General features: G+C 72.7%; 49 protein-coding genes (2 of these 49 cut by a window edge). 26 read left to right on the top strand and 23 right to left on the bottom strand.

Annotated elements, in window-relative coordinates:
- Window positions 1-888, bottom strand: partial view of an electron transfer flavoprotein subunit alpha/FixB family protein gene (locus AB0B58_RS03040; protein WP_360216540.1) — the 5' portion only. 72 nt of this gene lie to the left of the window's left edge; only the first 888 of its 960 coding nucleotides appear in the window; its start codon is at window positions 886-888; its stop codon lies beyond the left edge, outside the window.
- A gap of 14 nt (window positions 889-902) precedes the next feature.
- Entirely contained in the window at window positions 903-1,682 is a 780-nt protein-coding gene (locus AB0B58_RS03035) for an electron transfer flavoprotein subunit beta/FixA family protein (RefSeq protein WP_360216537.1), read from the bottom strand.
- Between the two features lie 398 nt (window positions 1,683-2,080).
- On the opposite strand from AB0B58_RS03035, the gene AB0B58_RS03030 reads away from it, so the two are divergent.
- The 3 genes from AB0B58_RS03030 to AB0B58_RS03020 are packed head-to-tail and all read left to right on the top strand — an operon-like array spanning window position 2,081 to window position 3,098.
- Window positions 2,081-2,422 (top strand): YidH family protein, encoded by a 342-nt coding sequence (locus AB0B58_RS03030; RefSeq protein ID WP_184998633.1) that lies wholly within the window; start codon window positions 2,081-2,083, stop codon window positions 2,420-2,422.
- Window positions 2,419-2,721 carry a DUF202 domain-containing protein gene (locus AB0B58_RS03025; protein ID WP_360216534.1) on the top strand — a complete coding sequence of 101 codons (303 nt, stop codon included), beginning with the start codon at window positions 2,419-2,421 and terminating at the stop codon, window positions 2,719-2,721. The genes AB0B58_RS03030 and AB0B58_RS03025 overlap by 4 nt, the downstream gene beginning before the upstream one ends.
- Window positions 2,722-2,759: 38 nt before the next feature.
- Window positions 2,760-3,098 carry a PLDc N-terminal domain-containing protein gene (locus AB0B58_RS03020; protein WP_360216531.1) on the top strand — a complete coding sequence of 113 codons (339 nt, stop codon included), beginning with the start codon at window positions 2,760-2,762 and terminating at the stop codon, window positions 3,096-3,098.
- 6 nt (window positions 3,099-3,104) lie between these two features.
- Here AB0B58_RS03020 and AB0B58_RS03015 read toward each other — a convergent pair whose 3' ends face one another.
- The 4 genes from AB0B58_RS03015 to AB0B58_RS03000 all read right to left on the bottom strand — a co-directional run bounded on the left by AB0B58_RS03015 (window position 3,105) and on the right by AB0B58_RS03000 (window position 8,007).
- A complete protein-coding gene (locus AB0B58_RS03015) occupies window positions 3,105-4,727 on the bottom strand; it encodes an acetolactate synthase (protein ID WP_360216528.1) in 1,623 nt (540 codons plus the stop codon).
- A gap of 66 nt (window positions 4,728-4,793) precedes the next feature.
- Window positions 4,794-6,575, bottom strand: a complete 1,782-nt coding sequence (locus tag AB0B58_RS03010; protein ID WP_360216525.1) for an Hsp70 family protein — start codon at window positions 6,573-6,575, stop codon at window positions 4,794-4,796.
- A gap of 40 nt (window positions 6,576-6,615) precedes the next feature.
- Window positions 6,616-7,146, bottom strand: a complete 531-nt coding sequence (locus tag AB0B58_RS03005; protein ID WP_360216522.1) for a hypothetical protein — start codon at window positions 7,144-7,146, stop codon at window positions 6,616-6,618.
- 87 nt (window positions 7,147-7,233) lie between these two features.
- Complete coding sequence (locus AB0B58_RS03000; RefSeq protein ID WP_360216519.1) at window positions 7,234-8,007, bottom strand: enoyl-CoA hydratase-related protein; 774 nt, start codon at window positions 8,005-8,007, stop codon at window positions 7,234-7,236.
- 87 nt (window positions 8,008-8,094) lie between these two features.
- On the opposite strand from AB0B58_RS03000, the gene AB0B58_RS02995 reads away from it, so the two are divergent.
- From AB0B58_RS02995 to AB0B58_RS02980, 4 genes are read left to right on the top strand one after another with little or no spacing between them, the layout of a single operon-like run.
- Complete coding sequence (locus AB0B58_RS02995; RefSeq protein ID WP_360216516.1) at window positions 8,095-8,577, top strand: DUF6232 family protein; 483 nt, start codon at window positions 8,095-8,097, stop codon at window positions 8,575-8,577.
- On the top strand, window positions 8,574-8,939 hold the full coding sequence (locus tag AB0B58_RS02990) for a hypothetical protein (protein ID WP_360216513.1): 366 nt from the start codon (window positions 8,574-8,576) through the stop codon (window positions 8,937-8,939). The genes AB0B58_RS02995 and AB0B58_RS02990 overlap by 4 nt, the downstream gene beginning before the upstream one ends.
- A 55-nt stretch (window positions 8,940-8,994) precedes the next feature.
- Window positions 8,995-9,537: a PAS domain-containing protein gene (locus AB0B58_RS02985; protein ID WP_360216510.1), complete on the top strand. Its 543-nt coding sequence runs from the start codon at window positions 8,995-8,997 to the stop codon at window positions 9,535-9,537.
- Window positions 9,534-10,421, top strand: a complete 888-nt coding sequence (locus AB0B58_RS02980; protein ID WP_360216507.1) for a methyl-accepting chemotaxis protein — start codon at window positions 9,534-9,536, stop codon at window positions 10,419-10,421. The genes AB0B58_RS02985 and AB0B58_RS02980 overlap by 4 nt, the downstream gene beginning before the upstream one ends.
- 15 nt (window positions 10,422-10,436) lie before the next feature.
- Here AB0B58_RS02980 and AB0B58_RS02975 read toward each other — a convergent pair whose 3' ends face one another.
- From AB0B58_RS02975 to AB0B58_RS02965, 3 genes are all read right to left on the bottom strand, one after another.
- Window positions 10,437-11,342 (bottom strand): ribokinase, encoded by a 906-nt coding sequence (locus tag AB0B58_RS02975; protein ID WP_360216504.1) that lies wholly within the window; start codon window positions 11,340-11,342, stop codon window positions 10,437-10,439.
- Window positions 11,343-11,351: 9 nt separating this feature from the next.
- The gene (locus AB0B58_RS02970; RefSeq protein WP_360216501.1) at window positions 11,352-12,173 is read right to left on the bottom strand and encodes an ABC transporter ATP-binding protein; all 822 of its coding nucleotides are present in this window, start codon (window positions 12,171-12,173) and stop codon (window positions 11,352-11,354) included.
- A 72-nt stretch (window positions 12,174-12,245) separates the two neighbouring features.
- Entirely contained in the window at window positions 12,246-13,424 is a 1,179-nt protein-coding gene (locus AB0B58_RS02965; RefSeq protein ID WP_360216498.1) for an ROK family transcriptional regulator, read from the bottom strand.
- 173 nt (window positions 13,425-13,597) lie between these two features.
- Between AB0B58_RS02965 and AB0B58_RS02960 the strand changes: the two genes are divergently transcribed.
- The 4 genes from AB0B58_RS02960 (at window position 13,598) to AB0B58_RS02945 (ending at window position 16,859) form a co-directional block, all read left to right on the top strand.
- Window positions 13,598-15,055, top strand: coding sequence for a glycoside hydrolase family 3 N-terminal domain-containing protein (locus AB0B58_RS02960; RefSeq protein ID WP_360216495.1), 1,458 nt, complete (start codon window positions 13,598-13,600; stop codon window positions 15,053-15,055).
- A 139-nt stretch (window positions 15,056-15,194) separates the two neighbouring features.
- Window positions 15,195-15,716 carry a hypothetical protein gene (locus tag AB0B58_RS02955; RefSeq protein WP_360216492.1) on the top strand — a complete coding sequence of 174 codons (522 nt, stop codon included), beginning with the start codon at window positions 15,195-15,197 and terminating at the stop codon, window positions 15,714-15,716.
- Entirely contained in the window at window positions 15,713-16,138 is a 426-nt protein-coding gene (locus AB0B58_RS02950; RefSeq protein WP_360216489.1) for a DCC1-like thiol-disulfide oxidoreductase family protein, read from the top strand. Before AB0B58_RS02955 ends, AB0B58_RS02950 begins: the two co-directional genes overlap by 4 nt.
- Complete coding sequence (locus AB0B58_RS02945; protein WP_360216486.1) at window positions 16,119-16,859, top strand: TetR family transcriptional regulator; 741 nt, start codon at window positions 16,119-16,121, stop codon at window positions 16,857-16,859. Before AB0B58_RS02950 ends, AB0B58_RS02945 begins: the two co-directional genes overlap by 20 nt.
- A gap of 315 nt (window positions 16,860-17,174) precedes the next feature.
- Here the strand turns inward: AB0B58_RS02945 and AB0B58_RS02940 are convergent, their stop codons facing one another.
- The gene (locus AB0B58_RS02940; protein WP_360216483.1) at window positions 17,175-19,325 is read right to left on the bottom strand and encodes a heavy metal translocating P-type ATPase; all 2,151 of its coding nucleotides are present in this window, start codon (window positions 19,323-19,325) and stop codon (window positions 17,175-17,177) included.
- 86 nt (window positions 19,326-19,411) lie between these two features.
- On the bottom strand, window positions 19,412-24,376 hold the full coding sequence (locus tag AB0B58_RS02935) for an NAD-glutamate dehydrogenase (RefSeq protein ID WP_360216480.1): 4,965 nt from the start codon (window positions 24,374-24,376) through the stop codon (window positions 19,412-19,414).
- Between the two features lie 211 nt (window positions 24,377-24,587).
- Here AB0B58_RS02935 and AB0B58_RS02930 point away from each other — a divergent pair, with 211 nt between their 5' ends.
- Complete coding sequence (locus AB0B58_RS02930; RefSeq protein ID WP_360216477.1) at window positions 24,588-26,516, top strand: penicillin-binding transpeptidase domain-containing protein; 1,929 nt, start codon at window positions 24,588-24,590, stop codon at window positions 26,514-26,516.
- Window positions 26,517-26,519: 3 nt separating this feature from the next.
- Here the strand turns inward: AB0B58_RS02930 and AB0B58_RS02925 are convergent, their stop codons facing one another.
- The 3 genes from AB0B58_RS02925 to AB0B58_RS02915 all read right to left on the bottom strand — a co-directional run bounded on the left by AB0B58_RS02925 (window position 26,520) and on the right by AB0B58_RS02915 (window position 30,774).
- On the bottom strand, window positions 26,520-28,007 hold the full coding sequence (locus AB0B58_RS02925) for an arginase family protein (RefSeq protein ID WP_360216474.1): 1,488 nt from the start codon (window positions 28,005-28,007) through the stop codon (window positions 26,520-26,522).
- 18 nt (window positions 28,008-28,025) lie between these two features.
- Complete coding sequence (locus AB0B58_RS02920; protein ID WP_360216471.1) at window positions 28,026-28,940, bottom strand: tetratricopeptide repeat protein; 915 nt, start codon at window positions 28,938-28,940, stop codon at window positions 28,026-28,028.
- A 160-nt stretch (window positions 28,941-29,100) separates the two neighbouring features.
- Window positions 29,101-30,774: a methylmalonyl-CoA mutase family protein gene (locus tag AB0B58_RS02915; RefSeq protein ID WP_360216468.1), complete on the bottom strand. Its 1,674-nt coding sequence runs from the start codon at window positions 30,772-30,774 to the stop codon at window positions 29,101-29,103.
- A 156-nt stretch (window positions 30,775-30,930) separates the two neighbouring features.
- Here AB0B58_RS02915 and AB0B58_RS02910 point away from each other — a divergent pair, with 156 nt between their 5' ends.
- Window positions 30,931-32,475 (top strand): M4 family metallopeptidase, encoded by a 1,545-nt coding sequence (locus AB0B58_RS02910; protein WP_360216465.1) that lies wholly within the window; start codon window positions 30,931-30,933, stop codon window positions 32,473-32,475.
- A 173-nt stretch (window positions 32,476-32,648) separates the two neighbouring features.
- Here the strand turns inward: AB0B58_RS02910 and AB0B58_RS02905 are convergent, their stop codons facing one another.
- Both AB0B58_RS02905 and AB0B58_RS02900 read right to left on the bottom strand, forming a co-directional pair.
- Complete coding sequence (locus AB0B58_RS02905) at window positions 32,649-33,764, bottom strand: substrate-binding domain-containing protein (RefSeq protein WP_360216462.1); 1,116 nt, start codon at window positions 33,762-33,764, stop codon at window positions 32,649-32,651.
- A 156-nt stretch (window positions 33,765-33,920) separates the two neighbouring features.
- Window positions 33,921-35,111 carry an NAD(P)/FAD-dependent oxidoreductase gene (locus AB0B58_RS02900; RefSeq protein WP_360216459.1) on the bottom strand — a complete coding sequence of 397 codons (1,191 nt, stop codon included), beginning with the start codon at window positions 35,109-35,111 and terminating at the stop codon, window positions 33,921-33,923.
- Between the two features lie 64 nt (window positions 35,112-35,175).
- Between AB0B58_RS02900 and AB0B58_RS02895 the strand changes: the two genes are divergently transcribed.
- Window positions 35,176-35,772 carry a PadR family transcriptional regulator gene (locus AB0B58_RS02895; protein ID WP_360216456.1) on the top strand — a complete coding sequence of 199 codons (597 nt, stop codon included), beginning with the start codon at window positions 35,176-35,178 and terminating at the stop codon, window positions 35,770-35,772.
- A 10-nt stretch (window positions 35,773-35,782) separates the two neighbouring features.
- Here AB0B58_RS02895 and meaB read toward each other — a convergent pair whose 3' ends face one another.
- Window positions 35,783-36,748, bottom strand: a complete 966-nt coding sequence (gene meaB, locus AB0B58_RS02890) for a methylmalonyl Co-A mutase-associated GTPase MeaB (RefSeq protein ID WP_360216453.1) — start codon at window positions 36,746-36,748, stop codon at window positions 35,783-35,785.
- Between the two features lie 20 nt (window positions 36,749-36,768).
- Window positions 36,769-37,953, bottom strand: coding sequence for an acetyl-CoA C-acetyltransferase (locus AB0B58_RS02885; RefSeq protein ID WP_360216450.1), 1,185 nt, complete (start codon window positions 37,951-37,953; stop codon window positions 36,769-36,771).
- A gap of 135 nt (window positions 37,954-38,088) precedes the next feature.
- Here AB0B58_RS02885 and mce point away from each other — a divergent pair, with 135 nt between their 5' ends.
- From mce to AB0B58_RS02865, 4 genes are all read left to right on the top strand, one after another.
- A complete protein-coding gene (gene mce / locus AB0B58_RS02880) occupies window positions 38,089-38,541 on the top strand; it encodes a methylmalonyl-CoA epimerase (protein WP_360216447.1) in 453 nt (150 codons plus the stop codon).
- 280 nt (window positions 38,542-38,821) lie between these two features.
- Entirely contained in the window at window positions 38,822-40,114 is a 1,293-nt protein-coding gene (locus tag AB0B58_RS02875) for a DivIVA domain-containing protein (protein WP_360216444.1), read from the top strand.
- 222 nt (window positions 40,115-40,336) lie between these two features.
- Window positions 40,337-41,836 carry a Laminin subunit beta-1 gene (locus tag AB0B58_RS02870; RefSeq protein WP_360217438.1) on the top strand — a complete coding sequence of 500 codons (1,500 nt, stop codon included), beginning with the start codon at window positions 40,337-40,339 and terminating at the stop codon, window positions 41,834-41,836.
- Between the two features lie 130 nt (window positions 41,837-41,966).
- Window positions 41,967-43,151 carry an AI-2E family transporter gene (locus tag AB0B58_RS02865; protein ID WP_360216441.1) on the top strand — a complete coding sequence of 395 codons (1,185 nt, stop codon included), beginning with the start codon at window positions 41,967-41,969 and terminating at the stop codon, window positions 43,149-43,151.
- Window positions 43,152-43,155: 4 nt separating this feature from the next.
- Here AB0B58_RS02865 and AB0B58_RS02860 read toward each other — a convergent pair whose 3' ends face one another.
- A complete protein-coding gene (locus AB0B58_RS02860; protein WP_360216438.1) occupies window positions 43,156-43,971 on the bottom strand; it encodes an alpha/beta hydrolase in 816 nt (271 codons plus the stop codon).
- The gene (locus AB0B58_RS02855; RefSeq protein ID WP_360216435.1) at window positions 43,964-44,293 is read right to left on the bottom strand and encodes a hypothetical protein; all 330 of its coding nucleotides are present in this window, start codon (window positions 44,291-44,293) and stop codon (window positions 43,964-43,966) included. The genes AB0B58_RS02860 and AB0B58_RS02855 overlap by 8 nt, the downstream gene beginning before the upstream one ends.
- A 56-nt stretch (window positions 44,294-44,349) precedes the next feature.
- Here AB0B58_RS02855 and AB0B58_RS02850 point away from each other — a divergent pair, with 56 nt between their 5' ends.
- The 3 genes from AB0B58_RS02850 to AB0B58_RS02840 are packed head-to-tail and all read left to right on the top strand — an operon-like array spanning window position 44,350 to window position 48,009.
- Entirely contained in the window at window positions 44,350-45,843 is a 1,494-nt protein-coding gene (locus tag AB0B58_RS02850; protein ID WP_360216432.1) for an aldehyde dehydrogenase family protein, read from the top strand.
- 22 nt (window positions 45,844-45,865) lie between these two features.
- A complete protein-coding gene (locus AB0B58_RS02845) occupies window positions 45,866-46,513 on the top strand; it encodes an ATP-binding cassette domain-containing protein (RefSeq protein ID WP_360216429.1) in 648 nt (215 codons plus the stop codon).
- The gene (locus AB0B58_RS02840; RefSeq protein WP_360216426.1) at window positions 46,510-48,009 is read left to right on the top strand and encodes a DUF6297 family protein; all 1,500 of its coding nucleotides are present in this window, start codon (window positions 46,510-46,512) and stop codon (window positions 48,007-48,009) included. Before AB0B58_RS02845 ends, AB0B58_RS02840 begins: the two co-directional genes overlap by 4 nt.
- Here AB0B58_RS02840 and nucS read toward each other — a convergent pair.
- Window positions 48,006-48,665: an endonuclease NucS gene (nucS, locus tag AB0B58_RS02835; protein ID WP_360216423.1), complete on the bottom strand. Its 660-nt coding sequence runs from the start codon at window positions 48,663-48,665 to the stop codon at window positions 48,006-48,008. The genes AB0B58_RS02840 and nucS overlap by 4 nt on opposite strands.
- Before the next feature lie 57 nt (window positions 48,666-48,722).
- Between nucS and AB0B58_RS02830 the strand changes: the two genes are divergently transcribed.
- The 4 genes from AB0B58_RS02830 to AB0B58_RS02815 all read left to right on the top strand — a co-directional run bounded on the left by AB0B58_RS02830 (window position 48,723) and on the right by AB0B58_RS02815 (window position 54,155).
- Window positions 48,723-49,349: a DUF4126 domain-containing protein gene (locus AB0B58_RS02830; protein ID WP_360216420.1), complete on the top strand. Its 627-nt coding sequence runs from the start codon at window positions 48,723-48,725 to the stop codon at window positions 49,347-49,349.
- Window positions 49,346-50,713 carry a hypothetical protein gene (locus tag AB0B58_RS02825; RefSeq protein ID WP_360216417.1) on the top strand — a complete coding sequence of 456 codons (1,368 nt, stop codon included), beginning with the start codon at window positions 49,346-49,348 and terminating at the stop codon, window positions 50,711-50,713. Before AB0B58_RS02830 ends, AB0B58_RS02825 begins: the two co-directional genes overlap by 4 nt.
- Before the next feature lie 84 nt (window positions 50,714-50,797).
- Complete coding sequence (locus AB0B58_RS02820; RefSeq protein WP_360216414.1) at window positions 50,798-53,431, top strand: FtsK/SpoIIIE domain-containing protein; 2,634 nt, start codon at window positions 50,798-50,800, stop codon at window positions 53,429-53,431.
- A complete protein-coding gene (locus AB0B58_RS02815) occupies window positions 53,418-54,155 on the top strand; it encodes an OmpH family outer membrane protein (protein ID WP_360216411.1) in 738 nt (245 codons plus the stop codon). The genes AB0B58_RS02820 and AB0B58_RS02815 overlap by 14 nt, the downstream gene beginning before the upstream one ends.
- A gap of 36 nt (window positions 54,156-54,191) precedes the next feature.
- Here AB0B58_RS02815 and AB0B58_RS02810 read toward each other — a convergent pair whose 3' ends face one another.
- On the bottom strand, window positions 54,192-55,040 hold the full coding sequence (locus AB0B58_RS02810) for a 3-hydroxyacyl-CoA dehydrogenase family protein (RefSeq protein ID WP_360216408.1): 849 nt from the start codon (window positions 55,038-55,040) through the stop codon (window positions 54,192-54,194).
- Window positions 55,041-55,164: 124 nt separating this feature from the next.
- Here AB0B58_RS02810 and AB0B58_RS02805 point away from each other — a divergent pair, with 124 nt between their 5' ends.
- A complete protein-coding gene (locus tag AB0B58_RS02805) occupies window positions 55,165-55,539 on the top strand; it encodes a hypothetical protein (RefSeq protein ID WP_360216405.1) in 375 nt (124 codons plus the stop codon).
- Window positions 55,540-55,545: 6 nt separating this feature from the next.
- Here AB0B58_RS02805 and murA read toward each other — a convergent pair whose 3' ends face one another.
- Window positions 55,546-56,367 carry the 3' portion of a UDP-N-acetylglucosamine 1-carboxyvinyltransferase gene (murA, locus tag AB0B58_RS02800; protein WP_360217435.1) on the bottom strand. 465 nt of this gene lie beyond the right edge of the window, so only the last 822 of its 1,287 coding nucleotides appear in the window; its start codon lies off the right edge, out of view — the gene reads right to left on this strand; its stop codon occupies window positions 55,546-55,548.

The raw sequence follows: 56,367 nt of genomic DNA, 5'->3' as shown, positions 1-56,367 counted from the left end.
GGCGAGCTCGAAGATCGGGGCCTCGGGGTCCTTGTTGACCGCGACGATCGTCTTCGAGGTCTGCATGCCTGCCCGGTGCTGGATCGCGCCGGAGATGCCCAGGGCGACGTACAGCTGCGGGGAGACGGTCTTGCCGGTCTGACCCACCTGGAACTGGTGCGGGTAGTAGCCCGAGTCGACCGCCGCGCGGGAGGCGCCGACGGCGCCGCCGAGCAGGTCGGCCATCTCCTCGACCAGCTTGAAGTTGTCGGCGTTGCCGACGCCGCGGCCGCCGGAGACGACGATCGACGCCTCGCTGAGCTCGGGGCGGGAGCCCTTCTGCTCGGCGACCCGCTCGACGACCCGGGTCAGCTTGTCGGCGTCGGTCGCGGTGACCTCGAGCGTGGTGACGGCCGGGGTGGCCGGCGCCGGCTCGGGGGTGATCGAGTTCGGGCGGATGGTGATGATCGGCAGGCCCTTGGTGACCTTGGACTTGACGATCGTGGAGCCGGCGAAGACGACCTGGGTCGCGGTGCCGTCCGCGGCCACCTCGACCGCGTCGGTCAGCAGACCGTTGTCGAGCTTGACCGCGAGCCGGCCGGCGATCTCCTTGCCCTCCTGGGTCGAGGCGAGCAGCACCGCGGCGGGCTGGACCTGCTTGACCAGCTCGGCGACGGCGGTGGCCTTCGACGCCACGAGGTAGCCGTCGATCTCCTCGCCCTCGCCCGAGTAGATCTTCTCGGCGCCGAACTCGCCGAGCTTGGCGGCGAACTGCTCGGTGGCGCCGGCGCCGCCGAGCACGACCGCCGAAACGGAGCCCAGCGTGCGGGCGATGGTCAGCATCTCGAGCGTGACCTTCTTGACGCCGGCGGCCTGGGAGGCCTCGACGACGACCAGTACTTCAGCCATGGTGTGAGCCCCTCTCAGACGAACTTCTCGGCGGCGAGGTACGCGACGAGCTGCTCGCCGCCCGTACCCTCGTCAGTGATCTTGGTGCCGGCCGAACGCGCCGGCCGCCTCGCGAACTCGACCACCGCGGAGGTCGCGCCCGCGGTGCCCACCTCGTCGGCGGAGACGCCCAGGTCGGCGAGCGACAGGGTCTGCACCGGCTTCTTCTTCGCGGCCATGATGCCCTTGAAGGAGGGGTAGCGGGGCTCGTTGATCGTGTCCCACACGCTGACGACGGCCGGGGTGGCCGCGGTGACGACCTCGTAGCCCTCGTCGGTCTGCCGCTCGGCGGTCAGCTGGCCGCCGTCGACGGTGAGCTTGCGGGCGCCGGTCAGCGCCGCGATGCCGAGGCGCTCGGCCAGCATGTGCGGCATGACCTGCACGCGGCCGTCGGTCGACTCGGCGCCGCAGAGCACCAGGTCGGCGCTGAGGGTGCCCAGCGCGGCGGCGAGGACCTTGGAGGTCGCGACGGCGCAGGACCCGCGCAGCGCGTCGTCCTGTACGTGCACGGCCTTGTCCGGGCCCATGGAGAGGGCCTTGCGGATCGACTCGGTGGCGCGCTCGGGGCCCATCGTCAGGACGGTCACCTCGCCACCGTGCGCCTCCTTGATCTTCAGCGCCTCCTCGATGGCGTACTCGTCCATCTCGTTGATGACGTTGTTCGCCGAGGCACGCTCGACGGTGTTGTCACCCGCGCTCAGGGTGCGCTCAGCACCGGAGTCGGGTACCTGCTTGACCAGTACGACGATGTTCATCGCGCTTCGACGACCCTCCTGTTGATGGACGCACGCCTGCAGTCTGTCCCCTCCGGATGTTACCCGTCAGTAGCTTATGGGTCTCCACCACCGAGAGTGACTCACCTCACCCGGAGCCGCCGCAAGATCGCTACAGTCGGATCAAGGGGGTACCAGGACATGTCCGGCCAAATTACTGCTGTTTCGCACGCGTTACCCGCGCGCTCGCCCCATCCTCTCCCACCGCACCGGCCGACCGGGCCGGAGGGAGCCTGGTGCACCTGTGGACGTACCCGGGAGTCCTGCGTCAGCACGGAGGTGCGCAGGCTGTGGGCGGCCTCCCCGGCCCGCCTTCTTGACCTCCCTGGTCGATAATCGGCGACGTGCTCGCCCAGTGGTTCAACCCGCAGAAGACCCCGATGGCCGGCGAGAAGCCGGACTACCGCTTCTCGCTTGCCAATGAGCGCACCTTCCTGGCCTGGATCCGGACCGCCCTGGCGCTGCTGGCCGGCGGGCTCGCGTGCGCACAGTTCCTGCCGCCGCTGCCCATCCCACACCTGCGCGAGGGCATCGCGGTGGCGCTGCTGCTGCTCGGCGGCGTGGTCGCGCTGCGGGCCGTTGACCACTGGGCGCGTACGGAGCGGGCCATGCGGCTCGGCACCGACCTGCCGAAGTCCCGGTTCCCGGCGGTGCTGGCCCTGATCGTGGCGCTCGGCGCGCTGCTGCTCGTCGTCGCCGTGCTGATCAAAGCGTTCTCGTGAACCCGGACCCCGGCGCCTCCGCGGAGCGGACCCGCCTGGCCTGGCGGCGCACCGGGCTGTCGGCGACCGCGGTGGCGCTGCTGGCGACCCGGCCGGCCTTCGCGCCCGGAGCGGGCACCTGGACGTTCCTCGGCGCGGGGGCCGCGATGGCGCTCTGGGCCGCCCTGATCGGCCTCGCCTACCGGCGGGCGCGGGGCCTCAACGCACTCCCGCCGCGGCCCGGACGGCGCACAGTCACCGCGTACGCGGCGCTCACCGTGTGCCTCGCGGTGCTCGGCGCCGCGCTTGTCATGCTCTGATCGTCGCCGTTCGGGTTGCGGCGCGTCATCATTGCCTAATGGTCCGGTTGTTCGTCCTCCTGGCTGCGGTGCAGCTCGTGCTCCTGGTGCTCGCGCTCATCGGCGCGCTGTCGGCCGATCGGGTACGCAACATGCCGCGCGCGCTCTGGCTGCTCGTCATCCTGCTGATCCCCCTGCTCGGCCCCCTCGCCTACTTCGCCTGGGGACGGCCGGTCCCGCCGCCGCGCGAGGGCGGCCCGATCCGCACGCGCGGTCCCCGCCCGACCTCGCCGGACGACGATCCGGACTTCCTCCGCTCGATGGACACCGAACGGTCGCGCCGCGAACGCGAGCTGCTGGACCAGTGGGAACGCGAGCTGGAGAAGAACGACGAGTGACCGGGGTCAGGCCAGGTTGGACGACCTGGGGTACGCGTCCGCCGGGTCGGTCAGCACGTTGACCAGGTACGGGACGCCGGCGTCGAAGGCACGCTCCAGCGCCGGGCCGAGATCGGAAGACTTCTCCACCGTCTCGCCGGCACCGCCGAGCGCCTCGACCACGTGGTCGTAGCGCAGTCCGGGCTGCAGATCCGCGGCGACGTCGTAGCCGTACATGGCCTGCATCGGGTGTTTCTCGAGGCCCCAGATGCCGTTGTTGCCGACCACGATCACCACGGGCAGCTTCTGCCGGGCCAGTGACTCGGCGTCCATCAGCGAGAAGCCGGCCGCGCCGTCGCCCATGAGGACGCAGATCTGCCGGTCGGGGTAGGTGACCCTGGCACCCATGGCGTAGCCCATGCCGGTGCCGAGGCAGCCGTACGGGCCGGGGTCGAGCCAGGTGCCGGGCTGGGCGGGCTCGAGGTAGCGGCCGGCGTAGGAGACGAAGTCGCCGCCGTCGCCGATGGTGACCGCGTCCGGGGCCAGCACCTTGCGCAGCTCGCCGTAGACCCGGGCGGGCTTGATCGGATCGCTCTCCGCGGCCATCGCCTCGGCGTCGCGGGCCTTGCCGGCGTCCTCGGCGACGCGCAGGCCGTCGATCCACCCGCTGTGGTCCGCGCGCGGGCCGGTGTGGTCGGCCAGCGCCGCGAGGATCAGCCGCAGGTCGCCGGCCGGCGAGACGGCGGTCTCGACGTGGCCGGCGCGCTGGGTCGGCGCGTCGACGATGTGCACGACCCGCGCGGCGCCGAACTCGCCGAAGCCGAGCCGGAAGTCGAGCGGCGTGCCGATGACGGCGACGACGTCGGCACCGTCGAGCGCGGGGCGCCGGGCCCGGGCGAAGGCGAGCGGGTGGCCCGGCGGCAGCGCCCCGCGGCCCATGCCGTTGGCGAAGACCGGGATCTGCAGCGCCTCGGCGGCGGCCCGCAACTCGGCGATCGCGTTGCCGCCCCACACGTCGGAGCCGGCGATGATGACCGGGCGCTCGGCGGCGGCCAGCAACTCGGCGGCCCGGGCGACGTCGCCCGGATCGGGCTCGACGACGGGGATCTCGGGAGCGCCGGGCGCGGCGACGTCCTCGCTGGAGAAGAGCACCTCGAGCGGCAGGTCGAGGAAGGCCGGACCGCGGTGCGCGGTCAGGGCCGCGGTCAGCGCCCTCGCCACCTCGGCGGGGATCTGGTCGGTGCCGGCGACCGTGGCGGCGTACTTGGTGACGGGCGCGACCAGCGGGACATGGTCGATCTCCTGCAGGCTGCCGGAGCCCCAGCGGAAGGCGGGCGCCCTGCCGCCCATCACCAGCACCGGGGAGGCGTTGAAGAAGGCGCTGGTCAGGCCGGATATGCCGTTGGTCACACCGGGACCGGCGGTGAGGACGGCCAGGCCCGGGCGGCGCTGAAGCTTGGCGACGGCCTCGGCGGCGAAGACGGCCGACTGCTCGTGCCGCACGTCGTAGATCGGGAACCCGGCCTTGTGCGCGGCGTCGTAGAGCGGGAAGACGTGCCCGCCGGAGAGGGTGAACATCTCCGTCACGCCGTACGCCCGCAGCGCCGCCAGCGCCAGTTCCCCGCCGTGGCCCTCGATCATTTCCGACATGCCAGCTCCCGCCGCTCGGTCCTCGTCAGCACGCTACCGGGACCGGTGGGAAAAGATGAGCCAGACTCACCCTCTGAGGCGGTCGAACTCCTCCAGCAGGAGCTCCACCGCCGCGTCCATCGGCACCCCGGCGCTGACGCCGTACGCCGCCACCAGCGCGACCACCGGCACCGTGACCAGGAAGATCACGCTCAGGAAGACCTGGAGGAAGCGCAGCACGCCGCCGGTTCGCCGCCGGCGCGGCGCGGCCGGCCGGGCCGCGGGCGGCGAGTCCCACCGGGCGGTGGGTGCCGGGCGGGCGCCCGCCCCGGGCCGCGCCGACGGCGAGACCGGCCGCGAGGAGACCGCGGAGGGCGACACGGGCCGCGAGGCCGCGGGCGCGGACCGCGTCCGGGATGCGGCCGCGACCGGGCCGGGCCGCTTCGCCTTCTTCGTGGCCCCCCGCTCCGGGGCCGGCGCCGGCGAGCTGGGCCGGGCGGCGGCGGCCGAACCGGCGGCCGAGCCCGCCGGGGTGTTCTGGAGGGCGTGTACGTCCCACGACGGCTCGGAGGCGACCGTCTGGTCCGGGTCCGGCACCCAGTGCTGCTGCGCGTCCGGCCACGGATCGACGGCCGGCGGCGGGAGGCCCGGCGCGGGCTTCGCCGACGGCACCGTGTCCATGTCGTCGACCGAGGCCGCCACCCGGGGCGGCGGCGCGACCGGGTTGTTGCGGGAGACCAGGCGCATCTCGGCAGTCGGGCCCGGTGCGGCCGGCTCCGTCGCGAGCAGCGCGGCGTCCGCCAGGATGCTGCCCTCCGCGACCACCAGTTCGGGCTGCTCGATGGCGACCGGCGCCTCGCCCAGCTCCCGGTGCAGCAGCGTCGCCACCAGCGGGATCCGGCTCGCGCCGCCGACCAGGAAGACCCCGGCCAGGCGCCCGTCCGGCAGGTCGGCCCAGTTCAGCAGGTCCCGGGTGACCCGGACGGTCTGGTCGAGCAGCGGCCGGGCCAGCTCCTCGAGCTCATCCCGGGTCACGTGCAGTTCGAGGTCGAGCAGCGGCACCACCACGTCGGCGGACTGGATCCGCGACAGTCGCTCCTTGACGATCCGCACGTCGTCCCAGAGCTGCTGCTTGGCGCGCCGGTCCTCCAGCGTCTCCGGCTCGGACAGGCGCTGCCAGACGGCCGCGTCCCGCTCGGCGACCTGCTTGCCGATGTGCTCGACGATCGCCGCGTCCACGTCCAGGCCGCCGATGTCGTCGCGGCCGTCGACGGCCAGGACCTCGAAGCCCTCCGCGGTGCGCGCCACCACGCTCACGTCGAAGGTGCCGGCGCCGAAGTCGTGCACCACCACGACGGACCCGATCGGCACCTCACGGCCGAGCACCTCGGCGAAGTAGGTGGCCGCGGCGACCGGCTCGGCCACCAGGCGGACCCGCTCGAGCCCGGCGATGGCGGCGGCCTCGGCGAGCAGGCCGCGGCGGGTCGCTCCCCAGGTCGCCGGGCAGGTCAGGGTCGTCTCGGGGCGTACCGGGCCGACCGCGCGGTGCCACTCGTCGGCCACCCGCACCAGCACCGCCGCGATCAGGTCGACGACCGGCAGCTCCTGGTCGCCGAGCAGCACGAGGCCGTCGTCGATGCGGCGCTTCGGGTTCGGCTCGAAACGGGCCGGGTCGCGCCGGGCGCTGTGCACGGCGTCGCGGCCGACGGCGAGGCTCCCGCTGGGCTCGGCGTACACGGCCGACGGCAGCAGCGGGGAGCCGTCGACGAGGATCGGCCGCGCCCGCCCGTCGGGCCAGCGGGCCACCGCGACGGTGTTCGAGGTGCCGAAGTCGACGCCGAGAGAGTGCCGACCCGCTTCGATGGACATGCGCGCCAGTGTAGGCCCGGCCGGGAAGTAGATGATCTGGCTACTCGAGCCGCCAGCGCAGGTCACCGTCGCGGCCGCGCACGCAGCGCACGGCCCGGCCGTCGGCGGTCCGGCCGGCCGCGCCCTCGACGTCGCACCGGTCCCTGACCCGGACCGGCCCCTGGGTCTCGTCGTCCTCGGCAGACGGCGTGGGCAGCGGCGCCAACCCCGGCGGCGACGTGACGGTCGCCGGCGGGGCGGGCGGGACCGCGGCGGTCGCGGGCGGCGCGGGCGGCGGCGCGGGCGGCGTGCGCGTCCCCGCGGGCGAGGGCGGGCGCGATGCCGCCCGCGTGGTCCCCGCGGGCCGGCGGGTCGTGAGCCTCGCCGAGGGGGCGGAGGAGCTGGGCGGGTTACTCGCGGACGGCGGCCCGGCCGGCGGCACCGGGAACTGCGGCCCGGCGGCACGGGCACCGGTCACCGCGTCGCCCCGGTCGCCGAACGTGACGAAACCGATGACCCCGCACAGCAGCGCCTGGCCGGTCACCAGCGCCACGGCGACCGCGACGGTGCGACGGACCGGGGTCACGCGCATGCCGGACATCGTCACAGAGAGGAACTTTATGGCAACAGATCGATATCCGCGAGATCCCCGTGTCCGTTTCTCGGTTGAGTCGCCTGCTCAGCGCCCGGTGAACTTCGGCTTGCGCTTCTCGACGAAGGCCGTGGTGCCCTCGATCCGGTCGTCGGTGGCGAAGAGGCCGGCGAACAGCTGGCTCTCCCACGCGAGCCCGGAGGCGAGGTCCGTGTTCAGGCCGCCGTCGATCGCCAGCTTCGCGGCGCGCAGGGCCAGGGCCGGCCCGTTCAGGTACGGCTTGACCAGCTCGGCCGCGCTCGAGTACACATCGGCGGCCGGCACGACGCGGTCGGCGAGCCCGATCCGCAGGGCCTCCTCGGCGTCGACCATGCGGCCGGAGAAGATGAGGTCCTTGGCCTTGGCCGGGCCGATCAGCCGGGCGAGGCGCTGGGTGCCGCCGGCGCCCGGGATGATGCCCAGCCGGATCTCCGGCTGGCCGAGCTTGGCGTCGTCCGCGACGACCCGCCAGTCGCAGGCCAGGGCGAGCTCGCATCCGCCGCCGAGCGCATAGCCGGTGATCGCCGCGACGACCGGCTTCGGGATCCGGGCGACCTCGTCGAACGCGCTCGACAGTGCCGTGGCGCGGACGGTCATCTCCTGGAACGTCGTGCTGGTGAACTCGGTGATGTCGGCACCGGCGGCGAAGACCTTCTCCCCGCCGTACACGATCACGGCCCGGACGTCGGCGTCGGCGGTCGCGGCCCGCGCGGCCTCCCGGAGCTCCTCCTGAACCTGGGTGTTCAGGGCGTTCATCGGTGGCCGCTCGAGCCGGATCGTGCCGATGCCGCCGCTGGTCTCCAGTCGCACGAACTCACCCACGCGCTTGCCTCCCTAGCGATCGTTCAGACAGCTGACAGCGTAAGGCCCACGGCCGCGGGTAAGTACCATTGCACCGAGGGAGGGGTGATGATCACCTACTACCGGGACCCGGACGTGCTTGTGACGTCGACCGGAGTCCGGATGGGCGGGCGCGACTACCGGCTCGGCGACCTGGCGCAGGTCTGGCACCGCCGCGGCCGCCGGTCGTGGAGCGCGGTGGCCGGTCGCGGCGCCCTCGCCATCGCGATCATCACGCCGGTCGTCATCGGCGCCCTGGGCGTCCTCGTCGCCCTGGTCATCGACGCGTCGACCGCGACGACGATCGCGCTGGCCGGCGGCGGTGTCCTCATCGGCCTGGCCGCCGCACCCCTGGCCGACGTGCTCCTCGAGTTCGTCGACCGCTCCTACGACCGGGGCAGCCGCCGGCTGGAGATCTGGGCACAGGTCCGCGGCGGGAACGTCCTGCTGCTGGATACCACCGACCGGCAACGCTTCGGCCGGATCTACCGCGCCCTGCAGCGCGCCCTCGATCAAGACAACGTCCCACGCCGAACACCGGGAGCACGATGAAGAACGCACACCGCAGCGCGCTGGCGCTGGCCGGGCTGCTCGCCACCTCCGGCGTGCTGCACTTCGCACAGCCCAAGCCCTTCGACAGCATCGTGCCCCGCTCGCTGCCCGGCCGGCCGCGGACCTGGACCCAGCTCAGCGGCGCCGCCGAACTGGCCGTCGCCGCCGCGATCGTCAACCCCGGCACCCGGCGGCTCGGCGGCCTGGCCGCCGCCGCGCTCTTCGCCGGGGTGTTCCCCGCCAACGTCAAGATGGCGATCGACTGGCGGCACGCGTCACCCGCGCGCCGGGCCGTCGCATACGGCCGGCTGCCGCTGCAGGTGCCACTGGTCCTCTGGGGACTGCGCGTCGCCAGGCGGTGAAATTCCCGTAATCCGCCCCCGGGGCCGGCCGGTGACCGGCGACGATACGGGGACCATGAAGGCCACCCATGTGCCGCCGACCGGCGTGGAGCGCAAGCTCGGCGAGGACGAGCTGATCGTCACCAAGACCGACCCCCGCGGCTTGCTGACCTACACCAACGACGTCTTCCTGCGGATCTCCGCGCTGCGCGAGGACGAGGCGATCGGACAGCCGCACAACATCATCCGCCATCCCGACATGCCCCGGGCGGTCTTCAAGCTGCTCTGGGAGACGATCGGCAGTCGGCACGAGATCTTCGCGTACGTGCAGAACCTCGCCCTGGACGGCGCGCACTACTGGGTGCTGGCGCACGTCACGCCCTCTGTGGACGCGCAGGGCCGGCTGGTCGGCTACCACTCCAGCCGGCGACGCCCCGAGGAGGCCGCGGTCGCCGAGATCAGCCGGATCTACGCCGACCTGCGTGCCGAGGAGCGCCGCCACGACGCCGCGGCCGCCGGCCTCGACGCGTCCTGGGCGAAGCTGCAGCGGCTGCTCGACGACCGGGGGCAGACCTACGACGCGTTCGTCTGGTCGCTGACGAACGGGGCCATGCGATGAACGCCGAGACCCTGCGCCTGATCACAGAGGTCTGCGAGCGGGCCGCCGCGGGCGACTTCGAGGCCCGGGTGCCGCCGCTCGACGACTCCGCCGAGGCCCGGGACGCCCGGGCCGCGCTCAACCGGCTGCTCGACACCACGGACACCTTCGTCCGCGAGGCCGGAGCATCGCTGGCCGCGGCGGCCGAGGGGCGCTTCCACCGGCGCTTCCTGACCCGCGGCATGCGGGGCGCGTTCCGCGACGCGGCCGCACAGATCTCCCAGTCCACCGACGAGATGAGCCGGTCCGCGGACCGCCTCGCCGAGGCCGGGCGCTCCCGGGTGGCCCTCGCCGACGAACTCGAGAACGCCGTGCTCACCATCTCCGAGCAGGTGGCGACGGCCGCGACGGAGATGGGCGCCTCGGCGAACGGGCTGGCCGACTTCGCCCGCGACGCGGTCACCGAGGCCGAGCGGGGCGTCGAGACGGTCGGCTCGCTGCGCACCGCCTCCGACGAGATCCGCACGGCCGTCGATCTGATCAACTCGGTCGCGTCGCAGACCCGGCTGCTGGCCCTGAACGCGACGATCGAGGCGGCCCGGGCGGGCGAGGCGGGCCGCGGGTTCAGCGTGGTGGCCGACGAGGTCAAGAACCTGGCCAACGAGACCAGCAGCTCCAGCGAGGAGATCCTCGGCCAGGTCAACACCGTCCAGCAGGCGACGGCGCAGTCGGTCGGCGTGCTGGAGGCGGTGACCGCCAGCATCCGGGAGATGAGCGGCCTGGTGAACGGCATCGCGACCGCCGTCGACGGCGGCCAGGACTCCGGCACGGCCGGGCTGAGCCAGCTGGCCGAGGTCCTGCGCAACGAGGTGCACCGCTTCGTGACGATGGCCCGGCAGAGCTGACCGGGCCCAGCACACCTAGGTGTTGAGGGCGTAGAGCTCGTCGATCTCCGCGCGCGTCGGCAGCGCGTTGCTGGCGCCCACCTTGCGGACGCAGGCGGCGCCCGCCGCGTTCGCCCAGCGGACCGCGTCCACCAGGTCACGGCCCTCGCCCCAGGCCACGGCCAGCGCACCCGTGAACGCGTCACCGGCCGCGGTCGTGTCGACCACGTCGACCGTGCAGGCCGGGATCCGCTCGTCGGCGCCGTCGCGGTCGGCATACCAGGAGCCGGCGCCGCCCATGGTCAGCACCACCCGCGGCACGAGCGCCAGCAGCCCGGCGACGTCCGGCTCGGGCGAACCGGTGATCGCCCGTGCCTCGCTCTCGTTGACGACCAGCAGGTCCACCGCGGCGACGAGCTCCGGCGGCAACTCTCGGGCGGGCGCCGCGTTCAGGATCACCCGGGTGCCGCCCGCCTGCGCCGCCTGCGCGGCCGCCACCACGGTGTCCACGGGAATCTCCTGCTGGCAGACCAGCACGTCGCTCTCCGCGATGACCGCGGTCTCGGCCGCGCTCAGGCCCGCGAACGAGCTGTTCGCCCCCGGGCTCACGATGATCGAGTTCTCGCCGGCGCGGTCCACCATGATCACCGCAACGCCGGACGCGCCGTAGCTGGTACGCAGGTTCGCGGTGTCCACGCCGGACGCGTTGAGCCGGGCCTTGATCGTCACCCCGAACGCGTCGGAGCCGATCGCGCCCAGCATCGCGCACACCGCGCCGGCCCGGACCGCGGCAATGGCCTGATTGGCGCCCTTGCCGCCCGGCGTCATCACGAAGTCGTCGCCCAGCACGGTCTCGCCGGGCAGCGGCAGGCGGGCGGCGAGCCCGACCAGGTCCATGTTGGCGCTGCCGGCGACCACGACCCGGGGCGGGGAAACGGCCATCGTGGCGCCTCAGGCCGCCCGCGCCATGTACCGGTCGCCGTTGCGCTGTACCACCAGCGGCAGCCCGAACGTCTTGGACAGGTTGTCGGCGGTCAGCGTCTCGCCGAGCAGGCCCGCCGCGACGACGGTGCCCTCGCGCAGCAGCATCGCGTGGGTGAAGCCGGGCGGGATCTCCTCGACGTGGTGGGTGACCAGCACCAGGGCCGGGGCGTCCGGATCCTCGGCCAGCTCGGTGAGGCGCCCGATCAGGTCCTCGCGGCCGCCCAGGTCCAGCCCGGCGGCGGGCTCGTCCAGCAGCATCAGCTCGGGGTCGGTCATCAGCGCGCGGGCGATCTGGGTGCGCTTGCGCTCGCCCTCGGAGAGGGTGCCGAACTCGCGGTCGATCAGGCCGCCCATCCCCATCTGGTGCAGCAGCGCCCGGGCCCGGGCCTCGTCCTGCGGGTCGTAGCTCTCCCGCCAGCGGCCGACCACGGACCAGGCCGCCGTGACCACGACGTCGAGGACCCGCTCGGTCGGCGGCACCCGGTCGGCGAACTGACCGGTGCTGAGCCCGATCCGGGTACGCAGCTCGTTGATGTCCGTGCGCCCCAGCCGCTCGCCCAGCACCCAGGCGTTGCCGCGGGACGGGTGGATCCGGCCCGACGCGAGGTTCAGCAGCGTCGTCTTGCCGGCGCCGTTCGGCCCCAGGACGACCCATCGCTCGTCCAGCTCGACCTGCCAGCTGAGCCCGCGGAGCAGGAAGCTGCCGCCGCGGATCACGCTCACCCGGTCGAAGGAGATGACGGTGTCGTCGTCAGGTGGGGTGGGGGTGGGAGTCGCTGCCTCGAGCACGCGTCCATCCAACCATGCAGCTGCCGGGCGTTCCGACACCGAGCCCGGGGCGGGACCCGGCGGGACGTCCCCTCAGCCGGTGGTGGATCCGAAGACCTCGTCGCGGACGGATTCGAGGGCGGTCAGCAGGGCTCCGTTGAGTATCGGCTCGACGGCGACCTCGCTGATCACGACCTTGGGCGCGACCAGGGTGATGGCGGCGACCTCGCGCTCCACCCGCTCGGCCAGGGCGGCACCGCCGGCCTGGCTCACCTCGCCGGCCAGCACGACCAGCGGCGGGTCGAGGACGACGCAGGTGGCGGCGACGCCGAGGGCGAGCCGGCCGGCCAGTTCGTCCAGCATCGGCTCGCCCGCCGCGCCGGCGGCGACGGCCGCGCGCACCACGTCGGCGGACTCGGCGCCGCGGAAGCCGTACTTCCTGCCGATGGCCTTGGCGGCGTCCGAGGCGACCAGGGTCTGGAAGGCGCCCTTGGCGCCGCGCTTCGAGGCGTTGCGGGGGATCTCGGCGCCGGCGACCGGCAGGTAGCCGATCTCGCCCGCCGCGCCGGTGCTGCCCTGGTGCAGCCGGCCGCCGATGACGGTCGCGAGGCCGACGCCGCGGCCGACCCAGATCAGCACGAAGTCGTCGTGGCCCTTGGCGGCGCCGGTGTGCTGCTCGGCGATGGCGGCCAGGTTCACGTCGTTGCCGAAGACCACCGGCGTGCTCAGATCCTTGCGCAGCTCCGCGAGCAGGCCGCGGTGCCAGCGGGGCAGGTCGAAGGCGAACGAGACCTCGCTGGTCTGCGGGTCAACGAGGCCGGGGGTGCCGAGCACGACGCGGCGCACGGACGCCATGTCGGTGCCGCCGCGGCCGGCCGCCTCAACGACCGCGCTGTGCACCGCGCGCACCGGGTCGTCACCGTCCTGCGTCGACTGCTCGCTGCGGCCGACGACGTCGCCGGTGATGTCGGCGCAGGCCGCGATGACCCGGTCCGGCAGGACCTCGACACCGATGACGTGTGCGCTACCGGGAGCGACTGCGTACAGCTGCGCGTTCGGGCCGCGGCCGCCGGCCTGCTCGCCGACGCGGCGCACGAGCCCGCGCTCCTCGAGGCGCTCGACCAGCTGCGAGGCGGTGACCTTGCTCAGACCGGTCATCTCGCCGAGCTGCGCCCGGGTCAGCGGACCCTTCGTGAGCAGCAGTTCCAGCGCGGCGCGGTCGTTGAGCGCACGCAGCAACCGGGGTGTACCCGGAAGGCGGGTGGCAGCCATAACTACGTCCCCTAGTATTTAGGATTATTTCCTATTACATTATCGGCGCACATCAGGTAGCGGCAGCGTAACGGCCAGCACGCTCACCGGCCGTGCCCCATGTCCGATAGACGCCCGACGATCATGGCAGCTCGGCCGGCAGGATAACCAGAGCTGAACCGGGGAAGGAAACCATGCCGATCGACCCGGGCCTACGGCGGCTCGCGCTACGGACCCAGCTCGCCGCTTTTGCGGGGAAATCTGCCCCGGAGTGGGCGTTGCGCCTGCTCACCGAGGGGCTGGCCGGTCACACCCTCTTCGGCGCCAACGTCGCTGAACCGATACAGCTCGGCCGGCTCACCGACGAGCTGCGGGCCGCGCGGCCGGACGTGCTGATCGCGATCGACGAGGAGGGCGGCGACGTCACCCGCCTGGCCCACCTGACCGGCAGCCCCTATCCGGGCAACGCCGCGCTCGGCACCGTCGACGACCCGGACCTCACCCGTACGGTGTACGCGGCCGTCGGGTCCGACCTCGCCGCGGCGGGCATCAACCTCGATCTGGCCCCGACGGTCGACGTGAACACCGCGGACGACAACCCGATCATCGGCACCCGCTCGTTCGGTGCCGACCCGCTGCTGGTGGCCCGGCACGCCGCCGCCGCGGTCACCGGACTGCAGGCCACCGGCGTCGCCGCCTGCGCGAAGCACTTCCCCGGCCACGGCGCCACCACGACCGACTCGCACCTCGAACTTCCGACCGTCGACGTACCGCTGTCCGTCCTGCGCGAGCGCGACCTGCCGCCGTTCGCGGCCGCGGTGGCCGCCGGCTCGCAGGCGATCATGACCGCGCACATCCGGGTACCCGCGCTGACCGGCGCCGGCCCGGCCACCTTCAGCCGGGCGGCGCTGACCGACCTGCTCCGGGTCGACTGCGGCTTCCGCGGCGTCGTCATCACCGACGCGCTGGAGATGAAGGGCGCCGCGGTGGCGGCCGGCGGCATCGGCCGGGCGGCCGTGCTCGCGCTCGCGGCGGGCGCCGACCTGCTCTGCATCGGGGCCCGCGTCGATGCGGAGCTCGTCGAGGCCGTCACGGCGGAGATCGTCGCCGGGGTGCGCGACGGCCGGCTGGAGACGGGCCGGCTCGAGGAGGCCGCCGAGCGCAACGCGGCGATGGCGTCGTGGACGCGGCGCCCGGTGCCGCCGGTGGCGCGCGACGCGGCGCTGGGCTACGCGGCCGCCCGCCGCGCGATCCGGGTCGAGGGCACGCTCGCTGATCTCACCGGGCCGCTTGTCGTGCAGCTGGAGTCCGGCCACTCGATCGCCGAGGGCCGGGTGCCGTGGGGGCTCCGGCCGCACCTGAACGGGACCGAGCAGGTGACGGTCGTGGCGGCGGACACCTCCCCCGAGTCGCTCGCCGAGCGGGCCGGCCCGCGGCCGATCGTCCTCGTCGGCCGGCACACCCACCGGGCCGAGGCGACCCGGGCGCTGATCGAGACGCTCGCGGCGCGCCACACCGTCGCCGTGGTGGAGATGGGCTGGCCGTCCGCCTGGCGACCGGCCGGGGCGCGGGCCTTCGTCACCACCTACGGCGCGAGCCACGCCAACGGCCGCGCCGCGGCGGAGGCCCTCGGGCTGGCCGTGGACAACTAGGGCGGCGGAAACCGGGGCAGCGGCGGGCCACCACCCGCCGCTGCCTCTTTTTGTGCCCCAGGTCTCCTTGAACACGTTCAAATAAGCATCTACGCTGAGCCGGTCAACAGTTGAACGTGTTCAAGAAGGGCTGGAGACCGTGGACCACAAGGTCTGGATGTACCTGGCCTACCTGGTCGTCAGCGTCGGGCTGACGGTCTGGGTGGCGACGACGCTGTCCCGCAACGGGATGGTCTTCCTGGAGGACGTCTTCGCGGACAGCCGCCTGGCGAAGGCCGTGAACCAGTTGCTCGTGATGGGGTTCTACCTGCTGAACCTCGGCTACGTCGCGGTCGCGATGCGCTCGAGCGCCCGCATACCGGACGCGGCGCGGGCGCTGGAGACACTCTCGTACAAGATCGGTTTCGTCCTGCTGGTGCTCGGCGTGCTGCACGTCTGCAACGTCTTCCTCCTGGGCCGGTACCGGCGCGGACGGCTGCGCCAGCAGCAGGCCATGCCGCCGCTTCCGCCGGCGGGACGGCTCCCGATGCCCCCACCGCCCGGCGGCCCCGGCCACCCCGGCGCGGGAGCGCCCGGCCAGGCCGCGCCCCGTCCCGGCGCGACCGCGAACTGGCCCGGCCAGGGCATCGCGGGACCCGTGCCGCCGCCCGCGCCGGCATGACGGTGACCATCGATCCGGCCGGTCACGGGGCCGGCCGGATCGGCTACTTCACCGTCCTGTACGACGAGGGCTGCCCGATCTGCCGTACCGCGCACCGCTGGCTCGAGGGCCGGGCTCAGCTCGTACCGCTGGAATTCGTCGCGGCCGGGTCGACCGAGGCGCGACGGCGCTTTCCCGGGCTGGACCATGCGGCGACGCTGCGGGACCTGACCGTGATCACCGACGGCGGCCTGGTCTACGTCTCGGACGGCGCGTGGCTGGCCTGCCTGTGGGCCCTGGCGGACTACCGCGCGATGGCCGAGCGGCTGAGCTCGCCGGCGCTGCTTCCCGCCGCGCGCCGCTTCATCGCCGCTGCCGCCGCCGCGCGGCGGTCGACACGAACGGAAGACTACGGTGACGTGTGTGACGACAGCTGCCGCTGACCCCGCCGACGAGCCGGCCGCGCCCCCGCCCGCCGAGGGCGAGGGCGCCGGGGAGAAGCCGCGGCGGGCCCGGGGCGAGCAGACCCGGCTGCTGATCCTCGAGACCGCGCTGCGGCTGTTCCGCGAGCGCGGCTACACCGAGACCACGATGCGGGCGATCGCCAAGGAGGCGGGCGTCGCGGTCGGGAACGCCTACTACTACTTCGACTCGAAGGAACACCTGATCCAGGGGTTCTACGACCGCAACCAGCTCGCGCACCGGGTCGCCTCCGAGCCGGTGCTGGCGAACGAGAAGGACTTCGCCGCCCGGTTACGCGGAGTGCTGCACGCCGGCATCGACGTCAACGAGCCGTACCACTCGTTCGCCGCCACGTTCTTCAAGTCCGCGGCCGAGCCGTCGTCGCCGCTCAGCCCGTTCTCGCGGGAGTCGTCGCCCGCCCGCGAGGCGGCCATCGCGATCTTCCGGGACGTGGTGGAGGGCTCGTCCGCGAAGGTCGACCCCGAGCTGCGGAAAGAGCTGCCGGAACTGCTCTGGCTGAGCTGGATGGGCGTGGTGCTCTTCTGGGTCTACGACCGCTCGCCCGATCAGCGCCGGACCCGCCGGCTCATCGACGGCATCGTCCCGCTGGCCGACCGGCTCGTCGGCCTCTCCCGGTTGCGGGTGCTGCGGCCGGCGCTGCGGCAGGTCCTCGCGCTGATCGACACGATCCGCCGCGATTGATGACTCTCCGCACCGGTAATTGACATCACGTTAAGTGATCAGGGCATCAGCTTACCGAATCAGAACGTAACACTTTCCGCCTTGTTGTGCCGTGATATCCGGATCTGTCGCCCAAGAGCGGCCAACCGTTCGGCCAATTCGAGTACCGAACGCTTCCGAGGTGCGGCCGTCGCCACGTAGCGTTACGTCTGCAGGTGGATCTGGGGATGCCGCAGGGCTTCGGACCTCGGGACCGGTCCGAATCCCCCGCGGCACGGATGGTGAGCCGGGCGCCCCGATGGTTTCGGGAGCAGTCATCGGGCTGAGGCGCCCGGCTCACTCCGCCGCGGACGTGTCGAACACGGCCGGCTTGAAGCGGCGCAGCCGCAGGCTGTTGGCCACCACGAAGATCGAGCTGAGCGCCATCGCCGCGCCCGCGATCATCGGGTTGAGCAGACCCGCCGCCGCGAGCGGCAGCGCCGCCACGTTGTAGGCGAAGGCCCAGAAGAGATTCCCCCGGATGATCGACGCCGTGCGGCGCGACAGCCGCACGGCGTCGACGGCGGCCGTGAGGTCGCCCCGCAGCAGGGTCAGGTCGGACGCCTCGATCGCCACGTCGCTGCCCGCACCCATCGCCACGCCCAGGTCGGCCTGGGCCAGCGCCGCCGCGTCGTTCACCCCGTCGCCGACCATCGCCACGGAGCGGCCGCGCGCCTGCAGCCGCTTGACCACGTCCACCTTGCCCGCGGGCAGCACGCCGGCGACCACCTCGGCGACGCCGACCTGCGCGGCGACCGCCTCGGCAACCGCGGGCGCGTCGCCGGTGACCAGCACCGGCTCGAGGCCCAGGGCGCGCAGCCCCCGGACGGCGGCGGCGCTCGTCGGGCGTACGGAGTCGGCCAGCGCGATGCGGCCCCGTACCGTGCCGTCGACGCGCAGCTCGACCCACGTCTCGGCCGTGTCGCCCGCGCCGCGGGCCACCTCCACCGCGGCGCCTCCCACGGTGCCGCGCACGCCGACGCCCGCGGTCGCGTGGAAGTCGCTCACCGCGGGCAGCTCCCCCTGCGCCGCCGCGGCCCGCGCGATTGCCCGGCCGAGCGGGTGCTCGGACGCCGCCTCGACGGCGCCGGCAAGCCGTAGCACCCCGGCCGAGTCCCAGCCCGGCTCGGGCACGACGCACGACACCGTCATCGCCCCGGTCGTCACCGTTCCGGTCTTGTCGAGCACGATCGTGTCCACGCGGCGGGTCGACTCGAGCGCCTCCACGCCGCGGATGAGGATGCCGAGCTGGGCGCCGCGCCCCGTGCCGACCAGCAGCGCGGTCGGCGTCGCCAGGCCGAGGGCGCAGGGGCAGGCGATGATCAGCACGGCCACGGCGGCGGTGAACGCGGCCGTGGTCCCCGCGCCCGAACCCAGCCAGTAGCCCAGCGTCGCGGCGGCCAGGGCGATCACCACCGGCACGAAGACGCCGGAGATGCGATCGGCCAGCCGCTGCACCGCGGCCTTGCCGTCCTGCGCCTCCTCGACGAGGCGGGCCATCTGTGCGAGCTGGGTGTCGGCACCGACGCGGGTGGCGCGCACGACGAGACGGCCGCCGGCGTTGACCGTGCCGCCGGTTACCGGGTCCCCCTCGGCGACCTCGACGGGCACCGACTCGCCGGTGATCAGGCTCTGGTCGAGCGCGGAGGCGCCGTCGACAACCACGCCGTCCGCGGCGACCTTCTCGCCGGGGCGCACCTGGAAGACGTCGCCGACCCGCAGCCGCTCGGCGGGGATCTCCCGGCCGCCCACCAGGGTGACCGTCTTGGCGCCGAGGGCGAGCAGCGAGCGCAGGGCGTCGCCGGCCCGTCGCTTGGCGCGGGCCTCGGCGTAGCGCCCGGCCAGCAGGAACGCGGTCACGCCGGCCGCGGCCTCCAGGTAGATGGCGTCGCCGGTGGAGCCGGCCCGCAGCTCGAAGGGGTGCGTCATGCCGGGAACGCCGGCGTCACCGAGGAAGAGCGCCCAGAGCGACCAGACGAACGCGGCGAGCGTGCCGATCGACACCAGCGTGTCCATGGTGGCGGCGCCGTGCCGCAGGTTGACGAAGGCCGAGCGGTGGAAGGGCCAGCCGCCGTAGACCACCACCGGCGCGGCGAGCGTCAACGAGAGCCACTGCCAGTAGGTGAACTGCCAGGCCGGGACCATGGCGAGGACGATGACGGGCACGCTCAGCGCGACCGAGACGAGCAGCCGGACGCGCAGCGGGTCGGCACCGCGCTCCGCCGCGACCGGCCCGGCCTTGGGCTCGGTGGCCGTGTAGCCGGTCTTCTCCACCACGGCGATGAGCTCGGCGGCGCCGACGCCGGCCGGGACCGTGGCCCGGGCCTTCTCGGTGGCGTAGTTGACGGTGGCGGTGACGCCCTCGAGACGGTTGAGCTTCTTCTCGATGCGGTTGGCGCAGGCGGCACAGGTCATGCCGCCGATTTCCAACTCGATCTGCTGCGTCATGACGCCAGCATACCCCTCGGGGGTACCCGGGTGGCGGATGCGGCCGCGCCCGGCCCCGCAAGGGTGACCGGGCGCGGCCGTACGGATCAGCCGGCCGAGGAGGTCTTGACCAGCGTGCGGATCTGGCGGAGCAGGACCGACAGCGCCGCCAGGTCGGCCGGGGACTCCTCCACGCTGCCCATCGCGTTGCCCGCCCGGGCCATCGAGGCCGCGTTCACCTGCTCCCATTCGGACACCCGGTCCGCGGGCTCCGCCTCGGAAGAGGTCGACTGCAGCACCTCGGCCGTCAGCGCCGCCAGCGCCGCGTACAGGTCGTAGCGCAGCGCCATCCGGGCCAGGGTCTGCCAGCGGTCGTTGCGCGGCAGCCGGGAGATGTGCGAGAGCAGCATGTCGATCTGGAAGCGTTCCGAGATCACGAAGTAGACCTTCGCCACCTCGGTCGCGTCGTGGTTGGTCGACGCCGCCGTCTCCAGGATGTCGAGCAGGCCGAAGCCGTACACGACGCGGGCCACGGATCCGGCCAGTTCCTCCGGGACGCCGCGTTCCGCGAGCGTGCCCACGTGACTCTCCAGCGAGCTGCGCTCCGCGCCGACGAGGACCGCCGGAAGCTGCGGCAGCAGCTCGCTCACGCCGGGACCCAGACGGGCGATCTCGCCGGCCACGTCGATCGGCGAGCGGCGGTTGCTGACCAGCCAGCGCACCGCCCGGTCCAGCAGCCGCCGGGTCTCCAGGAAGACCAGCGTCTGCGCCGGCGTCGGCACCTCGTTGTCCAGCCGCTCGGCAGCCTCCCAGAGCGTGGGCAGGCCGAACACGTCGCGGACGACCACGTAGGCGCGGATCACGTCCGCCGCGGACGCGCCGCTCTCCTCCATCGCGCGGAAGACGAACGACGTGCCGCCTCGGTTGACCACCTCGTTGACCAGCGACGTCGAGATGATCTCGCGGCGCAGCCGGTGGCCCGCCATCCGCGCGCCGAACCGCTCCCGCAGCGGGGTCGGGAAGTACCGCGCGAGGACCGCGTTGGTCCACCCCTCGTCGACCAGCACGTCGGCCAGGACCTGGCGTTCCAGCGAGATCTTCACGTACGCCAGCAGCACCGCGAACTCCGGCGCCGTCAGCCCCTCGCCGGCCTCGTAGCGAGCGGCCAGCTCCTTGTCGGACGGCAGCGCCTCGAGCTCGCGGTTGAGCTGCCCCGACTGCTCGAGGGTGTTCAGCATCCGGCGGTGCACCGGCAGCAGCGAGTGCGCCTGCGACCGGGCGTTGCCCAGCGCCGTGGCCTGCTCGTAGTTGTCGCGCAGCACCAGCGCCGCGACCTCGTCGGTCATCGCCGCCAGCAGCTCGTCGCGGGCCGGCACCGTCAGCTCGCCGTCGGTCACCGCCCCGCCGAGCAGGATCTTGATGTTGACCTCGTGGTCGGAGCAGTCCACCCCGGCGGTGTTGTCGATGAAGTCGGTGAAGATGCGGCCGCCGTGGCCGGCGCCGGCCTCGTCCTGCGGGCCGCCGGTGCGGGCGTACTCGATCCGGCCGCGCTGGGTCAGGCCCAGGTTGCCGCCCTCGCCGACCACCTTGGCCCGGACCTGCGCCCCGTTGACCCGGATCGCGTCGTTGGCCTTGTCACCCACGTCCGCGTGGGTCTCCGCGGTCGCCTTCACATAGGTGCCGATGCCGCCGTTCCAGAGCAGATCGACCGGCGCGGCCAGGATGGCCCGCATCAGGTCCGCCGGGCTGACGGCCCTGGTATCGCCGAGGTCGAGCGCGGCACGGACCTGCGGCGACAACGGAATCGACTTCGCTGTTCGCGGGTAGACCCCACCGCCCTCGCTGATCAGCGAGGCGTCGTAGTCCGCCCACGACGAGCGCGGCAGCTCGAAGAGCCGGCGGCGCTCCGCGAAGGACGTCGCGGCGTCCGGGTCCGGGTCCAGGAAGATGTGCCGGTGGTCGAACGCGGCCACCAGCCGGATGTGCTTGCTGAGCAGCATCCCGTTGCCGAAGACGTCGCCGGACATGTCGCCGACCCCGACCACGGTGAAGTCCTGCGACTGGGTGTCGGTGCCCAGGTCCCGGAAGTGTTTCTTGACCGACTCCCACGCGCCACGGGCGGTGATGCCCATCTTCTTGTGGTCGTAGCCGGCCGAGCCGCCGGAGGCGAACGCGTCGCCCAGCCAGAAGTCCTTGCTCACCGAGATCTCGTTGGCGATGTCCGAGAACGTCGCGGTGCCCTTGTCCGCCGCGACCACCAGGTACGGGTCGTCGCCGTCGTGCCGGACCACGTCGACCGGCGGCACGATCTTGCCGCTGTGGATGTTGTCGGTGACGTCGAGCAGGGCGCCGATGAAGAGCCGGTAGCACGCGACGGCCTCGTCCCGGTCGCCCGGCTTCTGCTTGAGCACGAAGCCGCCCTTGGCGCCGACCGGCACGATCACCGCGTTCTTCACCATCTGCGCCTTGACCAGGCCGAGCACCTCGGTGCGGAAGTCCTCGCGCCGGTCGGACCAGCGCAGACCGCCCCGGGCCACGGCGCCGAAACGCAGGTGCACGCCCTCGAAACGCGGCGAGTAGACGAAGATCTCGTACTTGGGCCGGGGCGCCGGCAGGTCCGGGATGGCCTGCGGGTCCAGCTTGAACGCCACGTACGACTTCGGACGCGAGTCGGCGCCGCGCTGGAAGAAGCTGGTGCGCAGGGTGGCCTGCATCATCGTCAGGAACGACCGCAGGATCCGGTCCTGGTCCAGGCTGTCGACGCCGTCGAGCAGGGTGGTGATCTGCCCGGCCAGCTCGGCGCCGCGGCGCGCCCGCTCCTCCTCGACCATCTCCAGCCGCGGCGAGAACCGGACCTCGAAGAGCTGGACCAGCAGGCGGGCGATCTCCGGATAGGCGATGAAGGTCGACTCGACGTAGCGCTGGGAGAAGACGTTGCCGGTCTGCCGCTGATACTTCGCGTACGCCCGGAGCACGACGACCTGACGCCAGGTCAGCCCGGCGCGCAGCACCAGCTCGTTGAAGCCGTCGACCTCCTCCTCGCCCCGCCAGGCCGCGGCGAAGGCGTTCTCCACCTGCGGGCGCACCTCGGACAGCTCGTGGTGCGAGGAGGGCGGCAGCAGGCCGAAGTCGTAGAGGTAGACGGTGCCGTCGGGGCGGCGCACCTCGTACGGCCGCTCGTCGACGACCTCGACGCCGAGCGAGTGCAGCACCGGCAGAACGGCCGAGAGCAGCATCGGCTCGCCGTACCGGAAGACCTTGAACCGCACGTCGGCGTCGTCCGGCTCGGCGCAGCCCTCCCGGTTGACGTGCCGCTTGCGGTACAGGTGCATCTCGAGCTGGCCGGGCTCCTCCAGCAGCTCCAGCTTGGCGATGTCCTGCACCGCCTCGTAGGGCGTGTGGCCGTCCTTGTAGCTGTCCGGGAACGCCGCGGCGTAGCGCACGAACAGATCCTTGGCCGGCTCCTCGCCGAGCTTGCGCTCGAGCACCAGGGAGAAGTCGTCGTCCCACATCCGGGTCGCGTCGGCGAGCAGCTCGGCCAGCGAGTTCGGGTCGACGGCGCCCGGCGGATCGGCCGGGTCCGTGCGCACGATGAAGTGCACGCGGGCGAGCATCCGCTCGGTCACCCGGGTCGTGTAGTCGACGCCGATGCCGTTCAGCTCGCGGAGCAGGATCTCCTGCATGCTCTGCCGGTTGGCGGTGGTGAACCGGTCGCGGGGCAGGTAGATCAGGCACGAGATGAAGCGGCCGTACCCGTCGCGGCGCAGGAACAGCCGCAGCTGGCGGCGGCCGGCCATCCGCAGCACGCCGACGACCGCCTCGTACAGATCATCGGTCTTGATCTGGAAGAGCTCGTCGCGCGGGTAGGTCTCGAGGATCTGCAGCAGGTCCTTGCCGGAGTGCCCGCGCGGCGACAGCCCGGAGCGGTCCAGCACCTCCGCGACTTTGCGGCGCACCACCGGCAGCTCGCGGACGCTGGTGCGATAGGCCGAGCTGGAGAACAGGCCCAGGAAGCGGCGCTCGCCGATGACCTCGCCGGACTCGTGGAAGACCTTGACGCCGATGTAGTCCAGATATGCCGACCGGTGCACGGTGGCCCGCGAGTTGGCCTTGGTGATCACCAGCAGGCGCTTCTCGAGGGCACGCTGGTGCGCCTCCGGAGCCATCGAGGAGAGCTTGCGCGGGGTGCTGCCCTCGCCGCGCAGGATGCCGAGGCCGCTGCCGGGTACGGCCGTCAGCACGTCGCCGATCAGCTGGTACTCGCGGTAGCCGAGGAAGGTGAAGTGGTCGTGGGCGAGCCACTTGAGCAGCTCGATCGAGTCCGTGACGTCCTTGTCCGGCACCGGGAGCTTGCGCTCGGAGCCGCGCGCGGCGGCCAGTTCGTCGGCGATGACGACCGCCCGCTGGCGCATCCGCGGCCAGTCGTCGACCGCGTCGCGGACGTCGGTAAGCACCCGGCACAGCTCCTTGCGTAGCTGCTCACGGGCGTCGGGCTTGCGTACCGGATCGATCTCGACCCGGATCCAGCTCTCCACCAGGTCGCCGTCGATCGCGTCGTCGGGCTCGACGTCGGCCTCGATCTGGGCCAGCTCACCGTTCTCCCGGCGGCGGACCACGATCAGCGGGTGCACGAGCAGGTGCACCTGGAGCTGGTGCGCGGTGAGCAGGGCCGTGACCGAGTCGACCAGGAAGGGCATGTCGTCGGTGACGATCGACAGCACCGTGTGCGGCTGGGTCTCGTCCGGTGGGCTGATGTCGAGCCGCAGCTCGCCGGGGAGACGGGTGCCGGCGAGCTCGCGATGCGCGAGCGCGGCGGCGTACATCTCCGCGGGGGTGTCGCCGACCAGTTCCTCGTCCGGCGCGAAGCGCCAGAACCGGCCGACCAGCGACGCGGTGGTGTGGTCCTCGCCCGCCAGCGCCACCGCCTGCGCCACCAGGCGCTCGGCATTGGGTAGCGGCTCGTCGAGCTCGTTGTCGGAGGTCCCCTCCCGGCCCGTAAGGGCGAGCCCGGGGGCGGGCCCGAAGTCGAGCTCCGGATCGGATTCGATCGCTGCCTCGTCGGCGACAGCCATGGCCCAGCGCTCCCCTCACCCACGACACTGTGGGTTCGACGTCTCGGCCATCAGCCTAGAGCGTGTCTCCGACGGCGCGGGCACACCCGGGGTGCGGGATCAAGATCGACACCTGATTTGCCGCATCTCACCCACCGTGGGGCGGCGCGGCGGCCCAGGTCCGGTTACCGTTCCGTAGGTTTTTCGTATTCGTGCCGAGGAAGGTGACATAATGCCCCGCACCGGACTTTCCGGACGAGGTTCGGCCGCGCTGGCCACGCTGCTGCTGCTCGCCGGCGGCGTCACCGCCTGCTCGAGCTCGGACGGGCCCGGCCAGACGCTCGACGACTTCCTCAAGGGCTGGCGCGACGGCGACCTGAGCAGAGTGGGCTTCGTCACCGCCGACGGCGCCAAGATCTCCGCGAACGACGTCTTCACCGAGCTGCAGGGGCTCTCCGGCGACCTCAAGAAGTCGTCCCTGCTGCTCGCCGCGCAGGGCAAGCCGAAGGAGACCGGCGAGATCGCCTCCAGCCCGGTGAAGGTGGACTGGACGCTGCCCGGCGGCACCTCCTGGTCGTACCAGAGCACCGTCCGGCTCACCAAGCGCGACAGCGACGGCTGGCGCATCGTCTGGGAGCCCTCGGTCGTGCACAGCCAGCTGACCGCCGGGGACGCGCTCGAGCTCCGCCACAAGAGCGCCGACCGGGCCGACATCCTCGGCGCCGACGGCCGGCCCATCGTCACCAAGCGTGACGTCGTCACCATCGGCGTCACCCCGCTGCGGATCACGGACCAGGCCGCCCTCATGAAGGACCTGGGCGCGATCCTCAAGTCCGTCGACGTGGACGTCGACCTCAAGGCGGTGCAGGAGCGGGTCAAGAACGCCACCGACGACGGTGCCTTCATCGACGTCGTCACCCTGCGGCGCACCGACTACAACAAGATCCGGAATCGGGTACGCGCCCTGGAGGGCACCGTCTTCCAGGAGTCGAAGCGCGAGCTCGCCCCCAGCCGGCCGTTCGCGCGTGCGCTGCTCGGCACGGTCGACACCGCGACCCGCGAGGACCTCGACAACAACCCGGACGGGCTGCGCGAGGGCGACCAGGTCGGCCACGGCGGGCTGCAGCAGCGCTACGACGCCCAGCTGCGCGGCACCGCCGGCCAGTCCGTGGTGATCGCCCGCAGGACGCCCGACGACCAGATCGAGGACTCGCAGCTGTTCAGCACCGAGCCGGTCGCCGGCAACCCGGTGAAGACGACGCTCGACATCGCGACGCAGAACGCGGCCGACCGGGCGGTGGCGCTCGAGAAGCAGCCCAGCGCGCTGGTGGCGGTCCGGATCAGCGACTCCAGCGTGGTCGCGGTCGCGAACGGCCCGGACGGCGGCGGCGTCGACACGGCGATGAGCGGCCGGGTCCCGGCCGGGTCGACGTTCAAGATGGTCTCGGCGCTGGGCCTGCTCGACAAGAAGGCGGTCACCCTCGACGCCGCGGTGGACTGCCCGAAGACCAAGACCGTCGACGGCCGCCAGTTCAAGAACTCGCACGACATGGTCCTCGGCTCGGTCCCGTTCCGCGTCGACTTCGCGAAGTCCTGCAACACCGCCTTCGTCAATCTCGCGCCCAAGCTCGGTGCGGACGGCCTGCGCGACGCGGCGGCCAAGCTCGGCCTCGGCGCGAAGTGGGATCTCGGCTCGGAGGCGTTCAGCGGCGAGATCTCCCCCGCGGACAGCCCGACGGAGCTGGCGGCGGCGACGTTCGGCCAGGGCGCCACCGCGGTCAGCCCGCTGGCGATGGCCGGCGCGACCGCGGCGGTGGCCCGTGGCCAGTTCAAGCAGCCGAGGCTGGTCCTCGACCCGGCACCGCCCGCGCCGGTGGCGGACGGCCCGAAGCTCGCCGAGACGTCGATCCAGCCGCTGCACACGATGATGCGCGAGGTGGTGACCCGGGGCACCGGCGAGGGCCTGGCCGACGTGCCGGGCAAGCCGGTGTCGGGCAAGACCGGCACGGCCGAGTTCAAGGACGGCGAGGAGGCGACACACGCCTGGTTCGTGGGCTGGCAGGGCGACATCGCGTTCGCGGTGATGGTGCAGAAGGGCGGGGCGGGCGCGGAGGCGGCGGTCCCGATCGCCGAGCGCTTCCTGACCGCGCTGAACAGGTAGGCGTCAGGCCAGGTCGGCAGGCTGCCCGGGTGCGACCTCGAAGGCCGGGCGCTGGGTCGGGAGGGTGAAGTCCTCGACCGTGCGCGGGCGCAGCATGCCGGGCATGGTCGCGGGCAGCGGCTTCGAGTCCAGCAGCGGCGCGGAGCCCAGCGGCCGGGTCGCCGCGCGCACCACGGAACCGTCCCGCTCGGGGTCCGGATCCAGGCCGACCTCGTCGGTCACGCCGGGATCATCGGCCGCGACCGGCTCCGGGTCCGGCTCCTGGTCGTCCGCGGCGGGTTCGACGAACGAATCGACGTCGACAACGTCGTCGGCGACGACTTCGGCGACGACATCATCGGCGTCCTCGGTCGCCTCGAGGTCGGTGCCCGGGTCGACGCGGACACCGGCCCCACCGTCGAGATCGGCATCCCCGGCGTCCGGCTCGTCCTCCGCGGCCTCCGCCACGGCCACCGGCGGGTCAGGGGCGGCCAGGACGGCCTCGGCCGCCGCGCCGGTCCTGGTGGCCGCGGCAGCGGGCGCGAGCCGGCCGGGACCGGCGAGGTCGCGGCGCGCCTCCACCAGGTCCGGCCGGGCGTCGACGGCGTGCGCCGCCTTGAGCCCCGCCACGATCGTTGCCGTGATCTCCTCCGCGTACGCCCCGTCGGGGTCGTAGTCGGGGTCGAAGACCGTGATCTCCACGCCCAGGCAGTGCGGCGACTCGACCAGGCCGGACAGCAGCAGCTCCAGCTCCGGGAAGGCGATCCCGCCCGGCTCCGGTGCGTCGACCGCCGGCATCACCGCCGGGTCCAGCACGTCGACGTCCACGTGCACCCAGTAGCCCGCGCAGTCCACCAGCTGGTCCCGCGCCCACTGCGCGCTGCGGGCCGCGCCCTCCGCCCGCAGCGCCGGTACCGGCCGGGTCACGATGCCCGCCGCCTGCAGGTCCAGCCGGTATTCGTCCTGGGCGCGGATGCCCATCACCACCACGTCGATGTCGCGGTAGTAGGGCCGCCGTCCCTCGATCGCCGCGAGGTCCGTCTGGCCGCGGCCGGTCACCAGGGCCAGGTCCTCGCCCGCCGCGGCGCCGACGTACGAGGCGTTGCCGGGGTGCCGGAAGTCCGAGTGACCGTCCACGAAGACCAGGCCGATCCGGCCGCCCACCGCCTCGCCGAGCCGGTGCATCGCCAGCGCCGAGCCGAGCACGATCGAGCAGTCGCCGCCCAGGACCACCGGGAACTCGCCCTGGTCCAGGATCGCCCCGATGCGGTCGGCGAGCCGGCGCGAATAGGCGGAGATCTCCTGCGCGTGGCACACCCCGTCGCCGGGTCGCCAGTCGCCCGGGTCGTAGCGCGGCGGGGTCAGGCAGCCGGCGTCGCGGGCGTTCAGCCGGCGCAACAGGCCGTGGTCGCGCAGGGCTCCGGGCGCCTTGGCACAGCCCGGAACCGACGTCGCCGTCGGCGGGCGCAGGCCGAGGTTGGACGGTGCGTCGAGCACGGCGATGCGGCGCATGGAGCCCCCGTACCTTGCCTAGAAGAGCGCTCGGGCCAGCGCGCGCCGCGCGCCGGCCACGGCCGGGTCGTCGGGTCCGGCCACGTTGAAGAGTGACAGAAGATGCTTGCGCACGGCGTCCCGCTCCTCGCCGCTCGAGCGTTTCACCGCCGCGACCAGCCGCTCGTACGCCTCCGGGGCCTGTCCGCTGAGGACCTCGATGTCCGCCGCGAGCTGCTGCGCCGCCAGGTCGTCGGGGTCGGCCGCCGCCTTGGCCAGCGCCTTCTCGGCGTCCACGCCGGCGACCCGGCGGTAGAGCTCGACCTGCGCCAGGCCGGACTCAGCCGCGTGGTCCTGCGGCGACTCGGCGAGGATCTTCCGGTACGCCGCCTCGGCCGCGTCCAGGTCGCCGGTCATGAGCGCGTCGTCGGCGGCGTCGAGCCGGGGGTCCTCGGGCGCGGTCACCTCGACGCCGCCGGCCTTGAGCACCGCGTCGATGTACTGCCGGATCTGCGCCTCGGGCAGCACGCCGGTGAAGCCCTCGACGAGCTGACCGCCGACGACCGCGATCACCATCGGGATGCCCTGCACCCGCAGCGCCTGCGCCAGCCGCGGGTTGGTGTCCACATCGACCTTGCCGAGCACCCAGCTTCCGGCGCCCTCGGCCGCGAGCTTCTCGAGCAGCGGGGAGAGCTGCTTGCACGGCTCGCACCACTCGGCCCAGAAGTCCAGGATCACCGGGGTGGTCATGGACAGCTCGAGCACGGTCGTCTGGAAGTTCGCTTCGGTCACATCGATCACCGAGGGCGGCGCGCCACCCGGGGACGGGATGGGGCCGGCGCTCGCCGCCGGTCCGGCGGGGCCCGCGGGCGCGGGCTTGTTCGCGGGACGCAGTGCACCGAGGTCGACCGCGCCGCGGGTGAAGATCGACGGAGTGGTCCGTGGGTCGCTCATGGTTACCTAGTCTCGCACGCTGGCCGGGCTGTCCGCGTCGGCGCCGGGCAGGCGATATCGGACTTCACTTCGGGTACCCGGTATCGCTCGAGAACGGCCCCCGGAGCGGTGCTGCGCTCCGGGGGACCGCCGTCCTCGGATCGGGATGCAGGGCCGCGCCCTAGAAGCGGGCCGGCTCCCGATAGATCCCCCACTCGCCCTTGAGCGCCTCGCAGATCTCGCCGAGGGTCGCCTCCGCGCGGGCGGCGTCGAGCATCGCGGGGATCATGTTCTCCCGGGTACGCGAGACCTCGACGAGCCGCGTCAGCGCCTCCCGCACCCGTACGGGATCGCGGTCCTGCTTGCGGGCGGCCAGCGCGCGCTTCTGCTCGATCTCGACCTCGTGGGAGACCCGGAGGATCTCCAGGTCCTTCGCGACCGTGCCGGTGTGCACGTTGACGCCGACGATGCGCTTCTCGCCCTTCTCCAGGGCCTGCTGGTAGACGAAGGCCGCCTCGGCGATGTTGCCGGTGAACCAGCCGTCCTCGATGCCGCGCAGGATGCCCGAGGTCATGCTGCCGTCGTGGCCCAGCTCGCGGATCCGGGCGAAGATCTCCTCAGCCTCCGCCTCGATGCGGTCGGTGAGCGCCTCGAGGTACCAGGAGCCGCCGAGCGGGTCGGCCACGTTTGTCACCCCGGTCTCCTCCATCAGCACCTGCTGGGTGCGCAGCGCGATCTCGGCGGACTCGTCGGTCGGCAGCGCCAGGGTCTCGTCGAGGGCGTTGGTGTGCAGCGAGTTGGTGCCGCCGAGGATCGCGGCGAGCGCCTCGACCGCCGTGCGGACCACGTTGTTGACCGGCTGCTGCGCCGTCAGCGACACCCCGGCGGTCTGCGTGTGGAACTTGAGCCACAGCGCCTTCTCGCTGGTCGCGCCGTACTCGTCGCGCAGGTGCCGGGCCCAGATCCGGCGGGCGGCACGGAACTTGGCGATCTCCTCGAAGAAGTCGACGTGCGCGTCGAAGAAGAAGCTCAGGCCGGGCGCGAAGGTGTTGACGTCCAGGCCGCGGGACAGGCCCAGCTCGACGTAGCCGAAGCCGTCCGCCAGCGTGTACGCGAGCTCCTGCGCGGCGGTCGCGCCGGCCTCGCGGATGTGGTAGCCCGACACGCTGAGCGGCTTGTACTTGGGGATCTCGGCGTGGCAGTACTCCATCAGGTCGCCGATCAGCCGCAGGTGCGGCTCGGGCTCGAAGAGCCACTCCTTCTGCGCGATGTACTCCTTGAAGATGTCGGTCTGCAGGGTGCCGTCGAGCTTGCCGATGTCGGCGCCCTGGCGCTCGGCGGCGACCAGGTACATCACGAAGATCGGTACGGCCGGGCCGGAGATCGTCATGCTGGTCGTCGTCTGCTGCAGGTCGATGCCGTCGAACAGCACCTCCATGTCGGCGGCGGAGTCGATCGCCACGCCGCAGTGGCCGACCTCGCCCAGCGCCTGCGGCTCGTCGGAGTCGCGGCCCATCAGCGTCGGCATGTCGAACGCCACGCTCAGGCCGCCGCCGCCGGCGGCGAGGATCATCTTGTAGCGCTCGTTGGTCTGTCGCGCGTTGCCGAAGCCCGCGAACTGGCGGATGGTCCAGGTCCGCCCTCGGTATCCGGTGGGATAGAGACCCCGGGTGTACGGGAACTCGCCCGGCCAGCCGATCCGGTCGAAGTCCGCGTAGCTGTCGCCGGCCGCGGGCCCGTAAACGGGCTCGACTGGCATCCCGGACAACGTGGTGAAATCTGCGTCCCGCTTGCGGGCGGCGTCGTAGCGCTGCTGCCAGCGCTCCCGGCCGGCGGCGATGTCGGCTGCGTCCATGGCCACATCGTATGCGCAAAGCTGAACGATCGCTAAGGTCTCTTCGGCACCCCTCGTCGAGGCTATGACTTCTTCAGCATGTTCACAGAATGTTCTTGAATCGGTAGATCTACATGCGTGGCTACCGCCACGGTCCCCCACCGTTCAGGAGTTTTCGTGAAACGACCCCTCGCCGCCGTCGGCTCCGCCCTGCTCGTGGGCGGACTGCTGGCGGGCGTCGGCGCGACGTCCGCCGCCGCCGCGCCCGACCCGCTCTCCCCGTCCGCGCACCGCGCCACCATCAAGGCGAGCGCCGCGGACGCCTTCGCCGTCAAGGCCACGGCGAAGGACGCCGACGGTACGACGCACGTGCGCTACACCCGCACGCACGAGGGCCTGCGGGTCCTCGGCGGCGACTTCGTCATGCACGCCGCCGGGAACGGCGCGTTCCGCGCAGCCTCGGTGGGCCTCGCCGCGCCGCTGACGCTGAGCACCACCCCGAAGCTCGCCGCCGCCACCGCGAGCGCGACGGCCAAGGCGCACTTCACCGGCGCGGTCGGCAAGGTCGGCGCTCCCGAGCTGGTCGTCGACGCCACCAGCGGCACCGGCACGCTGGCGTACGAGACGGTGGTCGAGGGCTTCGGCGAGGACGGGCAGACCCCCTCCCGGCTGCACGTCGTGACCGACGCGACCACCGGCGCCGTGCTCAGCTCCTGGGACACGGTGGAGACGGCGACCGGCAGCGGCCGGAGCGTCTACTCCGGCACCGTGTCGATCGAGACGACCGCGGTGTCGTCCAGCAGCTACAGCCTGAAGGACGCGGCGCACGGCAACGGCACCACCTGCGACATGAACAACAGGACCTCGGGCAGCTGCACGCTGTTCACCGACGCGGACAACGTCTGGGGCACCGGCGCCACCTCCAGCCGTCAGTCGGCCGCGGTTGACGCGCACTATGGCGCGGCGAAGACCTACGACTACTACAACGCCACGTTCGGCCGCCGGGGCATCTTCAACAACGGCACCGGCGTGCCGTCGCGGGTGCACTACGGCAGCGCGTACGTCAACGCTTTCTGGGACGGCGCGCAGATGACCTACGGCGACGGCAGCGGCAACGCCCGCCCGCTGGTCTCGCTCGACGTGGCCGGGCACGAGATGTCGCACGGCGTCACGGAGCGCACCGCCAACCTGACCTACTCCGGCGAGTCCGGCGGCCTGAACGAGGCCACCTCCGACATCTTCGGCACGATGGTGGAGTTCTACGCCGCCAACAGCAGCGACGCCGGCGACTACCTGATCGGCGAAAAGATCAACATCAACGGCAACGGGTCGCCGCTGCGGTACATGTACAACCCGACGCTGGACGGCAAGGGCCACGGCTGCTGGTCGAGCACCACGAAGAGCGTCGACGTGCACTACTCCTCCGGCGTGGGCAACCACTTCTTCTTCAACCTGGCCGAGGGCACCGGCGCCACCGCGTACGGCACCTCGCCGGTCTGTGGCTCGGCCGCCGCGGTGACCGGCATCGGGCGCACCAAGGCCGCGGCGATCTGGTACCGCGCGCTGAGCACCTACTTCACCTCGAGCACCAACTACAAGGCGGCCCGCGGCTACACCCTCTCGGCCGCGACCGACCTCTACGGCCGGTGCGGCACCGAGTACAAGGCCGTGCAGAAGGCCTGGACCGCGGTCAACGTGGCGGGAACCGACGCGGCCTGCTGACCCGGCCCGTCTGATCGACCCGATGCCCGGTGGTGCCACGAGCACCGCCGGGCATCGGCTTGTCCCGGGTCATTCGACAGGCTCGGCCACGGCGACCGAGGAGGTCAGCACGTGGCCGAGGGGGACCGATGGCGTCCGGGCGCCGGCCGGAGCGGAACCGGCGCGGCGGGAACCTACTTGATGCCGTTCTCCTTGCACATCGGCGCGAAGCGGCCCGAGCAGACGGCCTTCTTCTCGACGAAGCCGTCCTTGATGACGACGTTGATGTTGTCCTTGTAGATCGGCTGCGGGTCCTCCAGGAACGACTGCACGTAGGCGCCGGACTCGGGGTCCTTCACCCGGTCCTCGCCGTTGACCTGCTCACCCTTGTAGAGCTTGATGGCCAGGTCCGCGGCGGCGTCGGCCTCTTTCTTGATGGCCTTGTAGACCGTCATGCACTGGTCGCCGGCGAGGATGTTCTGCAGGCCCTGCACGGTCGCGTCCTGGCCGGTCACCGGGACCTTGCCGTTCATCTTGCTCTTCTTCAGGACCTCGATCGCGGCGTTGGCCAGGCCGTCGTTCGCCGCCAGGACACCGTTGATCTTGTTGTTGGTCTGGTTCCACATCTCCTGGAAGACCACGCCGGCCTCGTCGTTGTCCCAGTCGGCGACCGACTGGTCCGGACCCTTGAGGAACGTGCCGTCGTCGTAGTGCGGCTGCAGGATCTCGTCGTATCCGGCCTTGAACAGGGTCGCGTTGTTGTCCGTCGGCGAGCCGTTCAGGTCGGCGATCAGCGGGGTGTCGTAGTTCTTCTCGCGCAGGCAGCGCACCAGCCCGTTGCCCTGCAGCCGGCCGACGGCCTCGTTGTTGAAGCTGACGTAGTAGTCCGCGCCGCCGTTGAGCGTGAGCCGGTCGTAGTCGATCGTCTTGACGCCGGCGGCCTTCGCCTTGTCCAGCACGGCCTTGCCGGTGCCCGAGTCCAGGTTGACGATCATCAGGACCTTCACCCCGTCGGCGATCATGCCGTCGGCGATCTGCTGGAACTTCTGCTTGTCGCCCTGCGCGTTCTGGATGTCGACGGGCACGTCCGCCGCGTCGAAGGCGGCCTTCAGCAGCTTCGGGTCGTCGGTGCCCCAGCGCTGGGAGGTGGTGGTGTCGGGCAGGATCACGCCGACCTTGCCGCCGCCGCCACCGCCACGGGTGCCACCGCCGTCGCTGGAGGAGCCGCCGTTACCATCGTTGGTGCAGGCGGCCATGCCACCGAATGCGATCACGCCGATCGCAACCAGAGCGAACATCTTGGTACGCATCGCGACTTCCTCCCGGGCAGAGGGCGGCAAGGTTACCAGGCATCCGCGCTGCGTAACCTGTTGATCGTCAATGAAACCCAATGGATATGCATCGCTACCGAAGGTCACGGGTGGCAACCCTCCGCCCGGATGTTTTTGCGGTACACATCGCCATATCTACGGCTCTTGGTCGACCCGGTACTCGTGTATCCAGGCCTGCGGGTCGCCCCTGCGATAGAGCAGGCGCATCACCAGCGGGGTCAGGGCGTCGCGGAGCAGGGCACCGACCGGGCCGACGGTCTTGGTGCTGCCGCTGCGCCTGCCGTACGCGACGACCTTCTCCACCCGCTCCCGCCGCAGCCCCTCGTACGCGGCCAGCGCACCCGCGATGTCGTCGCGCGCCGCCAGGCAGCGGCCGAGCGTGACCGCGTCCTCGATGGCCATCGACGCGCCCTGCCCGGAGGAGGGTGAGACCGCGTGCGCGGCGTCGCCGATCAGCACGGTCCGCTCGTCGCGCCAGACCGGCACGCGCGGCAGGTCCCAGGTGTTCCACGGGCCGACGATCTCGTCGCTGGACCGGATGAGCGCGGCGGCCGGCACCCCGTCGGCGGCGAACAGCTCGAGCAGGTGCGCCTTCCAGGCCGCCGGGCTCCACTCTCCCAGCTCCGCCGGGTGGCCGCGCGCCGGGTTGGCGAACCACCACACCGAGCCGTCGGGCGCGGTCGCCCAGCCGAAGAACGCCCGCCGCCCGAATGCCATCTGCATGACGCCGCGCTCCGGCGCAGACGCCGGATCGACCGGGCCGGACGTGAAGCCGCCGGCGTTGAGCAGGCCCAGGTAGCGCGGCGCGGGAGCGTCCGGGTCCAGCGCCGTCCGGGTACGCGAGTGCAGGCCGTCCGCGCCGACCAGCAGGTCGGCGTCGACCGCCGTGCCGTCCTCGAAGTGTGCGGTCACCCCGCGGGGCCGCAGGGTCCGGCCGGTGAGGCGCTTGCCGTACGCGATCGGGATGCCCCGGCGCTCGGCCTCCGCCCGCAGTGCCAGGTAGAGGTCCGCGCGCCGGATGGTGGTGGTCGTGGTGCCGTCGGGCTGCGGGCCGCCCAGCGGCAGCTCGGCCAGGCGCCGCCCGGCGGAGTTGCGCAGCGCCATGGTCGGCGTCGCGAATCCGGCGGCGAACAGGCGCTCCGGGTCGAGGCCGAGGGTCCGCAGGGCGGACAGGCCGTTGACGGCGACGGTGAGGAAGGCGCCGCGCTCGTCGGCGGCGCGCTCGTGCGCCTCGTGGATGAGCGGGGCGAATCCCGCGCGATGCAGAGCCAGGGCGACGACGGTGCCGGCGATGCCACCGCCGGCGACGACAGCGTTTTTAGTCATAGAATGACTATGCATGCCATAACTATGACCCGGCAACCCCGAGAAAACCCCTACGCTGTGGACCATGACGTCTGCGGAACCGCGCCGGTCCACGCTGGCGATGGTGCTGCTGGCCCTGCTGGCCGAGGCACCGATGCACCCGTACCGGATGCAGCAGATGATCAAAGAGCGTGGCCAGGACCAACTCGTCAACGTGGCGCAGCGCAACAGCGTCTATCAGGCGCTGGACCGGCTGGTCCGGGACGGCCTGGCCCGGCCCGGCGGCACCACGCGCGAGCCCGGGCGCCCCGAGCGGACGGTCTACGAGATCACCGACGCGGGCGGCGCGACGCTGCGCCGGTGGCTGACCGACATGCTGCCGACGCCGGCCCGGGAGTTCCCGGAGTTCCCCGCCGCGCTGGCGTTCCTGCCGATCCTGGACCCGGCCGAGGTGCGAGCGCTGCTGGAGCGGCGCATCACCGCGCTGCGGGAGAAGCTCGCGCAGGTGCAGGCTCAGGCGCCGCCGGGGCTGCCCCGGCTCTTCCTGATCGAGGACGAGTACCGCGCCGCGATGCTGAACGCCGAACTGGCCTGGCTGGGCGCGCTGGTCGACGACCTGGCCTCGGGGCGGCTGAGCTGGGACGAGAGCCTGATCATGGATACGCTCGCCGAGTTCGGCTAGCGCCGCCTGCCTACAGGCCCCTGATCAGGTCCTCCGCGGCCGCGTACGGGTCCAGCGCCCCGGCCGCCACCCGGGCGGCGAGATCGCTCAGCGCCGTACCCTCGCGCAGGGAGCCCAGCCGGGCCCGCAGCGTGCCGAGCGCGATGGCCTCGACCTCCGCGGCGGCCCTCGCCTCCCGCCGGGCCCGCAGCCGGTCGGACGACTCCAGCCAGGCCCGGTGCTTCCCGATCGCCTCGACGACCTCGTCGACGCCCTCGCCCTTGACCGCGACGGCCCGCACGACCTGCGGCCGCCAATCCCCCGGTGCGCGCTCGCCGAGCGAGAGCATCCCCTGGATGTCGCGGTAGGTGGCGTCGGCGCCGGGGCGGTCGGCCTTGTTGACCACGAAGACGTCGGCGATCTCCAGGATGCCGGCCTTGACCGCCTGGATCGCGTCGCCCATCCCCGGCGCGAGCAGCACCAGCGTGGTGTCGGCCAGCGACGCGATCTCCACCTCGGCCTGGCCGACGCCGACGGTTTCGACGAGCACGACGTCGCAGCCCGCGCCCTCCAGCACCCGCACGGCCTGCGGGGTCGCGGCGGCGAGGCCGCCCAGGTGGCCCCGGCTGGACATCGAGCGGATGTACACGCCGGGGTCGGTGGTGTGGTCCTGCATCCGGATCCGGTCGCCCAGGATCGCGCCACCGGTGAACGGGCTCGACGGGTCGACGGCCAGCACGCCGACCCGGCTGCCCGCCTTGCGCAGGGCGCGGACCAGCTCGTTCGTGGTCGTGGACTTGCCGACGCCCGGCGACCCGGTCAGGCCCACGACCTGGGCCCGTCCCGCGTACGGCGCCAGCGCCGCGGCGACCTCCTGCAGCTTGGGGTCGCCGTTCTCGACGAGGCTGATCAGGCGCGCGACCGAACGGGGATCGCCCTCACGCGCCCGGTTCACCAGCGTCGGTACGTCCCGGCCGGGACGCGAGGAGGTGGTCACCCTGGCATCCTGCCCCACGATCAAGCGGTGGGCACCTTGATGAGCAGAGCATCGCCCTGGCCGCCGCCGCCGCAGAGCGCGGCCGCGCCGAGCCCGCCGCCGCGCCGCTTGAGCTCCAGCGCGAGCGTCAGCACCAACCGGGCGCCGGACATGCCGATCGGGTGGCCGAGCGCGATCGCACCGCCGTTGACGTTGACGATCTCCTCGCTCACCTTCAGCTCGCGCATCGAGTGCAGCACCACCTGCGCGAAGGCCTCGTTCATCTCGATCAGGTCGAGGTCGCCGACCGAGAGGCCGGCCTTGCCGAGCGCGTGCTTGATCGCGTTGGCCGGCTGCGCCTGCAGCGAGCTGTCCGGGCCGGCCACGTTGCCGTGCGCGCCGATCTCGGCCAGCCAGGTGAGCCCGAGCTCCTCGGCCTTGGCCCGGCTCATCACCACGACCGCGGCGGCGCCGTCGGAGATCGGCGAGGCGCTGCCGGCCGTGATGGTGCCGTCCTTGGCGAACGCGGGACGCAGCCCGCCGAGCGACTCGGCGGTCGCGTCGGGCCGCACACCCTCGTCGGTGTCGATCACGACGTCCACGTCGCGCTGGCCCGTCCGGACCGCGACGATCTCCTCGGCGAAGTGGCCGTTGCGCTGGGCGGCGCCCGCCCGCCGGTGGCTCAGCGCGGCGAAGGCGTCCTGCTCCGCGCGGGTGATGCCCAGGTCGGCGCCGCTGCGCTCGGTGGACTCGCCCATCGACACGCCCTCCCACGGGTCCGAGAGACCGTCGTACGCGGTGTGGTCGCGGACCAGGATGTCGCCGTACTTCTTGCCCTGGCGCTGGCCCATCAGCAGGTGCGGCGCGTTGGTCATCGACTCCATGCCGCCGGCCACGACGATGTCGAACTCGCCCGCGCGGATCAGCTGGTCGGCCAGCGCGATCGCGTCCAGGCCGGAGAGGCAGACCTTGTTGACGGTCAGCGCCGGCGTCGTCATCGGGATGCCCGCCGCCACGGCGGCCTGCCGCGCGGTGATCTGGCCGGTGCCGGCCTGCAGCACCTGGCCCATGATCACGTACTGCACCTGTTCCGGTGCGACCCCGCCGCGCTCCAGCGCCGCCGCGATGGCGTGACCGCCGAGGGCGGTGGCCGGCACGTTCTTGAGGTTGCCGAGGAGGCGGCCCATGGGCGTACGGGCGCCGCTGACGATCACCGAGCTGGTCACGGGTGGCTTCGCTTTCGGGTTGCGGCGGCCGCGGCGGTCACCGGCGCGGCACCTGAACGATGGTTAGGGTCAGCCTAGCCGGACACGGTACGGTTACCCATGGGGGATCGCTGCGAGAATGTCACACTCTCCGACATGGAATCACTTCACGATCTCGATTCGCTGCCCGAGGTCGGCCTGCTCCGCGTCGACCACGTCGGGATCGCGGTGCCGGACCTGGACGAGGCCATCGCCTTCTACGGGCAGATCTTCGGCATGCGCTGCGTGCACGAGGAGACGAACCAGGAACAGGGCGTACGCGAGGCGATGCTCGCCGCCGGCGACGACGGCACCGGCGCCCGGATCCAGCTGCTCGCGCCGCTGCGGCCCGACTCGGCGATCGCGAAGTTCCTCGACCGCAGCGGGCCCGGGCTGCAGCAGTTGGCATACACCGTCGCCGACGTCGAGGCGACCAGCGCCGCGCTGCGGGCCCGGGGGCTCCGGCTCCTCTACGACGAGCCGAAGCGCGGCACGGCCGGCTCGCGGATCAACTTCGTGCACCCGAAGGACGCCGGCGGCGTTCTCGTCGAGCTCGTCCAGCCCGCCTGATTCGTAAGCCTTGCGGGTGAAACGTCCTGACGGCACAGCCGGGGACTGGCAGGATCGTCACCATCGAGGAGCGCCACCCGGCGACCCTGTGCGACGATCTTCCGATTCCGGGCGGCACAGCAGGTAGTGGCGCGACGACACTCCGCGGGCGGCCTCGTCGCGCGGCCCTCCGAACGGCCGACATCGCCCCTCGGTGGCCGGGCCGAAGGTGATCTTAGGCCGGAATACCAGGCCCGTACGGTCTTGCGTGGCCCCCTGGGGGGTCTGCCAGTATGTCCCAATGCCCCAGCAGCAGGATGCCAATCTCGCGTTCTTCGAGACAGCAAATTCGCAGCACGACTTCACCGTCGTCCTGCGTGGATACGACCGCCACCAGGTCGATGGCCACCTCGGCCGGCTCGTCGCCGCCCTGAACCAGTCCGAGCAGGCCCGCGGTGAGGCCGAACAGCGGATGAACGACGCGCAGCGCCGGCTGCGCCAGGCGGAGCAGCGCCTCAACGCCCTCGAGCAGAAGCTGGCCGACAGCACCAAGCTCCTCGAGGAGAACAACCGGCCGACCCTCTCCGGGCTGGGCACCCGGGTCGAGCAGATCCTGCGGCTGGCCGAGGAACAGGCCAACGACCACCGCAACGAGGCCAAGCGGGAGTCCGAGGGCATCCTCTCCGCGGCCCGGCTCGAGGCGCGAGAGATCACCGACAAGGCCCGCGCCGAGGCCGCCGCCATGAAGGCGACAGCCGAGCGTGAGGCGGGGCAGGTCCGCACGCAGGCCGAGCGCGAGTCCGCCGAGAACCGGGTGCAGGCCCGCCGCGAGGCCGACACGCTGCGCTCCGACGCCGACCGTGAGACCAAGCAGCTACGCACGGTCACCGCGCACGAGGTCGCCGAGCTCAAGTCGACCGTGGAGCGTGAGGTCGCCTCGCTGCGCGCCACCGCCGAACGGGAGATCACCCAGCTGCGCGCGAAGGCGGCCCGCGAGGCCGAGGAGAAGCGCGCCGAGGCCACCAAGATGCTGACCGACGCTCGCGACAAGCGCGACAAGGACCTGCAGGCCCTCGCGCTGGAGACCGCGGAGCGGCGGGAGAAGAGCGAGCGCGAGGAGTCCCAGCGGCACGCCGCACAGGTCAACGCCACCCAGAAGATGGTGGCCGAGGCCGAGGAGCGCGCCCGCGCCGCCGAGGAGCGCGCCAAGGAGATCGGCCAGCGCGCCGAGACCCGCCGCGTCGAGTCCGAGCGCAACGCCGTCGAGACGGTCGAGAAGGCCCGCGCCCTCGCGGAGAAGACGGTCACCGAGGCCCGCGCCGAGGCCGGTCGCCTGCTCAGCTCGGCCCGCACGGAGGCCGAGCTGACCACGCAGGCCGCCAAGCGCGAGGTCGAGGACCTGACCCGGCAGAAGGACGCCGTCACCAACCAGCTGGGCCAGATGCTCTCCGGCCTGTCCGGGCTGGTGCCGACGACGCCCGGCGCGGCGGCGCAGGCCGCCGAGGTCATCAAGCAGGCCGAGGCCAAGGCCGAGACCCCGGCGCAGCGCGCGCCCGAGGCCGGCAAGCCCGAGGCGGCCGCCAAGACCAGCTGAGTCGTTTGCCACTCGGTCACCGGTTGCGCCACCCTTCGGGGTGCGTAACGGTTGATATGACCGGGCCGGTTGTGCGTAGACGTTTGCGGGCCGCACCGGAGCTCCTCCGGTGCGGCCCGTTCGTTTTCATACGTAGCCTGAGCACAGACAAATCACAACGAGACGCTTACTCCCGCCAGGCCGGTGTGTATCGACACGTCACGGGACGATGCGTATGTGAGGATGGAAAACATGTCGCACGGCGGGGAAATCTTCGGTCTCGGTGGAGACGCAGCCTCCGAGCCCAGCTTCGAAACCGCCCTGCGGGGTTACGAGAAGAAGCAGGTCGAACGCTACGTGGCCCGCGCCGAGAACGAGATAGCCGCGCTGGCGAGCGAGCGTGAGCAGGCCTATTCGCAGTTGCAGGCGATGGCCGGACAGCTCGACCGGCTCCAGCAGGAGGCCGCGCAGGCGCGCCGTCAGCCCGGCGTCGGCGCCGAGGTCTCGTTCCGCCACCTCGGCCCGAAGGTCGAGGAGATCCTCGCCAAGGCCGAAGAGGTCGCCGCGGACATCAAGCGCTCCGCCGCCGACGACATCGCCGCCCGCCTCGCCGAGGCCGAGCGGATCCGCGCCGAGGCCGAGGCGCACGCACACGACGGCATCCGCGACTTCGAGATCGCCCTGGCCGCCCGCCGCGCCGAGGAGGAGAAGGCCGACGTCACCCGCCGCGCCGCCGCCGAGAAGGCAGTCGCGACCAGCCGCCAGGCCGCCGAGCAGATGCGCGCGGAGGCCGAGTCCACGCTCGCCCGCTCCCGCGCCGAGACCAAGCAGCTCACCGAGCTTGCCGCGCAGGAGGCCCAGCGGGTCCGCGCCGAGGCCGACGGCTATGCCAAGTCGACCCGGATGCAGGCCGACCAGGAGATGAAGGCGCTGCGCGACAAGACCCAGCAGGACGTCGCGAAGCTGCGCACGGATGCCGAACGCGAGCGCACCGAGCTGAAGTCGTCCGTCGCGCAGGAGCTCACGCAGATGCGCTCGAGCGTCGAGAAGCAGTGCGCCGACCTGCGCAGCGAGGCCGACAAGTACGCCGAGGAGGTGCTGCGCCGCTCCGACGAGCAGGCCACCTCGACCCGCAAGGAGATCGCCACCCAGCAGGAGAAGATCAACCGGGCCGGCCGCGACCTGGAGACCGCGCACGCGGAGGTCGCCGAGGCCGAGCGGAAGGTCGCCGCGGCGAAGGAGCGGGCCGAGACCGCCGAGAAGGAGGAGGCGCGCGTCCAGCAGCGCCTGGCCGAGGTGAAGAAGCAGCTCGAGGCCGAGCTCGAGCACGTCGCCGAGGCGAAGCGCGCCGGTGAGGCCGCGGAGCGCCGCGCCACCGACGTGCGTCGCCAGGTGCAGAAGGAAGCCAAGCGGGTCGCCGAACTCGCCGCCGCCGCGGTCCTCGCGGCCGCCGCGTCTCCGGACGACGACGATGACGAGGAGTCGTCCGGTCCGGGTCCGTCCGCACCGGCGACCGGTCAGGCCCCGGTCGGTCCGCAGTCGGCCTCGCCCCTGACGTCGGTCGGTCAGCACGCGGCGCCCGACTCGCACACCGCGCCGGCCGCGTCCGGCACGGCGACGGCGTCCGGACCCTCCCCGTCCGGCTCAGCCGGATCCGCCTCGGCCGCACCCGCGAAGATCACCGCCTCGGCCAAGGTGACGACCCGTCCGGCGGACAGCCGGGTCGGCGTCGACGCCGACTGAGCAGCCCCGTTTCGGCTCGACGGGTGGCGGGCGTTGGCCCGTACCGATAAATTGCCCGCCGGGACGTCCCTTCGCCGCACCGGTCGCCGACCGCTGCCCGGGCTCCCGTCGCGCACATGTGGAGGTTCCGGTGACGGCCGACGAGTCACGCCCGGTTGACACCGACGCCGATGCGGTCGCGCCGCCGGCCGACGAACCCGTTCCGGCCGACGAGCCCGTTCCGGACGACCAGCCCGTTCCGGACGACGGCGAGTCATCCCATTCCGGCGAGTTCGGCCGGCCCGGCCCGCCGCTCAACAGGCGCAACCCGTTCCTGTTCGGGCTGCTGGGCGGACTGGGGCTGATCACCGCGTACGGGATCTTCCTGGGCCTGCGCAACGCGGCCTCGATCCTGGTGCTGATCTTCATCGCGATGTTCCTGGCCATCGGCCTCAACCCGGCGGTCACCCGGCTGCGCGGCTGGGGTGTCCCTCGGGGCCTGGCCGTGACCGCGATGACGCTGTCCATCGTGCTGCTGCTCTGCGGCGGCGTGTTCGCGCTGATCCCGCCGCTGATCACGCAGACCGGCGAGCTGGTCGAGAGCGCGCCCAGCTTCATCGAGAGCCTCCAGCGCAACGAGACGGTGAACGACCTCGTCCAGCGCTACGACATCCTCAGCAAGGTGCAGAGCGCCGTGAACGCGGGCACGGTGACCAACGCGCTGGGCGGCGTGGTCGGCGGCGCGAAGCTGGTCTTCGGCACGATCTTCAACGTGCTGACCGTGCTGGTGCTGGTCATCTACTTCATGGCGGCCTTCGACCGGATCAAGGAGGGCGCGTACTCCCTGGTGCCCCGCTCCCGGCGCGACCGGGTCCGGCTGCTGAGCGACGAGATCCTCAGCAAGGTCGGCGCGTACATGGTGGGCGCCATCGCGATCGCGGTGCTGGCGGGCGTCTGCACGTGGGCGTTCGCGCTGATCGTCGGCCTGGGGTACCCGTTCGCGCTGGCGGTGGTGGTCGCGGTCTGCGACCTGATCCCGCAGATCGGCGCGACGCTCGGCGCGGTGATCGTCAGCCTGGTCGGGCTGGCGGATTCGCTGACGACGGGCATCGTCTGCATCGTCTTCTTCGTCATCTACCAGCAGGTGGAGAACTACCTGATCTACCCGCGGGTGATGCGCAAATCGGTGAAGGTGAGCGACGTCGCGGCGGTGACCGCGGCGCTGCTGGGCGTCGGCCTGTTCGGCGTGATCGGCGCGCTGATCGCCATCCCGGTGGTGGCGGCGATCCAGCTCATCGTCCGCGAGGTCGTGAACCCGAGCATGGAGGAGAAGTAACCCCTCACTGCCCGGGCTTCGGCACCGGCACGTCCGAGAACGCCGCCACCGTGCGGTCCGCGTACGCGTTCATGTCGCCCGACTCCATCGCGCCCTGCCACGCGCGCGGCAGCGGAACGTCGACGCCCGGCGCCACCCGGCGCACGATCTCGTCGAGCACGGTCTCCGCGTCGCCCACCCAGAGGTGCTTGGCGCCCGGGACGCCCACCACCTCCGCCTGCGGTATCGCCGCGAAGCGGGCCGCGGCCTCCGCCGGGCGCAGGTAGTCGTCGAACTCCGGCACCAGCGCGGTCACCGGCTTGCCGTCCGCCGCCCAGGCCGCCAGGTGCGCCTCGGACGAGAAGCGCAGCGGCGGCGACAGCAGGATCGCGCCGGCGATCGCCGGGTCGAGGCCGTGCATCAGCGCCAGGTCGGTCCCGAACGACCAGCCCAGCAGCCAGACGTTCGGCAGGTCGAGGAACTCCGCGTACTCGATGGCGGCGGCGACGTCGTACTTCTCCGCCTCGCCGGCCGAGAACTCGCCCTCGCTGGTGCCGCGCATGCTCGACGTGCCCCGGGTGTTGAAGCGCAGCACCGCGACGCCCGCCAGCGCCGGCAGCCGCCAGGCCGCCTTGCGGAAGACGTGGCTGTCCATCATCCCGCCGTGCGTCGGCAGGGGGTGCAGGCAGACGAGCGTGGCCACCGGCTCGCCCAACTCCGGCCGGGCCAGCTCGCCGACAAGCGTCAGCCCGTCGGCCGTGTGCAGCTCGATGTCCTGGCGGCGGGCGGGTAGGACCGAGTTGGCGCGGATCTGGTTGCTCACGTTCTCATCCTCACCCATAGCGCGGCGCGTTGCGCGAGCGTTCCACCGTCGGGCCGCGCCGGTCACGCGCCCGCCAGCAGCCGGTGTGCCAGTGCCGCCGGTCGTTCTCGTCGCCGCGGTCGTCGACCGGCCAGGCCACGACGTGCGCGACGCCGGGGCGGATCTCCTGCGTGCAGCCGGGGCAACGGTACGCCTTGACCGCCGCCCCGCCGAAGATCGACCGGACCATCCACTCGCCGTCCTGGTACTGCTGAACGCCCTCGACGCCCTTGCGCGCGCCCTCGGCGGCGTTGGACTCCGACGGCTCGGGGCGGCGTGGGCGATTGCGGCGCGGGCTCACGAAATCAAGCGTACGTGTGAGGCGCGGCGGGCCGAATGCGACCTAGACTCACGTTCATGACGGCTACCCGTACTCCCGGCATGCCCGTGGTCGAGGACGGCTTCCTCATCTCGACCAGCCCCGCGACCGGCGCCGAGGCGGGTCGCCTGCCGGTCTCGGACGACAAGGCGGTCGACGCCGCCGTAGACCGCGCGCGCGAGGCCGGCGCCTGGTGGGCCGGCCTCGGCTTCGACGGCCGCAAGGTGCGGCTGCTGCGCTGGCGGGCCCTGCTCACCCAGCGGATCGAGGAGCTGGCCGAGCTCACCCACACGGAGACCGGCAAGCCGGTCACCGACGCCATCGTCGAGGCCATCGCCGGGATCGAGCACGTCGACTGGGCCGCCCGCAACGCCAAGCGGGTGCTCGGGCCGCGGCGCACCGGGACCCGCCTGCTGGTCGCCGAGCACTCCGGCCACCTCGAATACCTGCCCTTCGGCGTGGTCGGCGTGATCGGCCCCTGGAACTACCCGATCCTCACCCCGCTGGGCCCGATCAGCGGCGCGCTGGCGGCCGGCAATGCCGTCGTGCTGAAGCCGAGCGAGTACACCCCGGCGGTCGGCCAGTGGCTGGTCGACACGTTCGCCGAGGTCGTGCCCGAGCAGCCGGTGCTGCAGGCGGTGCACGGGCTGGGCGACGTCGGCGCCGCGCTGTGCCGGTCCGGCGTCGGCAAAGTCGCGTTCACCGGTTCCACGGCCACCGCGAAGCGGGTCATGGCCACCTGCGCGGAGACCCTCACCCCGGTCGTCATCGAGGCCGGCGGCAAGGACGCGCTCATCGTGGACGCCGACGCGGACGTCGCCGCCGCTGCCGAGGCCGCGGTCTGGGGCGCGATGACCAACGCCGGCCAGACCTGCATCGGCATCGAGCGGGCGTACGCCGTCGCGGAGGTCTACGACGCCTTCGTGGCCGCCGTCGTGGAGAAGGCCGGCCGGCTCCGGCTGGGCGAGGAGATCGGCCCGATCACGATGCCCGGCCAGATCGACATCATCCGCCGGCACATCGACGACGCGCTCGCGTCCGGCGGCCGGGCGGTGCTCGGCGGCGCCGACGCCGTACAGCCGCCGAACGTCGCACCGACCGTGCTGGTCGACGTGCCCGACGACTCGGCCGCGATCCGCGAGGAGACGTTCGGGCCGACGCTGACCATCACCCGGGTCGCCGACGCGGACGAGGCGATCGCCAAGGCCAACTCGCTCCCGTTCGGCCTGGGCGGCGCCGTGTTCGGCAAGGCCAACGGGATCCGGATCGCCCGGCGGATGCGCACCGGCATGGTCGCCGTGAACTCCACGCTGAGCTTCGTCGGCATGGCCAGCCTGCCCTTCGGCGGCATGGGTGACTCCGGCTTCGGCCGCATCCACGGCGACGACGGGCTGCGCGAGTTCGGCCGGGCCAAGTCGATCACCGTGCGCCGGGCGCCCTCGCTGCTGCCCTCGATGACCTTCGAGCGCACCCCGGCGCAGGTGCGGCGCATCGTCAAGGCGGTGAAGCTGCTGTACGGCCGCCGCCCGTGATCTCGTTTGCTAGCGTCGGCCGGTGGATCAATCCGCGATCGAGGTCCGCGGCCTGTCCGTGAGCTACGGCTCCGCGCCGGTGCTGGTCGACGTCCGGCTGACCGTGCCGGTCGGCGCCGGCGTCTGCGTGACCGGCGAGAACGGCATCGGCAAGTCCACGCTGCTGCGCTGCGTCGCCAGCCTGCAGCGCCCCGACGCGGGCGAGATCGAGATCTTCGGCGGGCCGCCCGGGTCCACACCGGAGTTCTGGCGGGCCGTGGTCACCACTGTGGAGCCACCGACCTGGTACCCCGGCCTCACCGCCCGCGAGCACGGCGAACTCGTCTGCCGCGCGCACGGCTCGGACCTGGCGGAGGCCGGCCTCGACGAGATGCTGGAACGCTTCGGCATCGCGTCACACGCCGACGTCATCCCGCCCTCGCTGTCGTCGGGTCAGAAGCAGCGGCTCACCCTGGCCCTGGCGCTGCTGCGGCCCAGCCGGCTGCTGATCCTGGACGAGCCCGAGCAGCGGCTCGACCCGCAGGCACGGACCATGGTGGCCGGCCTGCTGCGCGACTATCTCGCCGGCGGCGGCACGGCGCTGCTGGCCAGCCACGACGCGGCGTTCGCGGCCGCGGCCGGCACCACGACGGTCAGCATGGCCGACCTGCACGCCGCCGACGCGCGGTGACCACCACCGTCGCCGTCGGCAGCGTCCGGCGCTGGGTGCGCCGGACCCGGTCGGCACATCGCGAGCGCGGCGAGACGCTGGGCAACTTCTACTTCGCCGTGCTGTTCGTCGCCATCGTCGGCGGCATGCTGCACCGGCAACTCGCGGCGATCTTCTGGCCGGCCGCCCCGAACGCGTCCGTGCTGGCCGGCGGCGCGCTGAGCCTGGTCATCGTCGGCGGGCTCTACCTCGCGCTGCGCCGCCTCGGCCCGCTCGGCCTCAGCCGCCCGGCGGCCTCCTGGCTGCTCACGGCCCCGGTCAGCCGCCGCCGGCTGCTGCTGCCCTCGCTCTGGCTGGCGACGATCGGCGCGGCGTTCGCGGGCGCGTTCGGGGGCCTCGCCGTCCTCGGGCACGTCGCCGCGCGGCCCGTGCCCGGCCCGGACGCGCTGCTGCCGCTGGCCGGTGCGCTGCTCGGCGGCGCCCTGCTGCTGGTCGCGCTGGGCGCCCAGGCGGACCGCTGGTGGTCGTCCTGGCCGGACAACGTGGCCTACCTGCTGGTCGCGGCGGGCCTGGCCGGGCTGGTCGTCGACTCGGCCGTGGCCGCGCCGCGAGCGCCCGCCGGCTGGCCCGCCGGCGGCGTCGTGCCCGCCGTGACCGCGGCGCTCGCGGCGATCGTGACCGTCTTCTTCCTGCTCGCGGTGCGCCGCCTCGCGCACACGCCGAACGAACGGATCCTCGAGGCGTCCAAGACGGCCGGCACGCTGCTCGACTCGGCGTTCGGCGTGGAGCCGTCGTTCGTGACGGAGATGGTCGAGCGGCGGTACTGGGCGCGGCGCAGGCTGACGTCGCGGCGGTTGTGGGCGCGGGTGCCCGTACTGGTCGCTCAGGACCTCGTCCTGCTGCGCCGCCGCCCGCGGCGGCTGCTGTGGCTGGCCGGCGCCACCACCCTGCCGACGCTGCTGGCGCACGCACCGGGGTGGATCCTCGGGGCGGCCGTGCTGGTCGGCGGCCTGGTGGCCGGCGGCGCGGCCGCGGCGACGGTCCGCACGGACGCCGGCAACCCGGTCCTGCTGCGCCTGCTCGGCCTGAGCTCGCGTCAGTCGATCACCCAGCGGCTCTGGGTGCCCGGCGTGCTGGCCGCGCTCTGGTATTCGGCCGCCCTCTCAATGCTGCACGCCCTCGGCGACCTGCCCGCCGGCCCCTGGTGGGCGCTGGGGCTGGCGCTGGGCCCGGCCGGCGCGGCCGCGACGGTACGCCGGGCACGCGTCGGCTTCGTCGACAACGGACTGTTGCCGCTGGACACCCCGATGGGCTCGTTCTCGACCGGCCCGGCGATCAGCGCGCTCGCCGGGATCGACGTGCTCCTGCTCGGCCTGCCCACGGTGGTGCTGATCGCACAGGGCGCCCCGCTGACGTGGACGGGTGTGGTGGCACAGGGCGCGATCGCGGCGGTCGGCGCGCGGGCGTACGTGAGCGGGACGACCGCGGCGGACCGGGTGGAGCTCAGCGCCCGCTAGAACAGGGTGAGCTCGTTGCGCTCCATGCCGCGCAGCCTGTCGTAGTCGACGACCACGCAGCGGATGCCGCGGTCGGAGGCCAGCACCCGGGCCTGCGGCTTGATCTCCTGCGCCGCGAAGACGCCCTGCACCGGTGCGAGCAGCGGGTCGCGGTTCATCAGCTCGAGGTAGCGGGTGAGCTGCTCGACGCCGTCGATCTCGCCACGCCGCTTGATCTCGACCGCGACCGCACCGCCGGCGGCGTCGCGGCAGAGCAGGTCCACCGGGCCGATCGCGGTCATGTACTCGCGGCGGACCAGGCTCCAGCCCTCGCCGAAGGTCTCCGGGTGCGCGGCCAGCAGCTCCTGCAGGTGCGCCTCGACGCCGTCCTTGACCAGGCCGGGGTCGACGCCCAGGTCGTACGAGGTGTCCTGGAAGATCTCCTCGAGGGTGATCCGCAGCTCCTCGCCGGCCTTGTTCACCACCCGCCACACGCCGGGCGCCTCCTGCAGTTTGCAGGGCGGGCTCATCCAGTTCAGCGGCTTGTAGGCGCGGTCGTCGGCGTGGATCGAGACCGAGCCGTCCGCCTTGACCATCAGCAGCCGCACCGCGGGCGGCAGATGGGCGGAGAGGCGGCCGACGTAGTCCACGGAGCACTTCGCAATGACCAGGCGCACCCGACGAGGGTAGCCGCTGCGCGGACCGGGCTCGCGTGCCGGTGCCATCCTGATGACGTGCTCGAAGCGCTCACCGGTACCGGCCTGGCGGCATCCGCCGGGCTCAATGCCTACATCCCCCTGCTCACGATGGGTCTACTGGCCCGCTACACGGATCTGATCGAGCTGCCCGGCGGCTGGCAGTGGCTCTCCGGCGGGTGGGCGATCGGCATCCTCGTCGTGCTGCTCGCCGTCGAGATGGTCGCCGACAAGGTGCCGGTGCTGGACCACGCCAACGACGTCGTGCAGACCGTGATCCGGCCGACCGCCGGCGGGCTCGCGTTCGGGGCCGGCTCGGCGTCCGAGACGGTGACCGTGTCCGACCCGGGCTCGTTCTTCGGCTCGCACCAGTGGGTACCGGTCGCGGCGGGCGTGCTCATCGCGCTCTGCGTGCACGGCGTGAAGGCCGTATCGAGACCTGTGGTGAACGCCTCAACGGCCGGCCTGGGAGCGCCGGTGGCCAGCACGGCCGAGGACCTCGGCAGCGTGCTGTTGTCGCTGCTGGCGATCTTGCTGCCGGTGCTCGTCCTGCTCGGACTCCTGCTGATGATGCTCGGTGGATGGTGGGCGATCAGGCGGCGACGGCGGCGTAAGCGGGAACGGCAGCCCCTGGAGGGTGTCGGTACCGAGCGTCTGTTTGGTTGACTGCTGCCGTGCCCGCGATCGCCGTACCCGCCTTCGCCCTGACCTGGTGGCTGGGTTGCTACCTGGTGGGGCGTGACCCCACCAGGTCGCTGCTGTGGCGCTCGGCCGCCGCCCTGATCGCGTACGCGGTCGCGGTGGTCGTCTGGACGCTGAGCCCGGCCTCCGCCCCGGCCCAGTTGCTGCTCTGCGTTCCGGCCCTGTTCTGGGCCGGCGTGGCCGTCGGCCTACTGCCCCGCGGCGTCCCCGAGTACCGGCAGGCGAACCGCGGCTGGGTGATCCTGGCGGGGCTGTTCCTGGCGCTGGCCTCGGTGCTGCCCGGCGTGGGAAAGCTGGTCGCGCTCGCGCCGCTGGCGGGCGCGATGGTGCTGCTCATGCGCTACCGCGAGCGGGTGCGTCCCACCGCGTTGCCGTCGGCCCTGGCCGCCGCCGCCGCCCTGCACGCGCTCGGCCTGGTCGTGGTGCTGGCCCCGATCGACCTGGGCGCGCCGATCCTGGTGCTCGCCGCGATCGGCCTCGATCTGCTGCTGATGGGTTTCCTCGTGGCGGTGGCCGACGCGGTGGACGCGGGCGAGCGGCTCCAGCCCGACCTGAGCCGCTCGCTGATCGCCGCGGCGGTCGCCCTGCTGCTCTGTGCCGGTCCGGCCGCGCTGACCATGCTCGCCGCGCCCGGCCTCCGCGCGGTGACCGTGCTCCAGTTCGTGCTGGTGGCGATGGTGCTGGGCGCGGTCGGCCTGGCGGGACAGTTGCGGGCCGGCCTTGACCGGCTGGCGTTCCTGCGGGACGAGCGGCTGCGGCAGGACCGCGCCGCGCTGATGCTGGCGGCCGACGCGCTGCCCCGGCGGCGCGAGCGGCACCGGATGATCGCCCTGGACGCGGAGGAGTTCAAGCGGCTGACCCGGCGGGCGCTGGAGGACTTCGGCGACGTGGGCCGGCTGCTGCGTAACCCGCTCATCGATCTGCCGGCGGTGGACCGGCGGCTGGCCGCGCGCGGGCCCGGCGTGGCCGAGCAGCCGCTGGTGCGGGCCGCGGAGTTGCGGGCCGTGCTGAGCGAGCACGTGCTGCGGCTCAAGCCGTCCGGGGTGTTCGGGACCACCGAGGAGTGGCGGTTCTTCAACGCCCTCTACTACTGCTGCGTGCTGGGGCTGCGGCCGTACCAGCGGCGGCCCCAGCCCGAGGGGCTCGACCGGGACGCGCGGCGGGCGGTCGACTGGTTCCGCCGCTACGTGCCCCGGCGCTCGCTGCACCGCTGGCAGGCCGAGGCGGCGACCATGGTCGCCGCGCACCTCTGGCGTGACCTGGTGAGCACCGACCCGCGCTGGCTGGCCGGGACCGGCGGCGGCGCACGCCGGGAACCCGTGCGGTGACGCTTCGATAGCGACACGCGCCGCATAAGTTGGCAACCACGGCAAAATGGTTAAAATCTCCCATCGTGACTTCCGGGGGGTGCTGTGGGTAGCCACCGCAACGCGCTGGTCGCCGTCGTCCGGCAGGAGCTGGCCGAGGCGCGCGGCACCGCCCGGGCGGTGCTGGCCGCCGCGGAGTCTGCCCGCAGCGAGGCCCTGCGCCGCAAACAGCTCATCAGGGACGCCTACTCGACCTGCCTGGCCCAGCTCGCCGAGGCGCGCGAGGCCGCACGGCAGGACATCCTGCGGCGGACCGCGGCCGAGGCCGGCACGCTGACCCGCAACGTCGAGTCGCTGGCCGCCCTCTGCGCGTCCGGCTCCGCCGGCACCTCCTGGCGCTACTGGACGCCGACGGAGCCCGACCGGGTCGGCCGCCCCCGGCTGCTGCGGATCGGCACGGTCAGCTACGACGCCGGCGACGGCGACCGGCGCCTGCCCGCGCTGGTGCCGCTGCTCGACCACGCACACGTGAACCTCGTCGGCGACCCGGAGACCGCGGACGGCGTCATCTCCGGGCTGCTGCTGCGGGCCCTCGGCACGACCCGCCCCGGCGACATCCGGCTCACCGTCTACGACCCGGAGCAGCTCGGCGGCACGCTCGCGGCGTTCGCGCCGCTCGGCAACGCCGGCCTGCTCTCCTTCGTCGGCCCGGGCGGGCTGAGCGCCGTGCTCGACGACCTGGTCGAGCAGATCTGCCGGGTCAACGAGACGGTGCTCGCCGGCGAGTACGCGTCCCTCGCCGAGCTCACCGCCGCGACCGCCGGCCCGCGCCCCGAACCGTGGCGGATCGTCGTGCTGCTCGCCGACGCCGAGCTCACCGGCGGCCAGCGGGCCCAGCTCGACCGCATCGTCCGTACCGGCGTGGCCTGCGGCGTACACCTGGTGGTCCGGGGTCTCGAGCTCGCGCCGCACCCCACGGTGGAGCACATCGCCGTACGCGACGGCACGGCCACCTGCGACACCACCGGCGAGCTGGCGGTCACCCTCGACGCGCCGCCACCGCCGGAGCGGATCACCGGTTTTGCCCGGACCACCGCCGAGCGCCTGCGCGCGGGCCCGCCGCCGGCCAGCTTCGCCGACCTCGAACCCGACAAGCTCTGGACCGAGTCGTCCGCGCACGGCCTGGCCGCGCCGATCGGCGACAGCACCGACGGCCCGCTCATCTCCGTTCCGCTCGGCGACGATCCGCCGCACGCGCTCATCGGCGGCCCGTCCGGCTCGGGCAAGACGAACCTGATCTACGCCTGGATCGGCTCGCTCGCGGCCCGGTACGGCCCAACGGAGCTGGCGTTCTACCTGCTGGACTTCAAGGAGGGTGTCTCGTTCGCGCGGTTCGCCCCCGGCCCGCGCGACCCGAGCTGGCTGCCGCAGGTCCGGCTCGCCGGCATCAACGTCAACGGCGACCGCGAGTTCGGCCTGGCGATGCTGCGCCACCTGGGCGAGGAGCTGCGCGCCCGGGCGCAGGCCGCCAAGCGGTACGAGGCGTCCAAGCTGGCCGAACTGCGCGCCGAGGACCCGCGCGGGCACTGGCCCCGGATCGTCGCCGTCATCGACGAGTTCCAGGTGCTGCTCGCCGGGCGCGACGCGCTCGCCGACGAGGCCGTGACCCTCCTCGAGGACCTGGCCCGGCGCGGCCGGTCGCAGGGCATCCACCTCGTGCTGGCCAGCCAGGACGTCTCCGGCATCGAGGCGCTCTGGGGTCGCTCCGGTCTGATCGGACAGTTCACCCTGCGCATCGCGCTGCCGAAGGCCCGGCGGGTCCTCGCGGACACCAACCTGGCCGCCGCGGTCATCCCCCGCTTCCACGCGGTCGTCAACGCCGACTCGGGCGCGGCCGGCGCCAACCACATCGTGCGGCTGCCCGACGCGGGCGACCGGACCGCGTGGCGCACCCTGCAGCGCAAGCTCTGGCACCGCCGGCCGGACCACTGCGTGCCGCCCCGGCTCTTCGACGGCGACGCGGTGCCGCGGCTGCCCGAGGCGTACCGGCCCGCGGGGCGGGTGCCGAGCGTGACGTCGGACATCGGCTCCTCGCCCGGTGCGGTGCTCGGCGAGCGGATCGACGTCGCCGCGCGGCCCGCCCGGCTGCGGCTCGGGCGGATGCCGGGACGCAACCTGGCGGTGCTGGGCACCCGTACCGGCGAGGCCTGCGACGTGCTCGCCGCGGCCGCGCTGTCGCTGGCCGCGCAGGGGCCGGCGCGGTTCAGCGTCGCCTGCCTCGACCCGGGCGCGGAGCGGGCCGCGGCCCGGCTGGTCGCCGAGCTTCCGCAGGCCGACTGGTACGGGCCGGCCGACCTGGACCAGCTCTTCGACGCCCTCGACCCGGACGGCATCCCGCACTACCTGCTCGGCTACGCGCTCGACGCCGCCGGACCGTCCTATCGGGAACGGCTGCGTGCCGTGCTCACCGACGGCCCCGAGGACCGTACGCACGTGCTGGGCTGGTGGCGCTCGGTGCAGCGGCTGCGCGACGACCTGGGCGGAATCGGCGCCCGCCTGGACACCATCGGCGCGTGGGTGGCCCTCGACGTGCAGGGCCCCGAGCTCAGCCCGCTCTCACCGCAGCCCGGCGGCCCGGTCTGGTACCCGCGCCGGCGCCGGGCCCTGTTCTTCGACCGCTCGGTCCACCGCCATCCGGAAGTGATCATCCCGTACGAGGTGAACAGTGACCACACGTGACCGCGACTACCAGTTGATGATGAGCGCGCTCGCCGACGTCGCCCGGCGGCGGGACGAGGAGCTGGAGAACGCCGAGCAGGCGTACCAGACCAGCTCGGCGCAGGCGGCCGGGGAACTGGCCCGGGCGGAGAACGACGCCATCTCGGCCGACCGCTGGGCGGGCGCCGCGGCGGCCCAGGTGCTCGACGTCGACCGGGAGGCGGCGCGGCTCTGGGAAGAACTGCGTCGGGCCCGGGGAATGCGCGTGCGTACGCTCGGCGAACTGCCCGAGCCGGCGGCGGTCGAGGCGCTGCCGCGGGTCGCGCTCGAGCGCTCACCGGACTCCGGGGCCGCGGCGCCGGCGCCGCGGCAGTCAGCCCGGACGCTGCTCGCCCGGACCGCCGAGCGGATCGACGTGACCGTACGCCCGGCCGCGCGCCGCGCGGTGCCGCGCTGGGTGCTGCCGCTGCTGCCCGTGCTGGGCGCGCTGATTGCCGGCATGTGCGGGCTGGTCGCGGCCGGCCTGGTGACCTTCGGGGGTACCCAGATCCCCGGCGGGGCCGTGCTGCGCGGGCTGGGCTGGCTGGCGTTCCTGGTGGCGCCGTCCGCGGGCGTGCCGGTGGCCGCCGCGATCGCGCACCGGCGGCTGCGTGCCCGGCTCGACATCGGCGGCATCGGCCTGACCCTGCTCGGCGGCATGCTCGCGGCCACGCTGCTGTCGGTGACGTTCGCGGGAACGCGGTAGGGCCGCCGGGCCCTACCGCGCCCGGCGGCGGCCCGATCAGTACGTGTAGAAGCCCTTGCCGGTCTTGCGGCCCAGGTCGCCCGCGGTGACCATGCGCTGGAGCAGCTCCGGCGGGAAGAACTTCTCGTCCGCGGTGTCGTGGTAGATGTTGCTCGCCGCGTTCAGCATCACGTCGAGCCCGGTCAGGTCGACGGTGGCCAGCGGGCCCATCGCGTGCCCGAAGCCCAGCTTCATGACGGTGTCCAGGTCGGCGGCCGAGACCACGCCCGTCTCGACCAGCTTGATCGCCTCGACCAGCAGGGCCGAGAAGAGCCGGTTGGAGACGAAGCCGGCCACGTCCCGCTTGACCTCGACGCAGGTCTTGCCGACCTCCTCGGCGAAGTCGCGGGCGTTGGCGAGGGTCTCGTCGGAGGTCTGGTAACCGCGGACCAGCTCGACCAGCTTCATCATCGGCACCGGCGAGAAGAAGTGGATGCCGACGACGGACTCCGGCCGGGAGGTGACCGCGGCGATCTGGGTGATCGGGATCGCGGAGGTGTTGGTGCCGAGCACCGCGCCGGGCTTGCAGATCTTGTCGAGCGCCCGGAAGACCTCGTGCTTCGCCTCGAGCTTCTCGTAGATCGCCTCGACCACCACGTCGGCGTCGGCCATCGCCTCCAGCTCGGTGGTCGTGGTGACACGCCCCACCGCCGCCTCGGCGTCCTCGGCCGAGATCTTCCCCTTGGCGGCGAAGCGCCCCAGGGAGTCCCGGATCGCCGCCACGCCGCGGCTCAGCGATGCCTCGTCCAGGTCCCGCATGGTGACCTGCCAGCCGGCCTGTGCCGCCACCTGGGCGATGCCGGAACCCATCAGACCGGAGCCGATGACCGCGAGTCGACCCGCCATGTGTGCTCTCCTTCTCCACGTTGAGGTTGCCGTGACAGCCTAGCCGCCCCGCTTAACGCTGACTCAGGGACTCGATCGGGGCAAATCCCGGGAAAACGCGGGCCGCCGGTGCCAGACTGTGCACATGCCACCAAGCGACGGCTGGTACCTGCTAGGGCCTTTCATAGCCGTCGCGCTGGTCGGGTTCCTCGCTGCCGTCTTCTGGCGCATGGGCCTGCAATGGAACCAGGTCGGCGAGGACCCGCTGCGCGAACTCTGCGAAGGCCGCGAATCCTACGAAGGCCTGGCAATCTTCGGCGACGCCGAGGACTACGGCCTGCTCTGCCCCGCCGCGGCGACCGACGACCCGGCCATCGCCGACGAGATCCGCGGCCTGCTGGCCGTGGCCGGCATCCGCTCGACGTCGGCCGCCCGCCCGGACGGCCGGCTACTGGTCCTGGTCTTCCCGGAGGAGGTCGACGAGGCCCGCAGGCTGGTCGGGGGCTCCCCCGCCCTCTAGCCGTCCCTAGAAGTCGAACGTGGGCTCGGCCACGACCGCGCGCTCGACGTCGACGCCGAGCCCGGAGAGGTCCGACACGAAGTTCGGGTAGCCGCGGTCGATGTGGTGGACCTCACCCACCTCCGTGCTGCCGTCGGCGCACAGGCCCGCGATGACCAGGCCCGCGCCCGCGCGGATGTCGGTGGCCCGCACCGGGGCACCGGAGAGCCGCTCGCGCCCGTTCACGACCGCGTGGTGGCCGTCGGTGCGGATGTCCGCGCCCAGCCGGACCATCTCGTTCACGAACATGAACCGCCCGTCGAAGATGTTCTCGGTGATCAGCGACGAGCCCGTGCTCACCGCGGCCAGGCCGATCGCCATCGGCAGCAGGTCGGTCGCGAAGCCCGGGTACGGCAGGGTCACGATGTCGACGGCCTTGGGGCGGTCGTCCATGCGTACCCGGAAAAGGTTGTCGCCCGGCTCGACCACCGCGCCGGCCGAGACCAGCTTGTCCAGGGCGATCTCCAGGTAGGCGGGCTGCACCCCGTGCACCGTGACGTCGCCGCGGGTCATCGCCGCGCCGAACGCCCAGGTGCCGCCGACGATGCGGTCGCCGACCGTGGCGTGGCGCACCGGATTGAGCCCGTCGACCCCCTCGACGGTCAGCGTCGAGGAGCCCGCGCCCGAGATCTGCGCACCCATCGCGGTGAGCATGTCGCAGATGTCGACGATCTCGGGCTCGCGGGCCGCGTTGTCGATCTCGGTGACGCCCTTGGCCAGGACGGCCGCCATCAGCAGGTTCTCCGTCGCGCCCACGCTCGGGAAGTCCAGCCAGATCTTGGCGCCGCG

It is taken from the genome of Actinoplanes sp. NPDC049118 (assembly GCF_040648555.1).
Lineage (GTDB): Bacteria > Actinomycetota > Actinomycetes > Mycobacteriales > Micromonosporaceae > Actinoplanes.
This window is presented reverse-complemented; position numbering and strand designations above follow the sequence as displayed.

Bases quoted from the DNA above. Each gene is read 5' to 3' on its own strand.
- AB0B58_RS03035 (WP_360216537.1), bottom strand. From the start codon at position 1,682: ATGAACATCGTCGTACTGGTCAAGCAGGTACCCGACTCCGGTGCTGAG.
- AB0B58_RS03030 (WP_184998633.1), top strand. From the start codon at position 2,081: ATGGCCGGCGAGAAGCCGGACTACCGCTTCTCGCTTGCCAATGAGCGC.
- AB0B58_RS03020 (WP_360216531.1), top strand. From the start codon at position 2,760: ATGGTCCGGTTGTTCGTCCTCCTGGCTGCGGTGCAGCTCGTGCTCCTG.
- AB0B58_RS03015 (WP_360216528.1), bottom strand. From the start codon at position 4,727: ATGTCGGAAATGATCGAGGGCCACGGCGGGGAACTGGCGCTGGCGGCG.
- AB0B58_RS03010 (WP_360216525.1), bottom strand. From the start codon at position 6,575: ATGTCCATCGAAGCGGGTCGGCACTCTCTCGGCGTCGACTTCGGCACC.
- AB0B58_RS03005 (WP_360216522.1), bottom strand. From the start codon at position 7,146: ATGCGCGTGACCCCGGTCCGTCGCACCGTCGCGGTCGCCGTGGCGCTG.
- AB0B58_RS02995 (WP_360216516.1), top strand. From the start codon at position 8,095: ATGATCACCTACTACCGGGACCCGGACGTGCTTGTGACGTCGACCGGA.
- AB0B58_RS02990 (WP_360216513.1), top strand. From the start codon at position 8,574: ATGAAGAACGCACACCGCAGCGCGCTGGCGCTGGCCGGGCTGCTCGCC.
- AB0B58_RS02985 (WP_360216510.1), top strand. From the start codon at position 8,995: ATGAAGGCCACCCATGTGCCGCCGACCGGCGTGGAGCGCAAGCTCGGC.
- AB0B58_RS02980 (WP_360216507.1), top strand. From the start codon at position 9,534: ATGAACGCCGAGACCCTGCGCCTGATCACAGAGGTCTGCGAGCGGGCC.
- AB0B58_RS02975 (WP_360216504.1), bottom strand. From the start codon at position 11,342: ATGGCCGTTTCCCCGCCCCGGGTCGTGGTCGCCGGCAGCGCCAACATG.
- AB0B58_RS02965 (WP_360216498.1), bottom strand. From the start codon at position 13,424: ATGGCTGCCACCCGCCTTCCGGGTACACCCCGGTTGCTGCGTGCGCTC.
- AB0B58_RS02960 (WP_360216495.1), top strand. From the start codon at position 13,598: ATGCCGATCGACCCGGGCCTACGGCGGCTCGCGCTACGGACCCAGCTC.
- AB0B58_RS02950 (WP_360216489.1), top strand. From the start codon at position 15,713: ATGACGGTGACCATCGATCCGGCCGGTCACGGGGCCGGCCGGATCGGC.
- AB0B58_RS02940 (WP_360216483.1), bottom strand. From the start codon at position 19,325: ATGACGCAGCAGATCGAGTTGGAAATCGGCGGCATGACCTGTGCCGCC.
- AB0B58_RS02935 (WP_360216480.1), bottom strand. From the start codon at position 24,376: ATGGCTGTCGCCGACGAGGCAGCGATCGAATCCGATCCGGAGCTCGAC.
- AB0B58_RS02930 (WP_360216477.1), top strand. From the start codon at position 24,588: ATGCCCCGCACCGGACTTTCCGGACGAGGTTCGGCCGCGCTGGCCACG.
- AB0B58_RS02925 (WP_360216474.1), bottom strand. From the start codon at position 28,007: ATGCGCCGCATCGCCGTGCTCGACGCACCGTCCAACCTCGGCCTGCGC.
- AB0B58_RS02920 (WP_360216471.1), bottom strand. From the start codon at position 28,940: ATGAGCGACCCACGGACCACTCCGTCGATCTTCACCCGCGGCGCGGTC.
- AB0B58_RS02915 (WP_360216468.1), bottom strand. From the start codon at position 30,774: ATGGACGCAGCCGACATCGCCGCCGGCCGGGAGCGCTGGCAGCAGCGC.
- AB0B58_RS02905 (WP_360216462.1), bottom strand. From the start codon at position 33,764: ATGCGTACCAAGATGTTCGCTCTGGTTGCGATCGGCGTGATCGCATTC.
- AB0B58_RS02900 (WP_360216459.1), bottom strand. From the start codon at position 35,111: ATGACTAAAAACGCTGTCGTCGCCGGCGGTGGCATCGCCGGCACCGTC.
- AB0B58_RS02895 (WP_360216456.1), top strand. From the start codon at position 35,176: ATGACGTCTGCGGAACCGCGCCGGTCCACGCTGGCGATGGTGCTGCTG.
- mce (WP_360216447.1), top strand. From the start codon at position 38,089: ATGGAATCACTTCACGATCTCGATTCGCTGCCCGAGGTCGGCCTGCTC.
- AB0B58_RS02875 (WP_360216444.1), top strand. From the start codon at position 38,822: ATGCCCCAGCAGCAGGATGCCAATCTCGCGTTCTTCGAGACAGCAAAT.
- AB0B58_RS02870 (WP_360217438.1), top strand. From the start codon at position 40,337: ATGGAAAACATGTCGCACGGCGGGGAAATCTTCGGTCTCGGTGGAGAC.
- AB0B58_RS02860 (WP_360216438.1), bottom strand. From the start codon at position 43,971: ATGGGTGAGGATGAGAACGTGAGCAACCAGATCCGCGCCAACTCGGTC.
- AB0B58_RS02850 (WP_360216432.1), top strand. From the start codon at position 44,350: ATGACGGCTACCCGTACTCCCGGCATGCCCGTGGTCGAGGACGGCTTC.
- AB0B58_RS02810 (WP_360216408.1), bottom strand. From the start codon at position 55,040: ATGGCGGGTCGACTCGCGGTCATCGGCTCCGGTCTGATGGGTTCCGGC.
- AB0B58_RS02805 (WP_360216405.1), top strand. From the start codon at position 55,165: ATGCCACCAAGCGACGGCTGGTACCTGCTAGGGCCTTTCATAGCCGTC.